At 69.5% G+C, this 57,671-nt stretch carries 50 protein-coding genes (2 of these 50 running past the window's edge); 24 read left to right on the top strand and 26 right to left on the bottom strand.

From position 1 onward, the window contains the following. From KUV67_05670 to KUV67_05690, 5 genes are all read right to left on the bottom strand, one after another. Positions 1-488, bottom strand: the start of a protein-coding gene (locus KUV67_05670; GenBank protein ID MBY6204358.1) for an acetylglutamate kinase. The gene continues 850 nt to the left of window position 1, outside the view; the window shows 488 of its 1,338 coding nt (coding positions 1-488); its start codon is at positions 486-488; the stop codon falls past the left edge of the window. Then, positions 485-1,618 (bottom strand): acetylornithine deacetylase, encoded by a 1,134-nt coding sequence (locus KUV67_05675; protein MBY6204359.1) that lies wholly within the window; start codon positions 1,616-1,618, stop codon positions 485-487. The genes KUV67_05670 and KUV67_05675 overlap by 4 nt, the downstream gene beginning before the upstream one ends. After that, on the bottom strand, positions 1,615-2,811 hold the full coding sequence (locus tag KUV67_05680; GenBank protein ID MBY6204360.1) for an argininosuccinate synthase: 1,197 nt from the start codon (positions 2,809-2,811) through the stop codon (positions 1,615-1,617). The genes KUV67_05675 and KUV67_05680 overlap by 4 nt, the downstream gene beginning before the upstream one ends. Before the next feature lie 630 nt (positions 2,812-3,441). Next, positions 3,442-4,440 carry an N-acetylornithine carbamoyltransferase gene (locus KUV67_05685; GenBank protein ID MBY6204361.1) on the bottom strand — a complete coding sequence of 333 codons (999 nt, stop codon included), beginning with the start codon at positions 4,438-4,440 and terminating at the stop codon, positions 3,442-3,444. A 268-nt stretch (positions 4,441-4,708) separates the two neighbouring features. Next, positions 4,709-7,108 (bottom strand): EAL domain-containing protein, encoded by a 2,400-nt coding sequence (locus KUV67_05690; protein MBY6204362.1) that lies wholly within the window; start codon positions 7,106-7,108, stop codon positions 4,709-4,711. Here KUV67_05690 and KUV67_05695 point away from each other — a divergent pair. Together KUV67_05695 and KUV67_05700 are read left to right on the top strand one after the other, a co-directional pair. Further along, a complete protein-coding gene (locus KUV67_05695) occupies positions 7,107-7,553 on the top strand; it encodes a hypothetical protein (GenBank protein ID MBY6204363.1) in 447 nt (148 codons plus the stop codon). The genes KUV67_05690 and KUV67_05695 overlap by 2 nt on opposite strands. A gap of 12 nt (positions 7,554-7,565) precedes the next feature. Beyond that, positions 7,566-8,369 (top strand): TatD family hydrolase, encoded by an 804-nt coding sequence (locus tag KUV67_05700; protein ID MBY6204364.1) that lies wholly within the window; start codon positions 7,566-7,568, stop codon positions 8,367-8,369. 430 nt (positions 8,370-8,799) lie between these two features. On the opposite strand, the gene KUV67_05705 is transcribed toward KUV67_05700, so the two are convergent. From KUV67_05705 to glmU, 4 genes are all read right to left on the bottom strand, one after another. Further along, the gene (locus tag KUV67_05705; GenBank protein MBY6204365.1) at positions 8,800-9,945 is read right to left on the bottom strand and encodes an acyl-CoA desaturase; all 1,146 of its coding nucleotides are present in this window, start codon (positions 9,943-9,945) and stop codon (positions 8,800-8,802) included. A 189-nt stretch (positions 9,946-10,134) separates the two neighbouring features. Next, complete coding sequence (locus KUV67_05710) at positions 10,135-10,518, bottom strand: DUF4870 domain-containing protein (GenBank protein ID MBY6204366.1); 384 nt, start codon at positions 10,516-10,518, stop codon at positions 10,135-10,137. Between the two features lie 78 nt (positions 10,519-10,596). After that, positions 10,597-11,001, bottom strand: coding sequence for a biopolymer transporter ExbD (locus KUV67_05715; protein ID MBY6204367.1), 405 nt, complete (start codon positions 10,999-11,001; stop codon positions 10,597-10,599). Between the two features lie 77 nt (positions 11,002-11,078). After that, positions 11,079-12,464, bottom strand: coding sequence for a bifunctional UDP-N-acetylglucosamine diphosphorylase/glucosamine-1-phosphate N-acetyltransferase GlmU (gene glmU, locus KUV67_05720; GenBank protein ID MBY6204368.1), 1,386 nt, complete (start codon positions 12,462-12,464; stop codon positions 11,079-11,081). 1,364 nt (positions 12,465-13,828) lie between these two features. Between glmU and KUV67_05725 the strand changes: the two genes are divergently transcribed. Then, the gene (locus KUV67_05725) at positions 13,829-14,122 is read left to right on the top strand and encodes a hypothetical protein (GenBank protein ID MBY6204369.1); all 294 of its coding nucleotides are present in this window, start codon (positions 13,829-13,831) and stop codon (positions 14,120-14,122) included. Positions 14,123-14,274: 152 nt separating this feature from the next. Here KUV67_05725 and KUV67_05730 read toward each other — a convergent pair whose 3' ends face one another. The 6 genes from KUV67_05730 to bioB are packed head-to-tail and all read right to left on the bottom strand — an operon-like array spanning position 14,275 to position 19,802. Beyond that, entirely contained in the window at positions 14,275-15,210 is a 936-nt protein-coding gene (locus tag KUV67_05730; GenBank protein MBY6204370.1) for a L,D-transpeptidase family protein, read from the bottom strand. Continuing rightward, the gene (gene bioD, locus KUV67_05735) at positions 15,207-15,866 is read right to left on the bottom strand and encodes a dethiobiotin synthase (protein ID MBY6204371.1); all 660 of its coding nucleotides are present in this window, start codon (positions 15,864-15,866) and stop codon (positions 15,207-15,209) included. The genes KUV67_05730 and bioD overlap by 4 nt, the downstream gene beginning before the upstream one ends. Positions 15,867-15,894: 28 nt before the next feature. After that, positions 15,895-16,845 carry a malonyl-ACP O-methyltransferase BioC gene (gene bioC / locus KUV67_05740; protein MBY6204372.1) on the bottom strand — a complete coding sequence of 317 codons (951 nt, stop codon included), beginning with the start codon at positions 16,843-16,845 and terminating at the stop codon, positions 15,895-15,897. Continuing rightward, positions 16,838-17,587: an alpha/beta fold hydrolase gene (locus KUV67_05745; GenBank protein MBY6204373.1), complete on the bottom strand. Its 750-nt coding sequence runs from the start codon at positions 17,585-17,587 to the stop codon at positions 16,838-16,840. Before KUV67_05745 ends, bioC begins: the two co-directional genes overlap by 8 nt. After that, positions 17,584-18,798 (bottom strand): 8-amino-7-oxononanoate synthase, encoded by a 1,215-nt coding sequence (locus KUV67_05750; protein ID MBY6204374.1) that lies wholly within the window; start codon positions 18,796-18,798, stop codon positions 17,584-17,586. Before KUV67_05750 ends, KUV67_05745 begins: the two co-directional genes overlap by 4 nt. Then, positions 18,798-19,802 (bottom strand): biotin synthase BioB, encoded by a 1,005-nt coding sequence (gene bioB / locus KUV67_05755; protein MBY6204375.1) that lies wholly within the window; start codon positions 19,800-19,802, stop codon positions 18,798-18,800. The genes KUV67_05750 and bioB overlap by 1 nt, the downstream gene beginning before the upstream one ends. Before the next feature lie 72 nt (positions 19,803-19,874). Here bioB and KUV67_05760 point away from each other — a divergent pair, with 72 nt between their 5' ends. Both KUV67_05760 and KUV67_05765 read left to right on the top strand, forming a co-directional pair. Next, positions 19,875-20,621, top strand: a complete 747-nt coding sequence (locus KUV67_05760) for a ComF family protein (protein ID MBY6204376.1) — start codon at positions 19,875-19,877, stop codon at positions 20,619-20,621. Between the two features lie 55 nt (positions 20,622-20,676). Continuing rightward, positions 20,677-21,240: a hydrolase gene (locus KUV67_05765; GenBank protein MBY6204377.1), complete on the top strand. Its 564-nt coding sequence runs from the start codon at positions 20,677-20,679 to the stop codon at positions 21,238-21,240. A 685-nt stretch (positions 21,241-21,925) separates the two neighbouring features. Here the strand turns inward: KUV67_05765 and accC are convergent. The 6 genes from accC to KUV67_05795 all read right to left on the bottom strand — a co-directional run bounded on the left by accC (position 21,926) and on the right by KUV67_05795 (position 28,433). Next, positions 21,926-23,281: an acetyl-CoA carboxylase biotin carboxylase subunit gene (accC, locus tag KUV67_05770; GenBank protein ID MBY6204378.1), complete on the bottom strand. Its 1,356-nt coding sequence runs from the start codon at positions 23,279-23,281 to the stop codon at positions 21,926-21,928. A 1-nt stretch (position 23,282) separates the two neighbouring features. Beyond that, complete coding sequence (gene accB / locus KUV67_05775; protein ID MBY6204379.1) at positions 23,283-23,762, bottom strand: acetyl-CoA carboxylase biotin carboxyl carrier protein; 480 nt, start codon at positions 23,760-23,762, stop codon at positions 23,283-23,285. An 8-nt stretch (positions 23,763-23,770) separates the two neighbouring features. Further along, positions 23,771-24,220, bottom strand: a complete 450-nt coding sequence (gene aroQ, locus KUV67_05780; GenBank protein MBY6204380.1) for a type II 3-dehydroquinate dehydratase — start codon at positions 24,218-24,220, stop codon at positions 23,771-23,773. 939 nt (positions 24,221-25,159) lie between these two features. Beyond that, the gene (locus KUV67_05785; GenBank protein ID MBY6204381.1) at positions 25,160-25,714 is read right to left on the bottom strand and encodes a TlpA family protein disulfide reductase; all 555 of its coding nucleotides are present in this window, start codon (positions 25,712-25,714) and stop codon (positions 25,160-25,162) included. Continuing rightward, entirely contained in the window at positions 25,711-28,098 is a 2,388-nt protein-coding gene (gene dsbD, locus KUV67_05790) for a protein-disulfide reductase DsbD (protein ID MBY6204382.1), read from the bottom strand. The genes KUV67_05785 and dsbD overlap by 4 nt, the downstream gene beginning before the upstream one ends. Next, on the bottom strand, positions 28,095-28,433 hold the full coding sequence (locus KUV67_05795) for a divalent-cation tolerance protein CutA (protein MBY6204383.1): 339 nt from the start codon (positions 28,431-28,433) through the stop codon (positions 28,095-28,097). The genes dsbD and KUV67_05795 overlap by 4 nt, the downstream gene beginning before the upstream one ends. Before the next feature lie 328 nt (positions 28,434-28,761). On the opposite strand from KUV67_05795, the gene groES reads away from it, so the two are divergent. The 7 genes from groES to KUV67_05830 all read left to right on the top strand — a co-directional run bounded on the left by groES (position 28,762) and on the right by KUV67_05830 (position 37,169). After that, the gene (gene groES / locus KUV67_05800; GenBank protein MBY6204384.1) at positions 28,762-29,052 is read left to right on the top strand and encodes a co-chaperone GroES; all 291 of its coding nucleotides are present in this window, start codon (positions 28,762-28,764) and stop codon (positions 29,050-29,052) included. Positions 29,053-29,133: 81 nt separating this feature from the next. Further along, a complete protein-coding gene (gene groL, locus KUV67_05805; protein ID MBY6204385.1) occupies positions 29,134-30,783 on the top strand; it encodes a chaperonin GroEL in 1,650 nt (549 codons plus the stop codon). 421 nt (positions 30,784-31,204) lie between these two features. Continuing rightward, positions 31,205-32,200: an amidoligase family protein gene (locus tag KUV67_05810; GenBank protein ID MBY6204386.1), complete on the top strand. Its 996-nt coding sequence runs from the start codon at positions 31,205-31,207 to the stop codon at positions 32,198-32,200. Next, entirely contained in the window at positions 32,197-32,973 is a 777-nt protein-coding gene (locus KUV67_05815; protein MBY6204387.1) for a gamma-glutamyl-gamma-aminobutyrate hydrolase family protein, read from the top strand. Before KUV67_05810 ends, KUV67_05815 begins: the two co-directional genes overlap by 4 nt. Positions 32,974-32,986: 13 nt before the next feature. Next, entirely contained in the window at positions 32,987-35,602 is a 2,616-nt protein-coding gene (gene glnE / locus KUV67_05820) for a bifunctional [glutamate--ammonia ligase]-adenylyl-L-tyrosine phosphorylase/[glutamate--ammonia-ligase] adenylyltransferase (GenBank protein MBY6204388.1), read from the top strand. A 147-nt stretch (positions 35,603-35,749) separates the two neighbouring features. Then, on the top strand, positions 35,750-35,851 hold the full coding sequence (locus KUV67_05825) for a zinc-finger domain-containing protein (GenBank protein ID MBY6204389.1): 102 nt from the start codon (positions 35,750-35,752) through the stop codon (positions 35,849-35,851). Positions 35,852-35,921: 70 nt separating this feature from the next. Further along, on the top strand, positions 35,922-37,169 hold the full coding sequence (locus KUV67_05830) for an O-antigen ligase family protein (GenBank protein ID MBY6204390.1): 1,248 nt from the start codon (positions 35,922-35,924) through the stop codon (positions 37,167-37,169). Here KUV67_05830 and KUV67_05835 read toward each other — a convergent pair. The 3 genes from KUV67_05835 to KUV67_05845 are packed head-to-tail and all read right to left on the bottom strand — an operon-like array spanning position 37,166 to position 39,742. Next, positions 37,166-38,272: a hypothetical protein gene (locus tag KUV67_05835; protein MBY6204391.1), complete on the bottom strand. Its 1,107-nt coding sequence runs from the start codon at positions 38,270-38,272 to the stop codon at positions 37,166-37,168. The two genes, KUV67_05830 and KUV67_05835, sit on opposite strands and share 4 nt — an antisense overlap. Before the next feature lie 15 nt (positions 38,273-38,287). Further along, complete coding sequence (locus KUV67_05840; GenBank protein ID MBY6204392.1) at positions 38,288-38,851, bottom strand: PH domain-containing protein; 564 nt, start codon at positions 38,849-38,851, stop codon at positions 38,288-38,290. A 33-nt stretch (positions 38,852-38,884) separates the two neighbouring features. Next, on the bottom strand, positions 38,885-39,742 hold the full coding sequence (locus KUV67_05845) for a lysophospholipid acyltransferase family protein (protein MBY6204393.1): 858 nt from the start codon (positions 39,740-39,742) through the stop codon (positions 38,885-38,887). Positions 39,743-39,795: 53 nt separating this feature from the next. Between KUV67_05845 and KUV67_05850 the strand changes: the two genes are divergently transcribed. Further along, positions 39,796-41,076, top strand: coding sequence for a 3-deoxy-D-manno-octulosonic acid transferase (locus tag KUV67_05850; protein MBY6204394.1), 1,281 nt, complete (start codon positions 39,796-39,798; stop codon positions 41,074-41,076). 12 nt (positions 41,077-41,088) lie between these two features. Here the strand turns inward: KUV67_05850 and KUV67_05855 are convergent, their stop codons facing one another. Both KUV67_05855 and KUV67_05860 read right to left on the bottom strand, forming a co-directional pair. Then, positions 41,089-42,441 carry a TolC family outer membrane protein gene (locus tag KUV67_05855; protein ID MBY6204395.1) on the bottom strand — a complete coding sequence of 451 codons (1,353 nt, stop codon included), beginning with the start codon at positions 42,439-42,441 and terminating at the stop codon, positions 41,089-41,091. 71 nt (positions 42,442-42,512) lie between these two features. Continuing rightward, positions 42,513-43,166, bottom strand: a complete 654-nt coding sequence (locus KUV67_05860) for a protein-L-isoaspartate O-methyltransferase (protein ID MBY6204396.1) — start codon at positions 43,164-43,166, stop codon at positions 42,513-42,515. 216 nt (positions 43,167-43,382) lie between these two features. On the opposite strand from KUV67_05860, the gene thiC reads away from it, so the two are divergent. The 11 genes from thiC to KUV67_05915 form a co-directional block, all read left to right on the top strand. Further along, complete coding sequence (gene thiC, locus KUV67_05865; protein ID MBY6204397.1) at positions 43,383-45,260, top strand: phosphomethylpyrimidine synthase ThiC; 1,878 nt, start codon at positions 43,383-43,385, stop codon at positions 45,258-45,260. A gap of 50 nt (positions 45,261-45,310) precedes the next feature. Then, a complete protein-coding gene (locus KUV67_05870) occupies positions 45,311-45,856 on the top strand; it encodes a sigma-70 family RNA polymerase sigma factor (protein ID MBY6204398.1) in 546 nt (181 codons plus the stop codon). Further along, entirely contained in the window at positions 45,843-46,619 is a 777-nt protein-coding gene (locus KUV67_05875) for a DUF3379 domain-containing protein (GenBank protein MBY6204399.1), read from the top strand. Before KUV67_05870 ends, KUV67_05875 begins: the two co-directional genes overlap by 14 nt. Positions 46,620-46,814: 195 nt before the next feature. Beyond that, positions 46,815-48,248 carry an amidohydrolase family protein gene (locus tag KUV67_05880; protein MBY6204400.1) on the top strand — a complete coding sequence of 478 codons (1,434 nt, stop codon included), beginning with the start codon at positions 46,815-46,817 and terminating at the stop codon, positions 48,246-48,248. Between the two features lie 3 nt (positions 48,249-48,251). Then, positions 48,252-48,818 carry an N-acetylmuramoyl-L-alanine amidase gene (locus KUV67_05885; GenBank protein MBY6204401.1) on the top strand — a complete coding sequence of 189 codons (567 nt, stop codon included), beginning with the start codon at positions 48,252-48,254 and terminating at the stop codon, positions 48,816-48,818. A 2-nt stretch (positions 48,819-48,820) separates the two neighbouring features. Next, a complete protein-coding gene (locus tag KUV67_05890) occupies positions 48,821-50,770 on the top strand; it encodes a hydantoinase/oxoprolinase family protein (protein MBY6204402.1) in 1,950 nt (649 codons plus the stop codon). Positions 50,771-50,893: 123 nt separating this feature from the next. After that, complete coding sequence (msrB, locus tag KUV67_05895) at positions 50,894-51,391, top strand: peptide-methionine (R)-S-oxide reductase MsrB (protein ID MBY6204403.1); 498 nt, start codon at positions 50,894-50,896, stop codon at positions 51,389-51,391. Continuing rightward, positions 51,381-51,902, top strand: a complete 522-nt coding sequence (gene msrA / locus KUV67_05900; GenBank protein MBY6204404.1) for a peptide-methionine (S)-S-oxide reductase MsrA — start codon at positions 51,381-51,383, stop codon at positions 51,900-51,902. The genes msrB and msrA overlap by 11 nt, the downstream gene beginning before the upstream one ends. A 141-nt stretch (positions 51,903-52,043) precedes the next feature. Next, the gene (locus KUV67_05905) at positions 52,044-57,002 is read left to right on the top strand and encodes a tandem-95 repeat protein (protein ID MBY6204405.1); all 4,959 of its coding nucleotides are present in this window, start codon (positions 52,044-52,046) and stop codon (positions 57,000-57,002) included. 33 nt (positions 57,003-57,035) lie between these two features. Further along, positions 57,036-57,539 carry a tail fiber protein gene (locus KUV67_05910; protein ID MBY6204406.1) on the top strand — a complete coding sequence of 168 codons (504 nt, stop codon included), beginning with the start codon at positions 57,036-57,038 and terminating at the stop codon, positions 57,537-57,539. 12 nt (positions 57,540-57,551) lie between these two features. Then, positions 57,552-57,671, top strand: partial view of a tail fiber protein gene (locus tag KUV67_05915; GenBank protein ID MBY6204407.1) — the 5' portion only. The gene runs 399 nt beyond the window's last position; 120 of the gene's 519 nt are visible here — the first part of the coding sequence; the start codon lies at positions 57,552-57,554; its stop codon lies off the right edge, out of view.

Below are 57,671 nucleotides of genomic sequence, written 5' to 3' on the forward strand. Positions count from 1 at the left end.
ATCGAATCGAGGTCCACCGATTGCACCTGGCCGACCAGGCCGAGCTTCTCGCGATCGGCGAAATCGCATTCGAACACGCCGTGCAGCAGCCCGCGTGCGCGCACGCCATGGCGCTCCAGCGCGTCGACCAGCTTCGCGTTCTCGCGGTAGATCACCGGCCGCGCCACGGCCATGACCTCCTCCGTGGTCACCCGGAGGCCGTCGTGCTTCTGCGATTCGATGCCCGCCTCGGCCAGCGCATCGTCGAGCTGTCGCCCGGCGCCGTGGAGCACGATCGGGTACAGGCCCAGACGATGAAGAAAGGCCAGCGCGGCAACCAGGTCATCGAGCTGATCGGCCAGGATGCCGCCGCCGACCTTGATCACGGCGAACCGCGTCTCGTTGACGCGCGAGAACTGCTCGAGATATTGCCGCGCCTCGCGCGAGGAGCCGAGCTGGCCGAGCAGTTCGACGACGGTGGACCGGACGATAGGATGCGCGTCGCTCATGGGTCGACGCCCTCGGCTGCACCTTCGACCAGCGCCCGGTAGTTCGAATACGCCGCATCGAGCTGGTCCAGTTCGACCCACTCGTCGACGATGTGGGCCTGCTCGATGTGTCCGGGCCCGCAGACGAGCGCGTCGAGTCCGGCCGCGGAGAACAGGGAGGCCTCGGTCCAGAAGTCGACGGACTCGGTGATCGCGAGCCCGTGGCGGTCCGCGAAGGCGCGAGCACCATCGGTGGTCTTCCCCGCGGCGGGCAGCGGCGGCCCGCTGAACGGAATCTGCCACTCTGCGCGTTCCTGTGCCCCCGCAAGGCCCGCGACCTCGTCGAACAGCGCCTCGTTGTCGCCGCCCGGTGCGAGCCGGGCGGACCAGTGCAGGTCGCAGCGGTCGGCGATCACGTTGCTCTTGATGCCGCCGGACACGGTGCCGATGTTGAAGCAGGTCGGGCGGCCCGCGTCGGCTTCCGCGCGGCAGCGGGCGAGCGCGGAGGCCATCCAGCGGCCGGCCGCGTGGACCGCCGAGTCCTCCAGCGCGCGAAACTCGGACGAGTGTCCGGCAACGCCGCTGAATCGACCCTTCACCGACAGGTAACCGCGATGGGCCAGCACGGCCCGGTTGCCGGTCGGCTCGCAGACCACGGCGGTCGCATAGCCCTCTGCTCCGCCTGCTCCGATGAAGTTCTTGACGCAGCAACCGCCCGCCCCTTCTTCGTCAGAGGTGAACAGCAGGGCCATCGGCGCTTCGGTCGTCCGGGCGACCCGGAGCAGCGCCGCGGCAGCGCCCTTGATGTCGCAGCTCCCACGGCCCCAGGCCCGGCCGTCCCGGACCGTGAGCTCGAGCGGAGGCACCGACCAGCCTTCGCCGACCGGCACCGTGTCGAGGTGGCAGTTGAACAGCACCCGCGGCTCGCCGCGGCGCGCGTGCAGGCTGACGTGACCGTCGCCGTGATCCACGGTCTCGACCTCGAACCCGTCCGGCAGCGCGTCACGAACGTGCGCGTACATCGGCGAATCCGCCGTGATCGCGCGCGGCGGGTTCTGGCTGTCGTCGGCGATCAACACCGCCAGATGGCCGAGGATCGCTTCGAGATCGCTGCGGTTGCCGATACCGCTACTCCCGTACCCCACCGTCATTTCGACCGGACCTTGGCCGCCAGCGTCGAGGACTGCCCGACCAGCTTGACGAAGCCCTCGGCCTCCTCCGGTGTCCAGCTCGCCGACTGCGCATAGACCGCATCCGGATCGGCCAGCGTGTAGGGCGAATCGACCGCCACCGCCAGCAGGCTGCCGCCTTCAGTGGCCAGCCGGACTTCACCTGTCACGAAGCGATTGGCCGATTCCAGGTAGGCCTCGAGATCGGCCTTGTGCGGCTCGAAGAAGAACCCGGTGTAGACCAGCTCGGCCCAGCGCGCGGCGATCGTGTGTGCGAACTGGTTCTGCAGCTTGGTCTGGACGCTTTCGCTCAGCGCCCTGTGCGCCGCCATCAGCCCATCGATGCCGGGGCACTCGAACACGATCCGGCCCTTCAAGCCGATCGATACATCGCCCGTATAGAGATGACGACCGACGCCCCAGGCGCCGAGTTCGCGGTTCAGGCGCTCCAGCATGACCGGCCCGTCCAGCGTCTCGCCGTTCAGCGTGACGGCGCGGCCGGCGTCGAAGCCCAGCGTCCACTCCTGCTGTCCCTCCGGCCATTCGGCGCGCGGGCGACACCACACCCGCGTGTCGTCGGCCGGCGCCTCGAAGCGATCGATCTCCTGGCCGGAAAGCGTCACGCCCAGCAGGTTCTCGTTGATCGAGTACTTCGAAGACGAGGCAGGCACCTCGACGCCGGCTTCGGCCATGAGCTCGAGTTCATGGGCACGTACGTTCGAGGTTTCCCGCTGCAGCTCTCGGATCGGCGCATGGATGAGGTAGTCGCCGAGGCTGCGCACCGACTGGTCGAAGCGCAGCTGGTCGTTGCCCATGCCGGTGCAGCCGTGGGCGAAACGCTTCGTGCCCAGCCGGTCGGCCAGCTCCAGGCAGCGCTCGACGATTACGTAGCGGTCCGAGCACAGCATCGGATACTGGCCGAGCATCCGTGCCCCGCTCCACAACAGCGGAACCACGAACTGATCCCACAGCGCCGGTCCCGCGTCGAGCTCGTGGTGCTCGGCCGCGCCCAGCGATCGCGCACGATCGGCAATCCATCGCCTGTGCTCGGCAGACACGCCGCCGGTATCGACGAAGGCCGTGTGAACCTCGTAGCCCTGGTTCTTCAGCGCCAGCACGCAGTAGCTGGTGTCGAGGCCGCCGGAGAAGGCGAGGATGATCGATTGCTTGTTCATATATTTAGGATTCCGGGTCGTTGCAATGTTCTTGCCTTTCGATGGTTCAATCCGTTGAAATTCGTTTCGCCGCTGGCTGCGCCAGCTGATGCGAGTCCCTTTTGTCGCAGCAAAAGGAACCAAAAATGCTCGTGCCGGGAACGCGCCCGCTACGCGGGTTCCCTCGATTCTCGATCCGCGCGGGGGATTCCGAACTCGCTGCAGTCGCTGCGCTCCTTTCGCTCAGACATGCGGAATCCCTCCTTCCGCGCGGCCCTGCGAGTCTCGGCGCGTTCCAGGCAGAAGTGACCCAGCGCTGTTTCTTCCGCCATCGCCCCCAGCCCGCGATCCGGGACGATGGGAGGAAGCAAGCCGTCGAATCCGGCGCGGGTCGGCTCTTGACGTTTCCCGCCGTCAGCGCCGCCGAGAAGCGCAAGGGCGAGCGGAGAGAGGCCAAAAGGTGTCTGAGCGTAGCGAGTTCTTTTGGCCCCGCTCGCACCGAGCATCGCAGGGAACCCGCGCAGCGGGCGGCGATGTTCGCGCAGCGGTTTTGGGTACTTTTGACGCCACAAAAGTACCTCGCCATCAGCCTGCGAAGCAGGCGGGCGAAACACCATTGAGCTGAAGCCACCGCTAATGCAATGAGCCACATCAACCTCCCATCAACTTCAGCATCAACGCCTTCTGCACATGCAGCCGGTTCTCGGCCTCGTCGATGGCCACGCAGTAATCGGCATCCATCACCCCATCGGTGGCCTTGACGTTGCGGCGCAGCGGCAGGCAATGGCTGAAGCGGGCGTTGGCGGTCTTCGCCATCTTGGCCTCGTCGACGATGAAGTGCCTGTACTTCGCGTTCAGCGCCGACTGCTCGTCCGGCCGTCCGTAGAGCGGCAGGCAGCCCCAGCTCTTCGCATAGACGAAGTCCGCGCCGGTGTAGGCGTCGTCGATGTCGGTGGTCACGCGAAAGGCTCCGCCCGATGCGGCGGACTGCGCCTCGGCCGCGTCCATGTAGCGCGGATCGAGGCGGTAGGCGTCTTCGGGAATCAGCAGCGTGACATCCATGCCGAACTTGGTCGCGATCAGCAGGGCGGAATTCGCCACCGCCGTATTCAGGGGCCGCGGATGGTAGGTCCAGGTCAGCACGAACTTCTTTCCATCCGGTTCGTCGAGGTGATCCTGCACCGCTCGCATCAAGGCCAGCTCCTGGCACGGGTGGACGATCGTTTCCATGTTGATGACCGGTACCGTTGCGTGCGCGGCGAGCGCGCGGATCACCCGGTCCTCGCGGTCCACCGACCAGTCGCGGAACTGCGGGAAGGCGCGAATGGCGAGCGCATCGCAATAGCGCGACAGCACGCCGGCGACTTCCGCGATGTGCTCCTCGGCCGCCCCGTCCATGACCACACCGGGTTCGAATTCGATGCCCCAGGCCCCCTTGCCCGGTTCGAGGACGACCGCGTGCGCGCCGAGCTGGTAGGCGCCGATCTCGAAGGACGAACGGGTCCGCAGCGAGGGGTTGAGGAACAGCAACGCGATCGTCCTGCCGGCCAGGTCGCCTCGAACCGGCTGCCGGCGGATCTCGTCGGCCACGTCGATCAACGACTGCAGCTCTTCGCGTGAGTGGTCTTCGGTGGTCAGGAATTGCTTCATCGGCACTCTCGTTCGGGCAAAAAAAAACCCAGCCGGTGGGGGCTGGGTTCGGAAACGATTCTTGGTTCGAACGCGGGTCAGGCGTCAGGTTTCCGTCCAGCCAGGGTGCACGCAGCGGCGACGTCGCGACGATTCGCGGCGCAGCGTCTGCGGGGCTCGGGTGCGGGAGGAACGGTTCATGCCTGCAGGGTGCCACAAGCCGACGATGCAGACAAGCGGTTCGAGCGCTCGTTTCGGTGGTGCTCCGTGCGAAGCGATTCGCACTTCGTCACTGCACGGCAATCGCTGTCCGCTCTGCCCACGGGCGGTGGCCGGCCAGGATCTCGCGGATGGCATCCGGGCCGGAGGCTTCGAGAAACAGGTAGCCCTGGCCGAGCGGACAGCCGTAACTCCGCAGCGCTTCGAGTTGGGCCGGATGCTCGATGCCCTCTGCCACGGTGTCCAGGCGCAATGCGCTCGACAGGTTGCAGATGGTCCGGGTGATCGCCTGGTCATCGCGGTCGATCTCCAGGTCCCGAACGAATCCCTGGTCGATCTTGATCGTCGAAACCGGGAAGTTCTTGATGTAGGCCATGGACGAATAGCCGACCCCGAAATCGTCGACGACCAGCTTGAGACCGATCTCGTCGAGCTGATCGAGCACCGCGCGGTTTCGCGCCAGGTTCTCGATCAGCACGTCCTCGGTAATCTCGAGATGGACCTGGTCCGGCCGCAGGCCGGCCCGCTCGAGCATGTCCTGGAGCTCCGGCACGAACCGGGGTTCGCGGAATTGCGCACCGGAAATGTTGACGGCCAGCCATGGTCCGTGGCCGAACTCGCGGCACCAGCCGGCCAGGTCCTGGAAGGCCTGCCGAACCGCGAGCTGGCTGAGTCGGTGGACCAGGCCGGTTTCTTCCGCGACGCGGATGAAGTCACGCGGCGGGATGACCAGGCCGTCGGGCTGGGACCAGCGAAGCAGGGCTTCCACACCCCGCATCTGCAGGCTGCGCAGATCGACGATCGGCTGGTAGACGACCTGGAACTGGCCGGAGTCGATCGCGCTGCGGATATCCCGGCTCATGACCAGGCGCTGCTGCACGGCCCGGAACATCTCCGGGGTGAACTGGGCCACCTGGTTCCGACCGAGATGCTTGGCGCGGAACAACGCGGCGTCGGCGTTCTGCACCAGCTCCGACGGCGACTGCCGACCGTCGTAGAGCGCGAAGCCGATGCTCGCGGTGACGAACAGCTGGTGCTCGTCGAGCTGGAAGGCGTCGTTGAGGCAGCCGAGCAGGCCCTCGGCCAGGCGGCGGACGCCGCCGCCGGTGGCCCGCTCGGCGACGATCAGGAATTCGTCTCCACCGAGGCGACCGAGCCGGTCCGCCGGGTCCAGCGCGTCCCCGATCCGGCCCGGAAGCTGGCGCAGCAGCTCGTCGCCGAGGTGATGCCCCAGCGTCTCGTTGATGTCCTTGAACCGGTCCAGATCGAGATACAGCACGGCCAGTGCGCGGCCGGGCGTGAACCGCTGCAGCGCCTGGGAAAGCGATTCCAGCATGCCCTGCCGATTGGGCAGGCCGGTCAGCGAATCATGGGTCAGCAGGAACTCGAGCTCCTGCTCGGCCAGCTCGCGATCGTGGATCTCGTCGTTCAGCGTCCGGTTGGCCTGCTCCAGGCCCTGCGCCTGGCGCGCGGCGGCCATCGCCAGCAGCGCGGCGACCGAGACCAGCACGGCCAGCAACGAGCCGAGTCCGAGCACGGCCTGCGGCAGACCGGTGGCCAGCGCATCGCGCGTAGCGCGGCGCAGGGCGATGTCGAACTCGAAGGTGCTCTGGCCGTCGTCGAGCTGCACCGCGAGACTGCGCACGAAGGATCGCGATCGATCGACATCGCGGGCGCCCGGCGGAACCACGAACCGGGTGCCGGCGAAGCGGCCCTCGAGAACGACGTCGTCGAGGTAGTAGGCATCGAGAGCGGCCGCGACGGCCTCCGGCACCACCAGCACCGACGCGAGCCAGCGGACCGAGTCGTTCGCACCGCCGGCGCGGGACTCGATCGGCGTCATGAACAGCAGACCGGCCTGGCCGGTGCCGACCAGCAGCGGCTCGAGCACCATCGTTCCGGTTCCCGAGTCGGCCGCGGCCAGCCGTCGGCGAGCGCCGGTACCCACCGGCAGAGGCTGGCCTTCCTCCAGGCGCGCTGCCGTCCGACTCGCCAGCCAGCGAACTCGCAGATCGGCGTCGACCACCGCCAGCAGGTAGTAGTAGGGAAAATCGGCCATCAGCCGTTGCGCATCGGCGATCCAGGCCGCTCGATCGGGGGCGCTGCGCTGCGACAACCGGAGCGCCATGCGCTCGAGAATGGCGGACTGCTCGGCTGCGGCTCGTTCGAGGTCGGCCTCGACCTGCGCGACGATCGCGTCGAGGTGCCGATCCAGTGCGCGGGTCTCGGCCCGTTCCAGGGTGGCGTGGAGGCCGGCGGTCAGACCCAGCAGGACGACCAGCAGGAGCACCGCGATGGACCAGGAGAACCAGTTCGCGGCAGACCAGAATCCGGTGTGCGGCCGGGGCGCCATCGCTGCTAGCGCGCCGCGCGGGTGGTCGGGATGTGGGTCGGGGACATGGGCCGGCGGGTACGGAAAGACCGGAGTATAGCCGACCGCTGCCGGCCGGCCCCGGTACACTCGCGGCATGAAGGACTGGTTCGGCAATCGCCCGGCTGCACTGCTGATCGGGCTGGTGCTCGGGGTCGCGCTGCAGGAGACCCTGCGCACCGCAATCGATGCGTTCGTGCTGCTCGGCCAGCTCGGCCCGCGGCTGGTCGCGGGCCCGGAACGGATCGGCCCGACCGTGCTGCTGATCCTGATGCTCACGGCATTGCTCGGCGGCGCCGTTGCCGGACTGGTGACCGCACTCCTGTCCGGCGGACGGCGCACGGCAATCGCGGCGGGCGTGCTGCTTGCCGTACCGGCAGTGGCGCTGGCCGCGATCGCGCTCGAAGGCAGTGCACTGGCCGCCCTGCATGCCGTGCCGCCGGTCTGCGGAAGTGCGCTGGGCGCCCGACTCGCGCTGGGCGAGGAGGGCTGGGCGACGGCGACGCGAGCCCGACGCCGCGCGCGGCCGACCCGCAGCGAGTAGACTCCTGCGCCCATGGACTGGATCGACATCGGCCTGAATCTGGGCCACGAGAGCTTCCACGACGATTGGCCCGCGGTGCTCGACGCGGCGCACGCGGCCGGCGTCGTCCAGATGGTGCTGACCGGCGCTTCGGTGGCCGGCAGCGACCGAGCGCTGGCACTGGCCAGGGAACGGCCGCATGCGCTTTTTGCCACGGCCGGCGTACACCCCCACCTGGCCTCCGACCTGGACGATGAAGCCGTTCGTCACCTGGCCGCTCTGCATTGCGAGGACGCGGTCGTCGCGGTCGGCGAATGCGGACTGGACTATTTTCGCGACTTTTCACCACGCGACGACCAACGCGTCGCGTTCGAGCGCCAGCTGGAACTCGCCGTCGCCTGCGGCAAGCCCGCCTTCCTCCACCAGCGCGACGCCCATGACGACTTCGTTTCGCTACTGCGCGACTATCGGCACCGGATCGGACCGGTGGTCGTGCACTGCTTCACCGACTCCCGCCGCGCGCTCTTCGACTACCTCGATCTCGACTGCCACATCGGCATCACCGGCTGGGTGTGCGACGAACGAAGGGGGCTCGCGTTGAAGGAACTGGTGCCGGAGATTCCGGATGACCGGCTGATGCTGGAAACCGACGCGCCCTACCTGAAGCCGCGCAACCTCCGACCGAAGCAGCGTACGCACCGGAACGAACCGCAATGGCTGCCGTGGATCGGCGGTGCGGTCGCGGCCCTGCGCGGCGTATCGCCGGAGCGTCTGGCCGAGCAGACCACGGCGAACGCGCGGGCGTTCTTCGGCCTGCCGAAGCCCGGTTCGACCTAGCGGGGCATACCGCTAACCGGGATCGACCGAAGAGAAGAAAATCGAAATCATGACCAGACCGCAGATGAACGCGGATTCACGCAGATTGAAGTCAAGAATCGACGATTCTGCGTCCGCGGTCTTGCCGCTTCGGGTTTCCTCGTTCCTGACCCTGCAGAACGCGAACCCGGCATCCGATGGCCGGACACTGTCCGCTGCTCGTAGACGAAGCCTGCGAACTCGCCTCAGGCGCCTTTGAGCGTGGCAAAGAAGAGTTGCTGCGCGAACGACCTCGAGCAATCGAGCTGGTCCGTACCGGAAGAATGGCTCGATAGCGATCTCGACAAAGGCCCTCTCGACCGACGCAGCGACGCTGTGCCCCGCCGGCAGGGATGCTCTTCATCTGCGTTCATCCGCGTTCATCTGCAATATGAAGGCGCGGTCGAACCGGTCAGGCCGTCTGCGGGCCCAGGCTGCGCGCGAGTGCACGCAGGCGCTTCTGCTGCATCTTCAGGCGATATTCGAGCTCGCGCACGCGGGTGTGCAGCTCCGTCCGCTGCCAGCGATCCTTGATCGCATCCGCACCGGCCTCGACGCGGCGCATCTGCACCGCCTGCCACTGGCCGATGGTGTCCTTGAACTGACCGAACTCCTGCTCGAAGCGTTCGCGCCAGGTCGCCGGCGCGTCGCCTTCGAGACGGCGCTGCAGGCGTTGGAACTGCAGCATCAACCGGGCACGGCGGATCCGGAAGGTCGGCGTACGCTTGCGGTCGTAGACCAGCCCGCACCAGGCCAGGACGTTGATCAGCCACTTGGACGGATCGTACTGCCACCAGCGGATGCCGTTGCGGTAGTCGGCCTGGAACGCGTGGTGGTAGTTGTGGTACCCCTCGCCCCAGGTCAGCAAGGCGATCATGCCGTTGTCGACCGCGGTGTTCTCCTCGCTGTACGGACGTCGACCCCAGGTGTGGGCCAGCGAGTTGATGAAGAAGGTGAAGTGGTGGCTGGCGACCAGGCGCAGCACGCCGGCCAGCAGGAACATGCCGATCCAGTCGCCGGTCATCCAGCCCAGCGCCAGCGGAATGCCGAGATTGGACACCCAGACCAGGGCCCAGTAGTACCGGTGCTGCCACATCACGATCGGATCGCGCTCCAGGTCGCGGACCTGACTGAAATCGACTTCGCTGGTCGGCCAGTTGCGCAGCATCCAGCCGATATGGGCATGCCAGAAGCCGGTCCTGATCGAGTGTGGATCGCGCTCGACGTCGTCGACGTGGCGATGATGGATGCGGTGGCGCGCGGCCCATACGTAGATGCTGTTCTGCAGCGCCATGCCGCCGAAAATCGCGAACGCGAGCCGGACCGGCCAGGCGGCCTTGAAGGTCCGGTGCGACCACATCCGGTGATAGCCGGTGGTGATGCTCATGCCGCCGAGCGCCAGCAGCACCGTCGCCGCGATCCACGCGGCGGGCGAGTACCCCTGGGTGATCCCCCACCAGGGGACGATCGTGATTGCGGCGAGATTGGTCAGCCCGAAGAACACCGCGCTGGACTTGACGAACGGCGGTTTGCTCGGGCGGGCTTGGGTCGAATGCATACGAATTTCCTGCGCTGTGACCGGCGCGGTTCGCGCGGGTCCGGGGGCGGAGTGCCACGCGTGGGCGACTCTGCGTTATTGGGAGCCGGACTCGCGGCCCGGCGAATCAGGTCGGGAAGGACGAGGCGCCCTTCCCGAACGGCGCCCTGCCATGAACGCATGGTTCATTGGCGCGATGGCTGGTCCGGCCTACTTTCCGAAGAACTGGATCGACAGCGGGTAGGGCCAGACCTGTCCGTCGTTGGCCTTGATCGCTCCGATGATCGGGAAGATCAGGCAGAGCAGCCCCAGCGCCCACATCAGGAACACCCCGATGACGACGATGAACAGGATGAAACAGACCACGAAGTAGATCAAGGCGCTGATCAGCCAGTTGAGTACCACGTGCCAATGCGGCTCGAGACCCGGCAGCTCGTCCTTCTTCAGGATGTAGATCACGACCGGCACGATCAGCCCGCCGAGCGGGATGATCAGCCCGGCCAGCAGCGACAGGTGCAGCAGCGTCGACCACAGCTTGAGCTCCTTGGGGTCACCGCCGGCAGGTGTCGGTTCGGTGGATTCGATTTCGGTCATGGCTCCCTCCTCGTCTGACTCGGCAATTCGCGAAATGGCGGGTCGGAGTCGGTCCGACGACCGGCCCGAAGCGCGCCGCTACCTGGTGGTCGCGACGCTGATGTTGGTGATGCCCACGACGTTGGCTGCATCGAGCACCAGGACCAGCGAATTGGTGTCCGCGTCCGGGTGCGACGCGACGATCAGCGGTGCTTTCGGCTTCGACGCGCGCTCGCGCTCGAGGTTGGCGCGCACCGCGCGGTCGTCGACGGCGCGATCGTTGATCGTGATCTGGCTGAGCTGGTCGATCCGGACCACGATCTGGCCGGTGTCTTCCTGCTGCGGCGGCGGGTTCTCGGCCTGCTGCGGGCGGGAAATGTCCAGGCCCTGCTCACGGACGAAGGACGTGGTGACGATGAAGAAGATCAGCATGATGAACACGATGTCGAGCATCGGCGTGATGTTGATCTCGGCTTCGTCCTCGGGGCGTTGGCGTCTACGCATTCGGATCGCTCTCGATTCTGGTTTGGGGCTGCAAGCTGCTCAGAATACCGCAGGCCTCGGACCGCTTCCAGTCATCGTCAGGATTTTCTGGTCGGCCGCTTCCAGCCGGGCAGGCTCTTCTGGCGCGCGCGGGCCACGGTCAGGGCGTCGGCCGGCGCGTTGCCGGAGATCGTGCTGCCGGCCCCGATCGTGGCCCGGTCGCCGATCGTCACCGGCGCGACCAGCGCGCTGTTGGAGCCGACGAAGGCGTCCGAGCCGATCACAGTCCGGTGCTTGTTCACCCCGTCGTAGTTGCAGGTGATGGTGCCGGCGCCGAGGTTGGCGCCGGCGCCGACCTCCGCGTCGCCGACATAGCTGAGGTGGCTGGCCTTGGCGCCCTCGGCCAGGACCGCGTTCTTGGTCTCGACGAAATTGCCGATCTTCACGCCGGCGGCCAGCACCGTGCCCGGGCGCAGCCGGGCGAACGGCCCGATCCGGCAGGCCCCGGTCGTCTCGGCACCGTCGAGCACACTGTAGGCCTCGACCCGGGTCCCTGCGGCCAATCGGCAGTCACGCAGTACGCAGCCCGGGCCGATCTCGACCCCGTCGCCGAGCACGACGGTTCCCTCGAGCACCGCGCCGACGTCGATGACCACGTCGCGGCCGGCTTCGACGCGCCCGCGCAGCTGGACCTGGTCCGGCACCGGCAGGGAAACGCCGGCGTCCAGCAGCGCGCGGCGCCGGCGAGCCTGAAGTGCAGCCTCCAGCGCCGCCAGCTGGACGCGGTCGTTGGCGCCAAGGGCTTCGCGGGACTCGCCGCAGGAGGCGGTGGCGACGGCCGCGCCGTCCGCGACCGCCAGGCCGACCACGTCGGTCAGGTAATACTCGCGCTGCGCATTGTCGTTCCCGATCCGGCCCAGCCAGTCCGCCAGGCACTCCGCGTCGGCCAGCATCACGCCCGAGTTCACCTCGCCGATCTGCCGCTCGCGGGCGCTGGCGTCGCGCTCCTCGCGGATGCCGACGGGCCGGCCGGCGTCGTCGCGCAGGATCCGGCCGTAGCCGGTCGGATCGCCCGGTTCGAAGGTGAGCAGCGCGAGCGGCGCGTCGATGCCGACGAGACGCTCGAGGCTCTCGGTCCGGATCAACGGCATGTCCCCCGGCAGCACGAGCACGCGGGCGCCGGCCGGGATCGAGGGGAGGGCCTGCTGGACCGCGTGGCCGGTGCCCAGGCGCTCGGCCTGCTCGACCCAGCGCACCGGTGGCCGGCGCGCCTCGAACGCGTCGCGCACCCGGTCGGCCCCGGCACCGATCACCACATGAACGGCGGCCGGGCCGAGTGGCGCCAGTGCGTCGAGGACGTGAGCGAGCATCGGCTGGCCGCCCAGCGGCTGCAGCACCTTCGGCCGATCGGACCGCATCCGGCGACCTTCGCCGGCGGCGAGGACGATCACGTGCAGGTCGGGACGGGATGGATCGGGCGGCATGGGGATTCTCCGTCGGCGCGGCTCGAGGGCACAGGATAGCGGCTCGTGGCGCCGGGGTCGCGGCGGCGACCGTCCGCCGGGCAGCATTCCGCGCCATTCGCGCCCTGCCGTGGGGCGGCTTCCGGACGCATGTCGGCCGGCCGTGATCTCGGAGCTGGTGCCCGCCGAGGCGGTCGCGGTCCGATTTCGCCCGACAGCCGAAGCCGGCGTGGCGAATCGACTGTGGAGTTGTTCTTCGGTTTTTACGGAATAGAGCGAACCAACCCCGAAAGGCATTTCGCCCCGCGCTTCGCGCTTGCGGGCGACCTTCTTTTGACAGGCGCGACAAAAGAAGGCAAAAGCGCTCTTAATGAACGGGTCGTATCGAGGGGCGAGTTTCTTTGGAACCGCCGTGGCGACGATACTCGCTGGGCGGCCTCGGGAGAGGAGAGGCCGTTGGTCGCAACCTCGGGGATGACCCAAGGTGCACGCGGAACGGGCCCCGCTTCGGCCCGGCAGCGACCTCGAGGGCAGTGCCCACCGAGGCTGTCGGGCTCCGACCCTCCCTGCGGTAGCCGAAGCCTGGCGCTCGACAAGCTTCTCGTGTCTCAGCGCGGTAAGCGATTTTCTGCGCCGCGCCCTTGCCTGACGGGCAAACCCGGTTCCTTCGCACCGCTTGTGGAAGCGCTTTTGGGTACTTTTGAGGCGACTGTCAAAAGTACCTCGCCAGAAAGCGGGCGGAGCCCGTGTGGCGAAACGCCTTTGGGGTTGTTCTTCGGTTTTTCATGAAAACGAGAACCAACCTCAGAGGCATTTCGCGCCGAAGGACGAAACTCCTCTCGAACGTATCCGCATCTGCACGACAGGACACACGACCGCGACCCTGCGCCGCCGCAGATGGGCAGAAAAAGCGAAAGGAGGATAAAGAGAGGCCCCGGGAGAGGGAGAAACCCGGGGCCTCGGAGTTGGATCCGGTTTGGGGACGATACCGAATCCAGGGTGGACCCGCTCAGGGAGGGAAGCAGGTCCGCGCCTAGCGCTAGGCGTTCGTTATGACCCGATTCGGAAACCGGAGTTCCCGCACCGGATCGAAAATTGTTTCCCGCCGATCGCCGCCTTGGGCGAGCAGGACGAGCCGCCGTCACCACCGATATGGAGACGGCCCGGGGAGGTTCAAGGGCACCGGAGCCGGGCCACGAAGCGGCAAGACCCGCACGCGGCCACGCTTGTATGGCTTCGATACATCCGTCATTATATCAGCACCGGGCGCGAACGGACGCTGCCGGGCGGTGTGTATGTGCATCATTGCCCCCAGGTCCGCACCGACCGGCCCCAGTCTGGATTCGACTGGAATTCGATCTCATTACAGTCTCAGGAGTACGCCCATGACCCGTTCCCCCCGCACTGTGGCCGCCAAGGCCCTGATCGGTGGTTTCGCACTGGCGCTGGCCGCCGGTTGCGCCTCGACCCAGCAGCTCAACGAAGTCCGCGCCGAAGCCGAAGAAGCCAAGCGCATGGCCGCAGAAGCCACGGCCCGGCTGGAAGCCGCGCAGAGCTCGATCCAGCAGGCGCTGGAGGCCGCGCGCGCCGCCCAGGCTGCCGCAGACGCCTCGCAGAACTGCTGCACCGACCTGGAGCGCAAGCTGGACCGCGCGCTCGAGGACATGCAGAACAAGTAAGCGCTCCGCGCCTGCAATCGTTCGACCGCTGCGCCGGGCCCCGCCCGGCGCAGTCGTTTCCGCCCTGTCCCCAGCAGGCGACACGCCGTTCCTTCCCTGTCGATTTCGCCCGGCAGATTTCGTCCGGCACGTCCGGGCGCCCCGATCGGCGATCAGTCCACGGCCGAACCGATCCGCACGGGCACTCCGTCGGCGTCGGCGTAGGCGGACCGGACGACATTCCAGTCCACCCGGGTTCCGGACCGCTGCGCGGCATCGACGCGCGCCTGCACCTCCGACCACTCCGGCAGCGGCGGCTCACCGTCTTCGACCGGGTCGACCTCGAGGTACAGGGCATCGCCCTTCCAGCCCACGCGCACCGGCTGACGCACGATCCGCACCGGCGTACCGACCGGCACCTGACGGATCAGCGACGCGATGCTCTCCGGGAACAGGCGGATGCACCCCTGACTTACGCGCAGACCGACGCCGTCGGGACGGTGCGTGCCATGGATCAGCAGCCCCTCGCCGGCCAGCTTCAGGGCGTGCCGCCCCAGCGGGTTCTCCGGTCCGGCCGGCACCATGGCGCCGAGCTCGCGGCCGGTCGACGCGTAGTAGGCGCGGACCTCGTCGGTCGGGTACCAGGCCGGATCGTCGAGACGCGCGGTAACTTCGGTCTCGACCAGCGGCGTGGCGCGCTCGGACAGGCCGACGCCGACCGGGTGCGTATCGACCACGGGGCCGTCCCAGTCGGGCCAGTCGTCGGTGAAGAAGTACAGGCGACGCTCCGAGAGGTTGACGACGATGCCTTCGCGAGGCCCGTCGGGCAGCACGTGGAGCTGCGGGATGCGCAGGCGCAGGCCCGCCATCGGCAGCCACGGGTCGACGTCCGGATTGGCGGCTCGGATCTCGTTGTGGCCGATGTTGTGCATCCGGGCCAGGTCCAGCGGGCGCTGCTCGCCGCGGGTCCGGTCCACGATGAGTTCTCCGATCACGTCGTCCCCCGGCGTCAGCGGCCAGACCACCGCACTCGTCGGGCTCGACGCCATCAGCACGAGCGCCGCAAGGCCGAGTGCCCGGGCCCCGGTCCGCGACTGCCCGGCCCTCACGCGGCCTCCGACAGGTCGAGTTGCGCCTCGAAGCGGGGTGCCGCGCCGTGCGCGATGCGGCCGAGCAGCGGGCAGCCGAGCCGCTGGGCGAGGGCGTCCAGGTTCGCCTGCTGGGCGACCATGTCCGGGTCGACGTGGTTCGCGATCCATCCGACAGGCTCGAACCCGTCGGCGCGAATCGCCCTGGCGGTCAGCAAGGCGTGGTTCAGGCAGCCCAGGCGCAGACCCACCACCAGCACAACGCCAGCATCGAGAGCCTTAGGCAGCGCCGCGAGGTCGCAATCCGGGCCCAGCGGCACCTGCCATCCACCGACGCCCTCGACCAGCCGGACGTCTGCGTCGATCTTCAGTATTTCGCGGGCGATCGATGCATGATCGATGCAGATGCCCGCCTGTTCGGCGGCGATGTGCGGCGCGATCGGCGGCGCCAGGGCCACGGGATTGACCGTTTCGTACGGCAGTTTCACGCTCGCCGCCTCGATCAATCGCTCGGCGTCGTCGTTGCGCAGGCCGGCGTCGGTCACCCGGCAGCCCGACGCGATCGGCTTGAAACAGGCCACCCGGCGGCCGAGCGCGACCAGCGCCCGGGCCAGCGCCGCGGTGGCGACCGTCTTGCCGCAGCCGGTATCGGTGCCGGTCAGGAACAGCGTGGTCATCGATTGCACTCCGAGCGAAAGGGTGGACTCAGTCGGACGACCGGCGGCGACGGCCGATCGAGGTCAACGGGACGGACGCCTCCTCGCCGTGGATCGAGCGGATCGGCGCACCCGGCTCCGGCGCCCAGGCGGAAGCATAGACCACCTCCCAGGTGGCCGGGTACAGGCCGTCGTCACGGCGATGGGATTCGTAGGCGGCGAGCATCGCCCTGAGCCGCGACGGGGGCGTCAGACCGGCGGACGCGGCCGGCCGACTCCCCGGACCATCGACGTCGGGGACCCTCCGCGATACATGGCTGGCGCCGATCGAGCGCAGCTCGTCGAGGAGATCGCGCGGCGAGCGATAGGTCGTGGTCAGCCAGTCGGTGTCGAGCACGGGCTCCATGAAGCCTGACCGGACCAAGGCGTCGCCGACCGTCTGCACGTCGGTGAAGCGATGGACGTGCTCGCCCTCGTCGACCCGGGCCCAGGCCTCGCGCAACTCGGCGAGCGTGTCGGGGCCGAAGGTGGAGATCAGCAGCAAGCCGCCGGGACGGAGCACGCGGCGCAGGCCGTTGAGCACGGCCGGCAGGTCGTCGCACCACTGCAGCATCAGGTTCGAGTACAGCAGATCGACGCTGGCATCGGCGAGCGGCAGGGCATGCGCATCCCCCGCGACCCGGGCGAAGCGGCGACCGCGCCAGCCCGCCTCGCGGCGCGCCCGGTGCAGCATCGGCAGGGCAAGATCCATGGCCACCACGTCCGCATCGCCGAACCGGTCGGCCAGCACGCGCGCCTGGCGTCCCGGCCCGGCGCCGAGGTCCAGCACCGTATTCGGCTGGAAGCGCAATCCGTCGAGCCGTTCGATCAGGCGGTCGGCCACCTCCGCCTGCAACCGCGCACGTTCGGCGTAGACGTCCGCCGCGCGGCCGAAGCGCTGCCGGATCCGGGCCCGGTCGTAGCGGGGAAGGCCCGCGCCTTGTTCGCGTCGGTCAACCATCGATGATCCATCCTCGCACGGCTGCGGCAACGGCCTCCGGGTCGGTCAGGAACGGCGCGTGCGCGGCGCCGGGGATACGGACCAGGTCGCTGTCGCGAACAAGCTCGGCGACCGCTTCCAGCGCTGCCCAGGGCACCAGCCGGTCGCGCCGTCCACCGAGCAATCGAACCGGAACGGCCAGCTGTCGCAGCTGCCCGGTCAGGTCGGTCCCGGCGAGGTGATTCAGGCCGGCCAGCAGCGCCTGTCGGGACGGATAGCCGTGTTCGAAGGCGCGCTCCCGCAGGCGCTTCAGATCGCTTCGCGCGTTCGCCGCGCCGTGCATCTCCAGGGCGAGGAAGCGCTGGACCACGGTTTCGGGATCGCCGGCCAGTTCCACCGCCATCGCCTGGAGCATCGCCGGTTCCACGGCATGCGGCCAGTGCGGCCGCCGGATCAACGACGGCGTCGCGGCGATCAGCACCAGGCCGGTGAAGCGCTCGGGTTCGCGGAGCGCGGCCTGCATCGCGACCAGGCCGCCCAGGGACCAGCCCAGCACCCAGCTGCCGCTCGGCAGATCGTCGAACACGGCATCGAGCAAGGCATCGGGGTCGTCCGGCCAGGCCAGGTCGCGGCGGACGCCGTGGCCCGGCAGGTCCAAGCGCCGCCAGTCGGCGTCCGGCCAGGCCGCGACCAGGTCGTCGAACAGGCCGCCATGCATCGCCCAGCCGTGGACCAGGCCGATCGTCGGCGTCGGGTCGCTCATCGGGAGCCGTCCGGGGTCGCGGTCGTCGTCGCCGTCGCGACCGGCTCGACGCGGGACGACGCCTGCGGCAGGGCCTCGGCCAGCGCGGCGACCAGGCCGTCGATGGCGGTGTTCTCGTGGGCGGAGCTGAGCGTGATCCGCAGCCGGGCCCGGCCCTCGGGGACCGTCGGCGGACGGATCGCCCGGACCAGGAACCCTCGTGCGGCGAGCGCGTCGGCGGCGCGGACAGCGCTGCGGTCGTCGCCGAGCAGCACCGGCTGGATCGGCGTGGTCGATGGCCCGAGCGGCACGCCGGCTCGTTCGCAGCCGGCGCGGAAGCGTTCGACGGCTTCGCGCAAACGCGTCCGCCGCCAGGACTCCTGCTGCAAGCGGGTCAGCGCACGATCGGTCGCATCGACCAGCAGCGGCGACGGTGCGGTGGAGTAGATGATCGCGCGGGCACCATTGACCAGTTCGTCGATCAGCGCCCGCTCGCCGAGGATGGCCGCGCCCTGGGTACCCAGCGCCTTGCCGAAGGTGATCACCAGCGCATCGGCCCGGACACCGGAATCGGCAACCGCGCCCCGACCGCCGGGGCCGAGCACGCCGAAGCCGTGTGCATCATCGATCCAGAGACCCAGCCCTGAGCGGTCGGCCAGCGCGGCCAGCGCCGACAGCGGCGCAACGTCGCCGTCCATCGAGAACACCGCATCGCTGGCCAGCCAGCGCGTTCGCGCGTCCAGCCGTCGTTGTGCGTCGTCGCCATCGGCGTGCGCATAGCGCCGGATTCGAGCCCCGGCCAGTCGCGCCCCGTCATTCAGTGACGCGTGGTTGAGCCGGTCGGCGAGCACCGCGTCGCCGCGGCCGAGAAGCGCCTGCCCGAGCGCGAGGTTGGCCTGGTAGCCGCTGGGCACCAGCACGGCCGCTTCCGCGCCGACAAACTCGGCCAGCCGGGCGGCCAGGCGGAGATGGCCCGGGCCGTAGCCGCTGACCAGCGGCGATGCGGCCGACCCGGTCGGCGAACCACCATCCACATCGGGTCCCGGACCGCCGGGCGCTCGCTCCCGGGCCAAGCCCAGGTAATCGTTGCTGCAGAAATCGATCAGCTCGACGTCGCCGTGCCGCACCCGGCAACCACCGATCGGCTCGAAGGCCTGGACGACGCGCCGGCGTCCGGCGGCTTCGCGCTCGGTACGCCGGGCGGCCAGCGTCGCGTCCAGCCGTCCGCGCATCAGGACCCGGCGGGCGGGCGCGTGCCGGCCGCGCGGATTCCCAGGCGATCGAACAGCGCCCGGTCCGCTTCGACGTCGGGGTTGCCGGTAGTCAGCAACTTGTCGCCGTAAAAGATCGAGTTCGCGCCGGCCAGGAAACACAGGGCCTGCATCTCGTCGGACATCGCCTCGCGGCCGGCCGACAGGCGCACGCGCGCTTCGGGCATCAGCAGTCTCGCCACGGCGATCGTGCGCACGAACTCGAGCGGATCGATCGGCTCGGCGTCCTCTAGCGGGGTGCCCGGAACCCGTACCAGCTGGTTGATCGGCACCGACTGCGGGTGATCCGGCAGATTCGCCAGCTGGGCCAGCAGGCCGACCCGGTCGTCGCGCGACTCGCCCATGCCGACAATCCCGCCGCAGCACACCTTCATGCCGCTGGCCCGGACGTTTTCCAGCGTATCGAGCCGATCCTGGTAGCTGCGTGTGGTGATGATGTCCTCGTAATACTCCGGCGAGGTATCGAGGTTGTGGTTGTAGTAGTCCAGGCCAGCGTCGCGCAGGCGCTCGGCCTGCTCGGCAGTCAGCATGCCGAGCGTCAGACAGGTCTCCAGCCCCTCCTCGCGCACCGCCTCGATCAGTTCGATCACGCGATCGACCTGGCGGTCCTTCGGCCGGCGCCACGCCGCGCCCATGCAGAACCGCTCCGAGCCGGCTTCGCGCGCCTTGCGAGCCGCCTCACGCACGACCTCGACCGGCAGCAGCTCCTCGTCGTCCAGCCCGGTGTTCCAGCGCACCGACTGCGGGCAATACTTGCAGTCCTCCGGACAACGCCCGGTCTTGATCGAAAGCAGCGTGGAGACCTGCACCTCGTTGGGGTCGAAATGCCGGCGATGGGTCTGCTGGGCGCGGAAGATCAATTCGGCGAAGGGCAGGTCGAAGAGCGCGCGGACCTCGTCGAGCGTCCAGTCGTGACGCGGCGGGGGCGCAGCGCCCGATTCTCGAGACGGAGCAGCGGAGGACATGGCAGGATGGGGACGATGGGCAGTGGGGTATTGTCGAAACAGCGGCGGCGGTCTGTCAACCTGAAACGACCCGTGCAGGTTGACGAGGGCCGGCGCGCGGCACCAGCGATCCGCCGGGGCCGCGACGCGGTCCGGGCGCTGCTCGACACGGTCTGGCCGCCGCGCTGCGTCCTGTGCGGCGATCTCGGGCAGCCGGACAACCTGTGCCCGGGCTGCCGCGCCGAGCTGCCGAGGGTCGAGCACGGTTGTCGACGCTGCGCCAATCCCCTGCCGCGCGACGTCCTCCGCTGCGGCAGCTGCTCGGGGTCCGAGCCGGCCTTCGATGCCACCGTTGCCGCCCTCCACTACCAGGCGCCGGTCGACCGCCTGGTGCAGCGGTTCAAGTTCCGCCGCGACCTCGCCGCCGGCCTGGCACTTGCCGGCACGCTCGCCGATACCGTGGCCGACAGGCTTTCGAGCGACGGCACCCGACCGCAGCTCGTGGTTCCCGTGCCCCTGCACTGGCGCCGCCAGACCCGCCGCGGTTTCAACCAGGCCGAACTGCTGGCCCGCGATGCCATGCACCGGATCGCGGGTCCGCCGGTCCACGAGCTCCTGACCCGGGTGCGATCGACGGCCACCCAGTCGGCGCTGCGCTCCGGCCGGCGGCGCGCCAACGTCCGCGCCGCGTTCCGGTGCCGCCGGCTGCCGCCCGGCCTGGCCCATGTCGCCCTGGTCGACGACGTGATGACTACCGGCGCCACGTTGAACGAGTGCGCACGGACGCTGAAACGCGCCGGCGTTGCACGGGTCGATGCCTGGGTCGTGACTCGGGCCTGAACGGCCGACGGGTGCATTGGTAAGCTGGCGGGAGTCTTCTCCGATGGAGCGATCGATGTCCGCGCCCCCCGCACTCCGCCACCTCGACCCGGATCGCAGCCAGCTGGTCGTCGTCGACGTCCAGGGCCGGCTGGCCAGGCTGATGCACGAGTCCGAGGCGATGATCCGCGCCCAGTCCATCCTGGTCCGGTCCTGCCGCCTGCTCGATGTTCCCGTGACCTGGGCCGAGCAGCTACCGGACAAGCTCGGCGCCACCGTCGACGAGCTCCAGGATCCGCTGGCCGGCCTCGAACCCTGCGCCAAGTCCAGCTTCGGCTGCCTCGGCGACGAGGCCCTCAGGCAGCGCATCCTCGATTCGAACCGCGAACAGGTCCTGCTGTGCGGCATCGAGACCCACGTCTGCGTCTGGCAGACCGCCGCTGCGCTGCTTCGCGAAGGCCGCGAAGTCCACGTCATCGCCGACGCGGTGTCGTCGCGCTCGGCGGACAACAAGGCCACGGGCCTGCTGCGCCTCCGCGACGCGGGGGCGGTGATCAGCAACGTGGAGATGGCGCTGTTCGAGCTGATGCGCGACGCGACGCACCCGCGGTTCCGGGAGGTCACGAAGTTGTTGAAGTAGTTGGTTTCTTGTTTCGGCCGACGGATCGGGCCGCGTTCCTTCCCGTTCGGCAGCCGAGGCCTGTTGCTCGCCGGCGAGTCGGCGCAGCCCGCGTTGCCGAGCGTTTTGGAACTCCGGTTCAAGCAACAACCAACCCCGAGAACCATTTCGCCCCGCGCTGCGCGCTTGCGGGCAACCTTCTTTTGTCAGGCGCGACAAAAGAAGGCAAAAGCGCTCTCGAAAAACGGGTCGTATCGAGGGGCGAGTTCCTTTGGTACCGCCGTGGCGGCGATACTCGCTGGTCGGCCTCCGGAGAGGAGACGCTGTTGGTCGCAACCTCGCGGATGACCCAAGGTGGACGCGGAGCGGGCCCCGCTTCGGCCCGGCAGCGACCTCGAGGGCAGTGACCACCGAGGCTGTCGGGCTCCGACCCTCCGTCCGGTAGCCGAAGTCTGGCGCTCGACAGCTTCTCGTGTCTCAGCGCGGTAAGCGATTTTCTGCGCCGCAGCGCGGCCTGACGGGCAACCCCGCTCTATTCGCACCGGGGTAGAAAGCGCTTTGGGGTACTTTTGAGGCGACTGTCAAAAGCACCTCGCCAGAAAGCGGGCGGAGCTCGCGTGGCGAAACTGCCTTTGAAGCATGACCGAAGCGCGGCGGGCCAGTCGCCCGCCGTCACGGCTAATGGCCGGAATCCGGAACGCAGGACTCAACCGGATTCCCGGCTGAGCAGCTTTTCCAGGTAGTGGATGTTGGTCCCGCCCTTCCGGAAGCCCGGGTCCTCGAGGAGCTTCAGGTGCAGCGGGATGTTGGTCTTGACGCCGGTCAGCACGGCTTCGTTGAGGGCGACACGCATCCGCGCCATGGCGTCGTCGCGGGTTTCGCCGTGGCAGATCAGCTTGCCGATCATCGAGTCGTAGTTCGGCGGCACGGCGTAGCCGTCGTAGATGTGCGAGTCGACGCGTACGCCGGGTCCACCCGGGGCATGGAACGCATCGATCATGCCCGGCTGCGGCAGGAACTTGACCGGGTCTTCGGCATTGATCCGGCACTCGACGGCGTGGCCGGTGAACACGATGTCGTCCTGGGTGAACGGTAGCGGCTCGCCCGCGGCGACCAGGATCTGGGCACGGATCAGGTCGATGCCGGTGATCATCTCGGTGACCGGGTGCTCGACCTGGATCCGGGTATTCATCTCGATGAAGTAGAACTCGCCGTCCTCGAACAGGAACTCGAAGGTGCCCGCTCCGCGATAGCCGATGCGCTTGCAGGCCTCGGTGCAGATGGCGCCGATCTTCTCGCGCTGCTCGGCCGAGATGCCCGGCGCCGGCGCTTCCTCGATGACCTTCTGGTGCCGGCGCTGCATCGAGCAGTCGCGCTCGCCGAGGTGTACCGCGTTGCCGTGGGTATCCGACAGCACCTGCACTTCGACGTGACGCGGATTCTGCAGGTACTTCTCCATGTACACGGTGTCGTCGCCGAAACCGGACTTCGCTTCCTGGCGGGTCAGCTGGATCGATTTGATCAGGTCAAAGGGGTTGTGGACCACGCGCATGCCGCGTCCGCCGCCCCCTGCCGCCGCCTTGATCAGCACCGGATAGCCGATCTGTTCGGCCAGCTGCCGGGTCCGGCGATCGTCGTCGTCGAGCGGACCGTTCGACCCGGGAACGCAGGGCACGCCGGCCTTCTGCATGGCCTCGATCGCCGAGACCTTGTCGCCCATCAGGCGAATCGTCTCGGCCCGTGGGCCAATGAAGGTGAAGCCGGACTCCTCGATGCGCTCGGCGAAATCGGCGTTCTCGGCCAGGAATCCGTAGCCGGGATGAACCGCCTCGGCGTCGGTGACTTCCATCGCGGCGATGATCGCCGGCACGTTGAGGTAGCTTTCCGAGGCCGGCGCCGGACCGATGCAGACCGATTCGTCGGCCATGCCGACGTGTTTCAGGTTGCGATCAACGGTCGAATGCACGGCCACGGTGCGAATGCCCATGGCCTGGCAGGCGCGCAGGATGCGCAGCGCGATTTCGCCGCGGTTGGCGATCAGGATCTTCTTGAACGCAGCCATGTCAGGGACGGATCACGAACAGTGGCTGATCGAATTCCACCGGCTGGCCCGATTCGACCAGGATCGCAACCACGGTGCCGGAAACCTCGGCCTCGATCTGGTTGAACATCTTCATCGCCTCGACCAGGCACAGCGTGTCGCCCTTGCTGACCTTCGACCCCTCCTTGACGAACGGATCCGAGTCGGGATTCGGCGAATCGTAGAAGGTGCCGACCATCGGCGAGCGCACCAGCTCGCCATCGGGCACTCCGTCCTCGTCGCCGCCGTCGGACTCGGCAGGCGCGGGTGCGGGCGCCGGCGCTCCGGCGGTCGGCGGGCCGGCGAGCATCGGCATCGGCATCGCGAACTGCGGGGGTGCGGCGGGGCTGCCGGCGCCGGGGCGGCTGAGCCGAACCGACTCCTCACCTTCGTGGATCTCGATTTCCGCGAGATTCGATTCCTCGAGCAACTCGATCAGTTTCTTGATCTTTCTCAGGTCCATCGTCTTGTCTACTCCGAAGCAGCGGCTTTGAGGTGCTCGATCAAGCCCTCCAGCCCATAGTTATAGGAATGCGCTCCGAATCCGGACACCCGAGCCAGCGCGAGATCGGCCAGCAGCGACTCGTGGCGAAACGGCTCGCGCGCCTCGGGCACCGACAGGTGCACCTCGACGAACGGCCGGCCGCAGGCGGCCAGTGCGTCGCGCAAGGCCACCGAGGTATGCGTGAACGCGGCCGGATTGATCACGATGCCGTCGGTCCCGTCGTCCATCGCGGCCTGCACCCGCTCGACCAACTCGTGCTCGGCGTTGGACTGCACGCACTCGATCGTACAACCCGCCTTGCGAGCGATCCGCCCCAGGGCCTCGTCGATCTCGGCCAGGGTGGTGCGACCGTAAACCTCGGGCTCCCGGCGGCCGAGCAGGTTCAGGTTCGGACCGTGCAGGATCAGGATGCGCATGGGCGACCGGCGTTCCGGAATTCGGCAGGTCGGCAAGTTTGCCGCATCGAGCCGCGAATTGCCAGACCGAACGGAAGGCGATGATCGGCGCAGATTCGCCGAGATTTGGCGAGGATGCAGGCCCGTTGCCCTCAGCTGGAGAATGGCTGCGGAGCGGCACCCGCTCCGGTCGGGCGCCGGCCCTGTAATGGGTTTCCTGGCCGACGGATCGGGCTTCTCTCACCCATCCGGATACCGAAGCCTCGCACTCGTCGGCGGGCGGACGGAGCGTGCGGTGCGAGAGATTCTTAGTTTCTGGATCAAGAAGCCATCAACCCAAAACTGCATTTCGCCCCGCGCTGCGCGCTTGCGGGCGACCTTCTTTTGTCAGGCGCGACAAAAGAAGGCAAAAGCGCTCTCTAAAGGCGGGTCGTATCGAGGGGCGAGTTTCCCGGGAAACGCCGTGGCGACAATAATCGGTGATCGGCATCGGGAAAGGAGAAGCTGTTGGTCGCAACCACCGGGATTACCCGCGGTTGATGTGGAGCGGCCTCCGCTTCGGCCCAGCAGCGACCTCGGAGGCAGTGCCCACCGAGGCTGCCGGGCTCCGACCCTCCGTCCGGTAGCCGAAACCTGGCGCTCGACAGCTTCTCGTGTCTCAGCGCGGTAAGCGATTTTTTGCGCCACGCCCTCGCCTGACGGGCAACCCCGGGCTCTTCGCACCGGGGTAGAAAGCGCTTTTGGGTACTTTTGAGGCGACTGTCAAAAGTACCTCGCCAGAAAGCGGGCGAAGCCCGCGTGGCGAAACGCTTTTCGTAGTTGTTGTTCGGGTTTCGCCTGGAAACGGAAACCAACCCCGAAAGGCATTTCGCCCCGCGCTGCGCGCTTGCAGGCGAAGTCCGAGTGTCGAGACACCTTCGACATCAACCACCACGAGGGCCCGTCCGTTGCCGGGCCGGCTCACTCGATCAGCGGCAGGACCTCGTCCTCCAGGTGGTGGCGTTCGACTTCCCCCAGGTGCTGCCACGCGATCGTCCCGTCGGCCGCGACCAGCACCGTGTACGGCAGCAGCCCCTGCGCGTTGCCATAGCGCCGCTGCGTGTCCATGACCTCGACGGCCCCGGCGGCGCCGACCAGGATCGGATAGTCGACCCCCAACCTGTCGACGAAGCTGCCGACCGCGGCCGGATCATCGATCGCGATCCCGACCACCGAAAGGCGCTCGGACTGCTCGGCCGCGAAGGCATCGAGCAGCGGCATCTCGCGGATGCAGGGCGCACACCAGGTTGCCCAGAAATTGACCAGCAGCGGCCGCCCGTCGAAGTCGGCCGCTTCGACCGCCGAGCCGTCCAGCGCGGCGTGCCGGAAATCGGGGCGGGGGTCGCCGACGGCAGCCGCGTCGTCCGCGCCGCCCGGGTTCGGTGCCGGCGGCTGGCCTCGCGTCAACCACGCCAGGCCGATGCCGAGCGCAAGGCCCAGCAACGCGATCGCCAGCACCTTCAGGGCACGAATCATCGGGCGACGGCTGCGCGAACGTTTGCCAGGTGGTCGCGGAAGGGTCCGGGGGCCATGAAGCCGAACATCCGGAACGCCTCGAGCTCCCGGCCGTCGGCGAAGAACAGGTAGGCCGGCGGGCCGATGAGGCCGAACTCGGCGAGCACCTCGCGGTGGGCATCGTTGAAGTCCGTCAGGTCGATCTTCAGCAGGTCGAACTCGCCGAGCGCCGAGGCCACGGCCGGGTCGGGAAAGGTGCGGCGCTCCATCCGCTTGCAGTCCACGCACCAGTCGGCATAGAAGTCGAGGAACACGGGGCGTGTCGAGGCCTGCAGTGCGCGCTCCAGTCCGGCCAGGTCGTCCACTTCGACGAACTCGACGGCCCGGGTCGCCGGTGCGGATGCGGCGCGCGACGCGAACGGCTCCAGCGGCCGGGTCCAGTCGCGTCCGCCGGCCGCGGCGCCGATCAACTGCATCGCACCGAACAGCACCAGGATCAGGCCCAGTCCCTGCCACAGCCGCGGCCAGCCGGCCAGGCCGGGCTCGGTGCGGTTGAAGGCGCCGAGATAGACCCCCGAGACCAGCGCCAGCGCACCCCACATCAGCATGATCACGCCGCCCGGAAGCACCCGCTCGAGCATCCAGATGGCCAGCGCGAGCAGGCCGACGCCGAATGCCGCCTTGACCGCCGTCATCCAGACCCCGGCCCGCGGCAGCAGCTTGCCGGCCGAGGTTCCCCAGATCACCAGGGGCACGCCCATGCCCAGCGCCATCGCGAACAGTGCGCCTCCGCCGAGCACTGCGTCGCCGGTCTGGCCGATGTAGATCAACGCGCCCATCAGCGCCGGGGCCACGCAGGGCCCGACGACCAGCGCCGACAGCCCGCCCATGATCGCCGCGCCCCACAGGGTGCCGCCCTCGGCGCGATTGGACAGGGCGTTCAGACGGGTCTGCCAGGACGACGGCAGCTGCAGCTCGTAGAAGCCGAACATCGCCAGCGAAAGGAGCACGAACAGCAGCGCGAAGGCCACCAGCACGGCCGGATGCTGGAACAGCGCCTGCAGGTTCTCTCCGAGCACCGCGGCGATCACCCCGAACGCGGTGTAGACGACCGCCATGGCCAGCACGTAGACCAGCGACAGCCGGAACGCGCGCGCCGTGGTCATGCGCTCCGCGTCGCCGGCGATGAGGCCGGACAGGATCGGCACCATCGGGAACACGCACGGCGTGAAGGCCAGCAGGATGCCGGCAATGAAGAACAGCAACAGCGCCAGCACGGGCCGCTCGGCCAGGGCACCGGCCAGGCGACTCTGTTCGCTGGCGTTCGGCGCGGAGGAGGTGGACCGGAAACGTTCGGCCCCGGAAGCGCCCCCCTCCCGGCCCGCGGCGTCGGTCGTCGCGATGGCCTCGACGGGCCCGGACCCACGAGCCGGCCGCGCCGGGGCCGCCGGCACGTCGACGACGAGCGTGCGCGCCATCGGCGGGTAGCAGATGCCGTCGGTCTGGCAGCCCTGGAAGCGCACCTCCAGCGGAAGGTCCATCGCGGGCCCCGGGGGCCTGGACAGGCCGACCGGGATCTCCACTTCGCCGTAGTAGACGAAGGTGTCGCCGAAGTACTCGTCGGTGATCGCGACGGCATCGGGAAACTCGGGTGCGGCGAGCATCACCCCGGGCGCGCCGGGATCGAACTCGATCGTGTCGCGATAGAGGTAGTAGTCCGGGTGGGTGGTGAACCGGGCCAGCAGGCGGTCGGGCCCGAGGGCGATCGTCTCGACGCGGAATGCCTGTTCCGGAAGCAGCGGATCGCTGCGGCCGGTCAGCTGCTCACCGGCGCTGCTGAAATCGCTGAGCAGGGTGTCCAGCCCGGAACCGTTCGGCCCGAGCGGTTCCGGCGGAATCGTTGCCGGCCCGCTGGGGGACACATCCGCCGGTGCCGATTCGGCCGCCGGCAGGTCGACGGTGATCATCTGGCGGTGCGGCGGGTAGCACACGCCGAGGTCGGCGCAGCCCTGGAACTTCACCGACAGCTCCACCGGTCCCGATGTCGGCCGGGCGACCAGCGGAACCTCGATCGCAGCGCGTTCGCGGTAGATCTCCACCTCGCCGAAGAACTCGTCCTCGTAGCGTCGGCCCGCGTCGATCGCGAGCTCGCCCACCGTCACGGCCTCGCTGGCGCCCTCGACGCCGAACGCGTGGCGATACATGTAATAGCCGTCGGCGATCGTCCAGCGCAGCTCTACCGTGGACGCATCGAGCGCCTCGGCCTCGAGCGAGAACGCCTGCTCGACCGGCAGCAGGTCGGCCGGGTCGATCTGGGCGACGGCCGGGGCGGCGGCGAGGAGCAGCCCGGCCCACCCGGCGCGCATCTTCGATCCCGAGCTCAGGAATCGTCGCCACATGATCATGCCTCGCTCCCGTCCAGCCAGCGCCGGACCCACGCGGCGTAGTCGTCGGACGCATCGACGACCGGCACCGCCAGAACCTCCGGGACGTCGTAGGGATGCAGTTCGGCGAGTGCGGCCTTCAGGGCGGGGAGCGCGGCTCGGGTGGTCTTCAGGGTCAAGGGAATCTCCTCGTCGTGCTGGATGGCGCCGCCCCACGGATAGGTCGAGCCCACGGCGGCGCCCACGGTGACGCAGGCGGCCAGGCGGCGGTCGACCAGGGCCTCGGACAGCGTCCGGGCCTGGCCGACATCGGCGCAGGTGGTATGGACCAGCAACAGGTCGTCGGGTTCGCTCATTTCGTCGGTCCGGGGCGGTAGGGCTTCAGCAGACCCGCGCAGGGCGCGATTCCTTGCGCATTCTATCCGTTCGCCGGCCACGCCCCGTGGGTCGAGGTCGCAGGCGGTTTTTCCTGCCCGGGCCTTGAAATGCCGCCACGAGGGCTCCATTTGCCGGGACAAGCCGGACGTGAAGTGCACCACGTGGCGATCGACGACGGAATTTCACCCTCGCCCGGTCGCGCCGCGCCTCACGGTTCGAACGAAACCGGACGGTACGTGACGGCTACGTACCGGACTTTTTTCGACTGTCCATTCAATCCTGAAGAGTGTGAAGGGAGAACAACCCATGAATCTGCGTCCCCTGCATGATCGCGTGATCGTCAAGCGTGTCGAGGAAGAACGAACCACCGCCGGTGGCATCGTGATTCCGGACAGTGCAACCGAAAAGCCCATCAAGGGCGAGGTGCTGGCGGTCGGCAACGGCAAGATCCTCGAAGACGGCAGCAAGCGCGAGCTCGACATCAAGGTCGGCGACAAGGTGCTGTTCGGCAAGTACTCCGGCACCGAAGTCAAGGTCGAAGGCGAGGAACTTCTGGTGATGCGCGAAGACGACGTCATGGCGGTCATCGAAGGCTGATTGCCGCGACCGTTGTCGCGTACGACCCGCAACCGCATTCCGTAGCGAAAACGAATTCAAACTGCTCGAGGAAGAATACTCATGAGTGCCAAAGAAGTCCGTTTCTCCGAGGACGCCCGTACCAAGATGCTCAAGGGCGTCGACACCCTGGCGCGTGCCGTCAGCGTGACCCTCGGCCCCAAGGGCCGCAACGTCGTGCTCGAAAAGAGCTTCGGCGCCCCCACCGTGACCAAGGACGGCGTGTCCGTGGCCAAGGAAATCGAACTGGAGAACAAGTTCGAGAACATGGGTGCGCAGATGGTCAAGGAAGTCGCGTCCCAGACCTCCGATACTGCCGGTGACGGCACCACGACCGCTACCGTGCTGGCCGCCGCCATGCTACGCGAAGGCATGAAGGCGGTCACCGCCGGCATGAACCCGATGGACCTGAAGCGCGGCCTGGACAAGGCCGTCCGCGCCGCCGTCGAAGAGCTGAAGAAGCTGTCGATTCCGTGCACCGACGACAAGTCGATCGCCCAGGTCGGCACGATCTCGGCCAACTCCGACGAAGAGATCGGCAAGATCATCGCCGAGGCGATGAGCAAGGTCGGCAAGGAAGGCGTCATCACGGTCGAGGAAGGCCAGTCGCTGGATAACGAGCTGGACGTCGTCGAAGGCATGCAGTTCGACCGTGGCTACCTGTCGCCGTACTTCGTGACCGACCAGCAGACGATGCAGGTCGAGCTCGAGAACCCGTACATCCTGCTGCACGACAAGAAGATCTCCAACGTGCGCGATCTGCTGCCGGTGCTGGAATCGGTGGCCAAGCAGAGCCGCAGCCTGGTGATCGTGTCCGAGGACATCGAAGGCGAAGCGCTGGCCACCCTGGTGGTCAACAACCTGCGCGGCATCGTCAAGGTCGCGGCCGTCAAGGCACCGGGCTTCGGCGACCGCCGCAAGGCGATGCTCGAAGACATGGCCATCCTGACCGGCGGCCAGGTCATCTCCGAGGAAGTCGGCCTGAGCCTGGAGAAGGCAACCGTCGACCAGCTGGGCTCGGCCAAGAAGGTCCAGATCACCAAGGAGAACACCACGATCATCGACGGCGCCGGCGATGCGGCGGCGATCGAGAGCCGGGTCGGGCAGATCCGCGCCCAGATCGAGGACGCAAGCTCCGACTACGACCGCGAGAAGCTGCAGGAACGCGTGGCCAAGCTGGCCGGCGGTGTGGCCGTGATCAAGGTGGGTGCCGCCACCGAAGTCGAGATGAAGGAAAAGAAGGCCCGCGTCGAAGATGCGCTGCACGCCACCCGTGCTGCCGTCGAGGAAGGCGTGGTCCCGGGCGGCGGTACCGCGCTGATCCGCGCGCTGAGCGCGATCGGCGGCCTGAAGGGCGACAACGAGGAGCAGAACCTCGGCATCAAGATCGCCCTGCGTGCGATGGAAGAACCGCTGCGCAAGATCGTGTCGAACGCTGGCGGCGAACCCGCCGTGGTGCTCGGCAAGGTCCGCGACGGCTCCGGCAACTTCGGCTTCAATGCAGCCACCGGCGAGTTCGTCGACATGATCGAGTCCGGCATCCTGGACCCGACCAAGGTCACCCGCTCCGCGCTGCAGAACGCCGCGTCCGTGGCCGGCCTGATGATCACCACCGAGTGCATGATCGCCGAACTGCCGAAGGACGACGATGCCGGCGGCGGCGGTGACATGGGTGGTATGGGTGGTATGGGCGGAATGGGCGGCATGATGTAAGTGCCCGCGACCGCATCTTCCGCTCCAGGGCGACACTTCGCGCCCGTTCGCGATGCTCATGTACACGATTCGTACACTGCGCTCGCTCACCGGCGCTCATCGCCGCCCTGAAACGGAATCTGCTAGTCGTTCCGGCTCATTGCCAGAAAGACCAGAAACCCCGGCCACTGTGCCGGGGTTTCTGTTTGCGCGGCCAGATCTTCCGGCCCGGCCTCGGCGCTTTGCTTCGGCTCGCGATGCTCATGTACAGATGCGTACATTCCGCTTGGTCGCTCGAGGCTCATCGCCGACCCGAACCTCGATCCGCTAGCCGCTTGCCGTAAACAACCGCGCAAGCCTCGAGAAGCCCCGGCCGGTCGATGGCACGCGTTCGTCCAGGCTCCACTCGTGCCGTTTACACTGGGCGAAAGGAGGTGATGGAGTGATCGAATTCCGACCGTTGCCCTGGCTCGAAACGGCGGAGGGAACGCCGCGTCGGGTCGGGGTCGAACTGGAGATGGCCGGCGTCGATGCCGAGACCATCGCACGCGCCGTGACCGACGAGGTCGGCGGCCGCTTCGATGCCGACAGCGCGTTTTCCGGTCACGTCGTGGATTCCGAGCTCGGCGAGTTCCGCGTCGAGCTCGACGCGGAAATCCTCACCTCCCGCCGCTACCTCGATTCGCTCCAGCAGATCGGCATCGACCTCGGCGGCGGGGCGGTCCGCGACAACGTCGAATCGCTCCTGTCGCGCTTGACCGGCCTGGTCGTTCCCCATGAACTGGTCTGCCCGCCGGTGCCGCTGGACGCGCTGCCGCGGATCGACGCGATCCGACACCGCCTCAACGAGGCCGGCGCCCGGGGCACGGAGGCGTCCGCCCTTTATGCCTTCGGCCTGCAGTTCAACATCGAGATCCACGACGACGGCGTGCCCGCACTGCTGTCGATCCTGCGTGCCTTCCTGCTCCGGGTCGATGCGATCATCGAAAAGGAAGACATCGATTTCTCGCGCAAGCTGACCCCGTACGTGCACTCGTTTCCGGAGGATTTCGTCGCCCACCTGCTCGACCCCGACTACGCGCCGACGCGAGAGGGACTGATCGACGACTACCTGCGCTTCTCGCCGACCCGGAACCGGCCCCTGGACGCGCTGCCGCTGTTCGCCTGGCTGGATGCGGACCGGGTCGCCGCCGCGCCGGTCGAGCATGCGCTGATCAAGGCGCGGCCGGCCTGGCACTACCGGCTGCCGAATTGCCGCATCGATGACCCCGACTGGACGCTCGCCCAGCCCTGGTCGGAATGGGTGGAGGTCGAGTGCCTGGCGGCCCAACCGCGCGAGCTGGTCCGGACCGCGCGTCGGCGCCTGGCGTCTTCGAGCGCCTTGAAGCGGTGGTGGGCCGGCGCCTGGCGGGCACTGACGTCTCGCGGCGGCTCGTGAGTCGCCCGGTGATCGGCGTCACCGGCCCCGATCGCGGCGGCCTGGCGGCCTGGTGGTTCTCCGCCCTGGGCGTGCGCCTGGCCGGGGGCCGCCCGCTGCGCATCCGGCCCCGTCGACCGCATCCGATCGACGCGGTCGACGGACTGATCATCGGCGGCGGGGCCGACGTCAGCCCCGACCTCTACGGCCAGCAACGGCGGCTGCCGGTCGGCGAACTGGCCGACCGGGGCGCATCCGGCTGGCGACGGGCACTGGGCTACGTGCTCTTTCCCCTGCTCTGGCTCGTCCGCCGCGTGCTCAGCAAGAAACACGGCGGCCTGGACGCCGACCGCGATGCGCTGGAGACCGGCCTGATCCGCCAGGCGCTGGCGACCGGCCGGCCGATGCTCGGAATCTGTCGCGGGATGCAATTGATCAACGTGACCTGCGGCGGCTCCTTGCACCAGTCCCTGACCGGCTTCTACGACGAGGTCGCCCAGATCCGCTCGGTGCTGCCGCGCAAGAAGGTCCGCATCGCGCCGGGCAGCCGACTCGCGGCGATCCTCGGCTGCACCCGTTGTCGAGTCAATTCGCTGCATTCCCAGGCCATCGACCGCCTGGCCGACGGACTGTCCGCGGTCGCGCGCGAATCCAACGGCGTGATGCAGGCCTGGGAGCATACGGGCGAACCGCTGCGGCTCGGCGTTCAGTGGCACCCCGAGTACCTGCCGCAGCGTGCCGAGCAACGGGCGTTGTTCCAGGCCCTGGTCGACGCCGCCGGGAATCGTCCGTGAGCGGTGCCGGACGATGAGCGACCAGCGGCGATCGGACGCACCTGCCCTCGACGTGGAGGCGTTCGTCCACGCTTCGGCCTACGCGTCCGAAGCACTGCGGCGCTGGTCGCTGAACCCCGATTGGCTCGACGGCGACCAGCCGGCCGACGATCCCGAGCTGCCGCTGGACGCTCGACTGCGCCGCAAGCGTCAGCTCGAGAGCCTGCGCATCCTCTGGGGAGAGCTGCGGGGGCGGCACGACGTCGAGCGCACCGGGTCGCTGCTGTCCGCGCTGGCGCGTGACTGCCTCGGCGGGGCGCTGGACGCCGCGCTGGCCCGCGTTGGCGATCTCCATGGCCAGCTGCCGGGCGGCCCGCGATTGGCCGTGCTGGCGTTGGGCAAGCTCGGCGGCGACGAGCTGAACTTCAACTCGGATCTCGACCTGGTGTTCGCCCACGGCGCGGACGGTGAAAGCGACGGCCGTCGGAGGCTGCCGGCGCGGGAGTATCTTGCCCGCGTCGCCCGCGAGCTGTCCACGCTGATGGAGCAGGTCACCGCCGACGGACGCGCCTGGGTGATCGATACCCGACTCCGTCCCTACGGTCAGTCGGGTGCGTTGGTGCTGTCGGTCGATGCGATGGAGCAGTATTTCGTCAGCGAAGGTCGCGCATGGGAACGCTACGCATGGCTCAAGGCGGGCCTGGCGGCCGGCGACACCGCGGTCGGCCGGCAGCTGATCGATCGGCTCGGTCCGTTCGTCTTCCGCCGCTACCTCGACTACGGGCTGTTCGACAGCCTGCGCGACCTGCACCTGGAAATCGACCGCAAGAGCCGGCGCGAGGACCTGGCCGACGACGTCAAGCGCGGCCCCGGCGGCATTCGCGAGCTCGAGTTCCTGATCCAGAGCCTGCAGCTTCTGCGCGGCGGACGCGAACCCTCGCTGCGCACTCCGGGGTTCCTGCCCGCACTGCGGGCGGCACGCGACCTGCGCCTGCTGGACCCGGACGAAGCCGATTCGCTCGGCGACTGCTACCGTTTCCTGCGCGCACTGGAGAATCGCCTGCAGGCCGTGACCGGCCGACAGACCCATGAGCTTCCCGAACGCCCGGAGGCGCGCACCGCACTGGCCACGCTGATGGGTGCCGAGGGCTGGCCGGCGCTGGTCGAGCGACTGGACGCGGTGCGCCGGATCGTTCGAACGTCGTTCCAGGCGCGCTTCGAGCGACCCGAGCCGGCAGCGCCCGGCGCAAGCACGGGTCGTGGACGGGGCTCGTCCGAGGCCGGGTCGTCGTCGGCACCGACGATGCCGTGGCCGCCGGGAGACGACCTCGAGCAGCGCCTGGCCAGCCTGGGGTTCGCGGTACCGGACGTCGCGGCCGCCGCCCTCTCCCGCCTGGCGCGCAGGCTGGAACGACGCCCCCTTTCGGCCGAAGCGCGCCGTCGCCTCGATCGCCTGATGCCGCGGTTGCTGGAGAAGACGCTCGAGCCGGAGGATCCCGACACCGGCTTCGAGGACCTGCTGGAGCTGGTCGAAACGATCGCCCGGCGCTCGGCCTACCTGTCCCTGCTGCACGAACGGCCGCGAACGCTGGAGCGGACCGTGCGCGTGTTCCGGCTTTCCGGGCGGGTCGCGCACTGGGTGATCGGCGCGCCGCAACTGCTCGACGACCTGCTCGACCCGATCAACGGCTTCGACCTGCCCGAGGCGCCGAAGGTGCTGCCGGACGACCCGGAGAGCACGCTGGACGCGCTCGCGCGCTACCGCCAGGCCGGCTTCGTCCGGACCGCGCTCGGTCAGCTCGACGATGCACTGGACCGCAGAACGGCGCGGCAACAGCTGACCCGACTGGCCGAATCGGTGCTCGACGCGGTGGCCCGCCTGACCCTGGCCGAGCCGGACCGTGTCGCGATGATCGGTTACGGAAACCTCGGCGCCGGCGAGTTGCACTACAGCTCCGATCTCGACCTGGTCTTCCTGCACCCCGCCGGCGATCCTCCCCTGCGCGGCATCCAACGCCTGATCAACGCGCTCCAGCTTCCCCTGCCCGGGGGAAAGCTCTACCCGGTCGACACCCGCCTGCGCCCGAACGGCAATGCCGGCCTCCTGGTCACGGCGATGGACCGCTTCGAGGCCTACCAGTCGGACCAGGCCTGGACCTGGGAACACCAGGCGCTGATCCGGGCGCGCGCGGTCCGCGGTCCCGACGACCTGGTCGATCGCTTCGATCGACTCCGTCGGGACGTGCTGTGCCGGCCGCGCGATCACGATCGGACGCGCGACGAGATCGTCCGGATGCGCCGGCGCCAGATGGCTCAGCGAACCGAAACGCCGGTCAAGCGCGTACTCGGCCACGTCCAGTTCATCGCCGAGTACGGCATCCTGACCCGCGCCGCGGACGAACCCGGCCTGATCGATGCGCGCGAGACCGGCGAGCAGCTCCGCGCGCTCGGCGAGACCGGCTGGCTGGACGGCGAGCGCATCGCGCAGTTGCGCGACCTCCATGCCGAGGCCTGCGTGCTGCGCGACCGCAGCTTTCTCCGCCGGGGCGTAGCGACGGCGACCGCCGATGATCTCGTCGAAGCGGCCGAGCGTGCGTGGGATGCCGTGTTCGGGCAGACCGTCCGCGGTCCGGGCGGCGCGGTACACTAGCGGATCAGACTTCGACCCGATGGATCTGCCGTGAACTCGCCTGCCCCCGACGCCGACGCCGAGAACCGCACGAAGCGCCCGGCCAACGCCGAATCCACCTACGTCGTGTCCCGCGACGACCTGCCCCTGAGTTGCCCGACGCCGGACATGGTGCTCTGGAACTCGCACCCGCGGGTGTACCTCCCGATCGAGAAGACCGGACAGGCCAAGTGCCCCTACTGCGGTGCCGAGTTCAAGCTCGAGGACTGACGGCTCCGCTCCGCCGCTGAGTTCGCGGGCGCTGCGCCCGGTTGCAGCGGACAGTCTGCTCGGCCGGGCCGTGGCGGCCCTGGTCGCGATCGGACTGGGGTTCGGCCTGGTCGTTCCAAAGGTCGCAGGGGCGGCCTTCCTGCTGCTGGCCGCCATCGCGATCGTCTGGCTGGAACCCGCGGTGGTCCGGCGCCGCGCCGAGCCGGTGCTGGTCCCCGGCGACGGCCCGCTGGTCCTTGCCGTGATCGGGTTCGTCTCCCTGTGGCTCGCGGCCTGGGCCCTGCACGGGCTCGGTCCGATCGGCACCGACGACGTCGGTCGCACGCTGCGCCTGCTGCTGATCGTCCCGCTCTACCTGTTCCTGCGCCGGGTCGACGGCCTCGATCGTCCGCTCTGGTGGGGCCTCGCGCTCGGCGCGCTGGTCGCCGGTGTGTTCGCGATCGGTACGACCCTGGACGGTCAGGCCGGCCCGTGGCAGTCGAGGGTCGGCGGCGCGACCAATCCGATCTATTTCGGCGGCGTTTCCCTGGCGTTCGCGCTGGCCCTCCTGCCGCGCGTGGCCAGCGCATCGATCCCGCCCGCCGAGCGCACGATCGCCGCGCTGGCCCTCCTGCTGGGAATGCTGGCCGCCGCGTTGTCCGGCTCGCGCGGCGCCTGGCTGGCCCTGCCCCCGCTGCTGCTGGTCTATGCCTTCACGCTGGCCGGCGGGCAACGTCCGATCCGGCGCTTCGGCTGGCCGATCGCCGTCGCTGCGCTGACCCTGGTCCTCGCGCTGATCCCCGGCGTACCGCTGGGCGACCGGGTCGCCGAGGCGATCGCAGGCCTCGACCGGCCCGCCGGTGCCGAGCTGGACCCCTGGAACACGCTGGCGGTCCGCAGTGAACTGTGGCGGGTCGCGTTCGATTCGATCGCCGCGCACCCCTTCCTCGGCGGCGGTCCGGGAGCCTTCCGCCAGGCCCTGGAGGCGGCCGCAGCCGGAGGCGGCCTGCACCCCCAGCTGCTCCGCTACGAACATCCGCACAGCCAGTACCTGTCGGCGCTGACCATCAACGGGCCGCTCGGCCTTCTTGCGCTGCTCGCCCTGTTCGGCGTGCCGCTTGCGCTGGCCGCACGCGCGCTCGCCGATCCCGCCCGCGAGGTGAGGCACCTGGCCTGGGCCGCGGTCGCCATGGTGACCGTTCTCGCGGTGGTCGCGCTGGGCGAGTCGATCTTCCAGCGCAACGCCGGCATCGTCTGGTTCGGCTTGCTGGTCGCGCTGGGCCTGGCCCGTGTGCGATCCACCGAGCGCCTGGCTGCAGCGCCGATCCGGGCGGACTAGCCGTCCAGCAGGCCCAGCATCCGGTCCGCGACCCGGCCGGTGTCATTGACCACACCGAGCCTTCGGACTGCTTCGACCAGGCCCGCCCGCGCCTCCGGATCGCGATGCAGCGCGATCGCTGCGTCGGCCAGCACGGCGGAATCCAGCGCCGCCGGCCGGACCGCACCGGACGCGGCCAGGCGCGCGAGACGGGCCGGCTGATCGTGGCCGCCGGTCGCGGTCATCACGCAGGGCCGGGCGGCGAGCAGCACCTGGTTGCTGAGCATGTTGCCGGCGCCGGCCACGATCAGGCTCGCCTCGGCCAGCCGGGCGCCGAGCGTTTCGGTCGGTAGCGAGCGAACCACCCGCACACCTGCCGGCCCGTCATCGGTCTCCCCTTCCGAATCACCATCCGAATCGGACGCTGCCTCGCCTTCGTACTGGGGGCCAAGGATCACCAACGCTGGTGCGCCGGTCGCCCGGTGGAAGGCGCGCGCGGCGTCGAGAAACAGCTCGGGCACGGGCCGGCCGTCGCTCACCTGGCCGCCGCCGCCGGACACGAACACCGCGGCCTGCCGTGGCTCGCCGTTTCCATGGCCCCGGTCGGCCCGATTCGAACCCGATGCGGTCGGCGCGATCGCGCTCGTTGTCAGGATCGCGGGCCCGCCGAACAGTCGGAGCATCCCGCGCTCGATACGCCCGGGCGGCGCGGCGCCGCGGCCGGGGCCGACCAGGACGTGCAGGTCGATCCAGCGCATCCGGCGGGGCGAGAATCCGCGCCGCCGCCGACTCGTCCGGTTCGATACCCAGACCACCCGCCCGCCGCCGCGCCGGACCCGGCGCAGGTGGTCGGTGCGGCCGCTGCCGTCGAAGATCGCTAGCGCCGGTCTGAGCCTGTCGAGGTGCGCGGCCACGGCGGCCGCGGCCCGGGCGGGCGTGGCCTCGAGCGCGTGCACCGTCCAGCAGGAATCGGGGGCGAGTCCGGCCCGCGGATCGAGCAGGACATGAACGTCGAGGTCCGGCTGCCGGGCATGCATGGCTCGGGCCAGGTTGAGGCAGCGGAAGGCCTCGCCGGACCCGCGCGGTCCGCTGGCCGGCACGAACACGACGCGCGGAGACCCCACGACCGAGTCGCCCGCTCAGCCGTCGTCGCGTTCCGCGAGGCGGCGATCGATACGACGTTCGATCCGCTGGACCGCGTCGCGGATTTCGGCCAGCAACTCGACCGTCGGGTCCTCGCCGTCGACCGCCGGGGAGGACGACGCCTCGGGGCGATCGGTGACCTTGTCACGCTGGTCCAGCGCATCGTCGCGGAACCCGTCCGTGTCCTCGATGCCGATCAGCCGAACGAGCGCCATTCCGCCGCTGGATTGTCCGGCCGTTTCCACCTGCAGGCCCTTGACCCCCATTCTCCGCATGATCGGGCCCTGGACCAGCGCCAGGTCCGTGACCTTTTCCAGCGGGATGCTCTTCTCCTGCCGGATCAGGACGCCGCGACTGACCTGCAGTTCACGGCTGGTCAGCACCACCTCCAGCGTGGCGTAGAAGCGGCGGTAGTACCACCAGGCGAAGGGCAGCGCGAAGGGCAGCAGCAGGATGCCGAAGACCGTGGCGAACATGGTCAGCGTGAAAGTGATCAGCGAATAGCGGACCGCCTGAGGCGAGATTTCGGCGGTGCGGAGGATACGAGGCTGCTGGCGCATGGGCGATACCGGCGATGGACAAGGACCGGAAGTCTAGCGCGGGTAGCGCGGCGGCGCGCCGACCGGTGCCGTCTTGAAGCGGCGATGGACCCACCAGTACTGCGCCGGCGCGGTTCTTGTATATCGCTCGAGAAACGCGTTGTATCGCTCCAGCATCCGTTCGGGCCGGTCCGCGTCCTCGGTCCACGCCGCCTCGAGGTGGACCCTGACCCGGCCGTTGTCCGGGGACTTGATCACCGCCATCGGAACGACCCGCGCCCGGCCCATCCGGGCGAGGTCGGGCAAGCCCTTCAGCGTCGCCGTCGGCACGCCGAAGAACGGCGCGAAGCGGGAGCGCTCGGGCCCGAAGTCCTGGTCGGGCGCGTACCAGAGCACGCCGCCGTCTCGCAGGTGGCGGACCATGCCGCGCAGGTCGTCGCGCGCCAGCATCGGTCCGGCATAACGCCCCCGGCCCTGGTTCTGGAACGTGTTCAGGCGGGCATTGCGCAGGGGCCGATAGACGCCGCCGACCGGGACCCGCTCGGCGACCAGGCGACCGCCGAGTTCGAGGCTGGTGAAGTGCCCGGTCAGCAGCAGTACGCCGCCTTCGTTGCGGGCGGCATGCAGGTGCTCGATGCCGACGATCTCCCCGGCCGCGTCGTCCAGCGGGGCGTGCCGGGTCCAGCAGACCGCGATCTCGGCCGCGGTTTCGGCCAGCTGGCGGAAGTGCTCGCGAGCAACCGCTTCGCGCCAGTCGGTCGATCGGTCGGGGAAGCACAGCTCGAGGTTGCGCCGCACGATCGCCGCCCGGCGGCGCATCAGGAGGCGCATCGGACTCTGCAGCCAGCGCGTGCTGCGGCGGGCCTCGGGCAGCGACCTGCGACCGACCCGGCGCGCCAGCCACAGGGCCATGCGCGTAGCCAGGTCGCCGGGGCTGGGATATGCTGCGCGGGATGTCATCCTGGATGCGAGTGTATCGCGCGCTGACGGCCACGCTCGCGCCGCTGGCCCGTCGCCGGCTGGCCCGCCAGGGCCGCGCGCTGGACGCCGTCGCCGGCCGCGAAGCCGAGCGCCGTGGCGAGGTTCCCGAGGCCGGTGGCGAACTGTGGCTTCACTGTGCATCGGTCGGCGAACTCAACGCGGCGCAACCGCTGATCGAGCGCCTGCTCGACCGCGCCGGCCGGCCGCTGCTGGTCTCGACCCTGACGCCGACCGCCGCCGCGCTGGCCGCCGATCGCTACCGGGACCACGACCGCGTCCGCTCCGTGCTGGCGCCGCTGGATCGGCCCGCCGACGTCCGCCGCTGGCTGGACCGCACGCGGCCCGAGCGGTTGGTGCTGATCGAGACCGAACTCTGGCCCGAACTGTTGGCGGGCTGCATCCGGCGCGCACTCCCGTTCGCGATCGCGAACGCGCGCATCTCCGATCGCGCCATGGGCCGCTACCGGCGGCTGCGCGGCCTGTTCGCGCCCCTGCTCGCCGCCTGCGGACCGATCGCCTGCCAGGCACCGGCCGACGCGCAGCGCTTCGAACAGCTCGGCGCGCCCGCCGGCCGGATCGTCGTGACCGGCAACATCAAGTTCGATCCGGCAGCCCCGGCCGATCTCCCCGCCGACCTCGAACGACCGCTGGACGCGTTGGCGATGCGACCGACCTGGCTGGCCGGCAGCACCCATGCCGGCGAAGAGGCCCTGGTGGTCGAGGCGCATCGGCGGGTGCTCGAGCGCCATCGGGACGCGCTGCTGCTGCTCGTCCCGCGTCATCCGGAGCGCGCGAACGAGGCTCGAGCCGTCGCCGAGCGGGCCGGGCTCACCGTTACCGGGTTCGACCGCCCGTCGACCGGCGGCCAGGTGCTCCTGGTCGACCGCCTGGGCGTGCTGGCCGGCCTGTACGGAGTCTCCTCGGTGAATTTCGTCGGCGGCAGCCTGGTCGAGGGCATCGGCGGTCACAACCTGATCGAAGCGGCGCGCGGCGGCCGGCCGGTGCTGACCGGGCCGCACACCGCCGACCAGGCCGAGGCGGCGAACGGCCTCGAGGGCGCCGGTGGCCTGGTTCGTGTGCAGGGGGCTGCGGACCTGGCCGCGACGATCATCGAGCTTTTCGACGACCCGGACCGGCGCGCAGGGATCGCGCATCGGGCCGAGACCTTCCTGGCCACGCAGCGCGGCGCGCTGGACCGGACCGTGGCGGTCCTGGAGCGCTGGTTGGGCGGCGCCGGAGCGCGGCCGGAATCGAGCCTGAACTAGGCGGGTCGGGACTCAGCCCGGACCGGTGCCGGCCAGCAGGCGGTTGGCCGCCTCGAGGTCCTCCGGGGCCAGCACGCCGGCGGCGCGTTTCAGCGCCAGCGAATCGACGATGAACTGGTGACGGGCCTGCGAATAGTCGCGCTGGGCCTGGAAGAAGCGCTGTTCGGCGAGCAGCACGTCGACGATCGTCCGGGTGCCGACATCGAAGCCCGCGTTGGTGGCCTCCAGCGCGCTGTCGGCCGAAATCAGCGCCTGCTCCAGCGCTTCGACCTGGCGGATGCCGGCGATCACCGCACGGTAGGCGTTCTCGGTCTGGCGAACCGCGGCGCGCTGGGCCGAATCGAGCTCGAAGCTCGCTGCCTGGCGCAGCACGCGGGTCTGCCGGGTCTGCGACTGCACCGCGAAACCGGAAAAGATCGGCACGGTCAGCTCGAGGCCGACCTGCCAGGTGTCGTTCTGGAACTCCACCGTGGCGACCTCGTTCTGGAAATCATCGCGCAGCACGAATTCGTTGTTGACGCTGCGGTTGTACGAACCGACCAGGTCCAGCGACGGCAGATGGCCGGCGCGTGCGATCCGCAGGTCGGCATCGACCACGTCGACGGCCCGGCGGGCGGCCTCCAGCTCGGGCCGGTTGGCCAGCGCCTGCTCGACCCACGCCGATGCTGCCGACGGCTGCGGCGGCTCCAGCGGCAGCTCGTCGGCCAGCGGCCGGAACGAGTCGAACATCGTGCCGGTCAGTTCGCGCAGGAGCTCGCGGGCGTTTTCCAGGCTGTTCTCGGCGACGATCACGCGAGCGCGCGCCGCGTCCCAGGCGGCCCGCGCCTCGAGAAAGTCCGTGACGGCCGACAGGCCGACTTCGAAGCGCTGTTCGGCCTGCTCGAACTGGCGCTGCAGGGCCTTCTCCTCGGCCTGGGCGAAACGCAGGGCATCGATCGCCGTGAGCATGTCGAAGTAGCGCTCGGCCACCCGCAGCAGGAAATCCTGCCAGGCGATGTCGAACTCGGCGTCGGCCTGGGCGATGTCGGCGCGAGCCCGGGTGAGCCGGCCGTAATTGGCATCGTCATAGATGCTCTGGCGCAGGCTGAGCCGGTAGTTTTCCGAGTCGATGTCGTTCTCGCGAAGATCCGTGCCGTCCAGCGTGGGCTGGGCGTTACCGATATCGCGCGATGCGGTGGCCGAGAGCTGCGGCAAAAGGTTCGAGCGCGCGATCGCCTCCTGGTAGGTCGAAGCCTCGAGGCGACGCTCGGCGGCCTGGATCTGCGGGTCGTTGGTCGACGCCAGTTCATAGACGCCGAGCAGGTCGACGGCCACGGCCGGAGCGGTCAGCGCCAGGGCCGCGGCCCCGATCAGGTATCTGTACATTGCAGTTCTCGCCATTGCATCGTTCGTTGAAAGGTAGCCGCGCGCGGTGAAGGCCGCACCCGGTGCACGCCTCAGAACTCGAAGCGCGGCGCGTCCTCGCTGCCGATCAGGCGCGGCAGGTCGGTGTCGAACAGGCTCTCCTCGGACAAGCGGCCGGATCCGGTCCGGGTCAGCAGCAGCGCTTCCATCGCCGGCGAGCGACCGCGGACAATGAACAATCGCCCGCCCGGCTTCAGCCACTCGGCGAAGCGACCGGGTACGGCAGGAACCGAGGCGGTGACCACCACCGCGTCGAAGGACTCCGGATCGAACCCGGTCTCCATCGCGTCCGCGTGACGGACCTCGACGCCGTCGATGCCGACGGTCGCCAGCGACTTCTGCGCCTGCTCGGCCAACGCCTCGACGATCTCCAGGCTGGTGACCTGCGCGCCCAGGGCGGCCAGACAGGCGGCCAGAAAGCCGGAGCCGGTACCGACTTCCAGCACCCGCTCGCCGCCGTCCAGCGCCAGGGACTGCAGGCAGCGGCCCTGCTCGATCGGCTTCATCATCACCTGGTCGTGACCCAGCGGGATCCGCAGGTCGGAAAACGCCAGCTTGCGGTGACGCGCCGGCGCGAAGTCCTCGCGCGGCACGCTGCGCATCACGTCGAGGACGCGGGAATCGAGCACGTCCCAGGTCCGGACCTGCTGTTCGATCATGTTCGATCGGGCCTGTTCGAAATTCACTACGGTTCTCCTGGTTCGACGCGCGGGTCGAGCGAACGAAACGGCGCGCGCCGGGGATTCGACGGTTCGGCGCGTATTGTACCGGCCGCAGGCGCCGGAGAGCCCGTGCTGAACGTCACGCGCGGCCCGTCGGCCGGCCGACGCGCCCGGAGCCGTGCCCGGCGGGGTAGTATCCCGAGCTGGTTCCCATCGCCGGGCCCCGGTCCGACCCACGCCATGTCCTCCACCTCGTCCGAAGTCGCCCGCCGCCTCGATGCCGAACTGCTCCGCCTGCCGCCCGGCTCCCGCCTGGTCCAGGTACCGGGCAGCCGGCCCGACCTGAAGGTCTGGATGCGCGAGATCCGCCAGCACGACACGCCGGCCACCTTCGGCGCGCAGCCGAACCCGCCGCTCTATGTCTACGAGACGGCGGCCCCGTTCATGCGCGAGGACGATGCGCCCGATCCGGCTCGCGGTCTCGACCCGGTGCGCGCCGCCTGGATCGACGAGCGCGACGACACCGAGCCGCTGGCCGACCTGTCCTCGTCCTATTCCCGCCAGCGCCGCGAGCAGGCCGACCCCACCGATCGTTTTCCCGGCGAACGCTCGCCGCGCAAGGCGAAGGCCGGGCGCTGCGTGACCCAGCTGCACTACGCCCGCAAGGGCATCGTCACCCCGGAGATGGAATACGTCGCGATCCGCGAGAACGCCCGGATCGACGAGATGCGCGAGGCCTGGGAGGCCGCCGGCCTGCTGCGGCGCCACCCCGGACAGCCGATGGGCGCCGAGCTGCCCGAGGTGATGACGCCGGAGTTCGTCCGCGACGAGATCGCGGCCGGCCGGGCGATCCTGCCGGCCAACATCAACCACCCCGAGGCCGAGCCGATGGCGATCGGCCGTAACTTCCGGGTCAAGGTCAATGCGAACATCGGCAATTCCGCGGTCCGGTCGTCGATCACCGACGAGGTCGAGAAGCTGGTCTGGTCCCTGCGCTTCGGCGCCGACACGGTCATGGACCTGTCGACCGGCAAGGACATCCACGAGACCCGCGAATGGATCGTTCGCAACTCGCCGGTGCCGATCGGCACGGTGCCCATCTACCAGGCGCTGGAAAAGGTCGGCGGGGTGCCGGAGGAACTCACCTGGGAGCTGTTCCGCGACACGCTGCTCGAACAGGCCGAGCAGGGCGTGGACTACTTCACGATCCATGCCGGCGTCCGCCTGGCGCACGTGCCGCTGACCGCGGGACGGGTCACCGGCATCGTCTCCCGGGGCGGCTCGATCATGGCCAAGTGGTGCCTGGCCCACCACCGGGAGTCGTTCCTCTACGAACGCTTCGACGAGATCTGCGAGATCATGGCCGCCTACGACGTGTCCTTCTCGCTCGGCGACGGCCTGCGCCCCGGCTCCGTGGCCGACGCGAACGACGCGGCCCAGTTCGCCGAACTCGAGACCCTGGGCGAGCTGACGAAGAAGGCCTGGAAGCACGACTGCCAGGTGATGATCGAAGGCCCCGGTCACGTTCCGATGCAGCTCATCCGCGAGAACATGGACAAGGAGCTGGCCGACTGTCACGAAGCGCCCTTCTACACGCTCGGGCCGCTGGTCACCGACATCGCACCGGGTTACGACCACATCACCTCGGGCATCGGCGCGGCCCAGATCGGCTGGTACGGCACGGCGATGCTGTGCTACGTCACGCCGAAGGAGCACCTCGGCCTGCCCGACAAGCACGATGTGCGCGAGGGACTGGTCACCTACCGGATCGCGGCGCATGCCGCCGACCTGGCCAAGGGGCATCCGGCCGCCCAGGTCCGCGACAACGCACTGTCGAAGGCGCGCTTCGAGTTCCGCTGGGACGACCAGTTCAACCTCGGCCTCGATCCGGCCCGCGCTCGCGAGTACCACGATCAGACCCTGCCCAAGGATGCGCACAAGGTCGCCCATTTCTGCTCCATGTGCGGGCCGAAGTTCTGTTCGATGAAGATCACCCAGGACGTCCGCGACTACGCGGCGGAACACGGCCTGGGAACCGAGCAGGCGCTGGACGCCGGGCTGGAGGAGAAGGCCGAGGAGTTCCGCCGCACCGGCGGCGAGGTCTACCGGCGCCAGTAGGCGGTCGACCCAGCGAAGATGCCCGAAAGAAAACCCGCGACGTGCCGGTCATGAATCACCAGGAGCGCAACGAGCGATTCGACGCGATCGTGCAGCGCTACGGCGACGACCTGTACCGCTTCGCCGTGTGGCTGTGTCGCGACCCGGCGTTGGCCGCCGACCTGGTCCAGGAGACCTACCTCCGGGCCTGGAAGGCGTTGCACAAGCTGCAGGACCGCGAAGCGGCAAAGAGCTGGCTGATCACGATCCTCCGCCGCGAGTTCGCGCGCACCTTCGAGCGCAAGGTGCCGCCGATCGACGACATCGACGACCAGGTCGTCGCCGAACCGAACGAGGACGGCCCGGACGATCGCACGGAGCGCGACCGGATGCGCGAGGCGATCGCAAGGCTCGACGCGATGTACCGGGAGCCGCTGCTGCTCCAGGTGGTGCTCGGGCTCTCGATCGCCGAGATCGCCGGTGAGCTCGAACTGACCGAGAGTGCGGTGATGACCCGGGTATTCCGGGCTCGCGAGCAGCTCAAGACACGACTGTCGTCGCCGGACGCGGCGAACGACCGACGACCGGATTCCGGGGGAATGAATGAACGTCGATGAACTCCGACGCCAGCTGATGACCGACCCGCAGCGTCACCGCGACGAGGCCGAGACCGCGCGCGAGACGGGCGGTGATGCCGGACGCGTGGCGGCAGAATCGGAGGCGTTCGAGCGGCTGCTCGATGAGGCGCTGAACGTAGCGCCGCCCGAAGACCTGGAGACCCGCCTGCGCCAGACCGCCTTCCGCGCCGGTCGAAGTCGCGACGGCCGTAGCGGCCGCCGGTCGGTCAGCGGACCGGCGCGCTGGCTGGCGCTGGCCGCAACCGTCACGCTGGCGGTCGCGATCACCGTGTTCACGCTGCGCGAGACGCCGACCGACGGCGGCTCGCAGCTGACAGCCCCGGAACTCGGCGCATTCATCGCGCGCCATTGGGACTACGACGGAACCGAGGTCCTGGCCGCCGCGCTGACCGACCCCACCGATGCCAGCCGGGTCCAGGCGCTGCTCGACGGCTTCGGCGTCCGGCTCGAGCCGGAACTGCTGGCCGACGTGCGCCTGAGCAAGATCTGTCCGACGCCCGACGGCGCCGGCGCTCACCTGATCCTGGCCACGGGCGACGGGCCGCTGACGCTCTACTACATGCCGCAGACACGGGTCCCGGGCTCCGGCGAGCGCTATCCGCTGGCCGACGGGATGCAGGCCTGGGTCTTCAACGTCGAGCGAGGCAGCATCGCCCTGGTCGGCGAGGACGATCGCGACCTGCCCCTGCTCGGCCGGAGGATCTCCGACCGCCTGGTGTTTCCTGAAGAGCGCCGCCTCTGACCCGATCCGTCGACGGGACCGGGGCAGCGCCCGGACCGCGCCCCGGCTCGCTGAACGATCCCGAATCTCCGGAACCCGCCTCGAACCCCATTCGTGGCTGCTAGCATGATCTCGAATCAGGCCTGCTTCACGATCCGCGGTTGTCCGAGCGCCGCTGCTGCCTGACTACCGAGCATCGATTCCGGAGCTGCTGCCATGCGAACCCATCCGATCGCCCCGTCCCTGCTGTCGATCCTGTGGACGTGCCTGCTCCCTCTCCTGTGCGCGGCGCCGACCGACGCTCTCGCCGAGGATGGGGTGCTGATCCGCGACGTCCGGATCGTGGACCCCGATGCCGCGACGGTCTCCGAGCCGCGCGACGTGGCGATTCTCGGCGGCTGGATCGTCGACGTCGAAGCCTTCGACGGCATGGCCGCGGACGCCTACCGAACCGTCGATGCAGGAGGTCGCTGGCTGATCCCGGGGCTGGCCGAAATGCACGCCCACGTGCCGCCGGTCACCCCGCCCGATTCCGGCTCGACCATCGACCCGACCGCCGCCCGGCATCGCGTGGACGACGTGCTCGCGCTGTTTCTCGCCCACGGCGTGACCACGATCCGCGGGATGCTCGGCGAGCCCGGCCACCTGGTGCTGCGCAGGCAACTGGCCGACGGCAGCCGCTTCGGACCGCGCCTGATCACCTCGGGACCTTCGCTGAACGGCACATCGGCACCGACTGCCGACGCCGCCCGGCGTCTGGTGCGACGCCAGGCCGAGGCCGGCTACGACCTGCTGAAGCTGCACCCCGGCCTGCTGCCGGACACGTTCGCCGCCCTGACCGCGGCGGCCGACGGGCTGGACATTCCCTTCGCGGGCCACGTGTCGGGCGCCGTCGGACTGGATCGCGCGCTGGCCGCGCGACAATGGACCATCGACCACCTCGACGGCTATGCCCAGGCCCTGGTCCCCGAAGACCACCGGGCCCGCCGGACCGAGCCCGGGTTCTTCGGCATGGCGCTGGCCGATGCGCTGGACCCCGGGCGGATTCCCGAACTCGCCCGGGCCACGCGTTCCGCCGGCACCTGGAACGTGCCGACCCAGACCCTGATCGAGAACATCGCCGTCGGCGACCCGGACGCGCTCGTCGCGCGGCCCGCGATGCGCTACGCGCCCGCTGCCACCATCGACCAGTGGCGGCGCCAGGTCGCCCAGCTGCGCGAGCCCTTCGGCAAGGACCAGCTGCAGCGCTTCGTCGAGGTCCGGCGGTCGCTGATCCTCGGCCTCCACGAGGCCGGTGCGGGCCTGTTGCTCGGCGCCGACGCGCCGCAGATCTTCAACGTTCCCGGGGATGCCGCACACCACGAGCTGGAACTGCTGGTCGCCGCCGGGCTGACGCCGGCGGAGGCCCTGGCTACCGGCACCACTGCCCCGGCCCGCTTTCTCGACGAAGCCGCGGGCGGGTGCATCGCGCCGGGCTGCGTCGCCGACCTGGTCCTGCTCGACGGCGATCCCCTGGCCGATATCGGCAACGTCCGCCGAATCCGCGCGGTGGTCCGGGCCGGCCGCTGGCTCGACCGCAACGACCTCGACCGGCGCCTCGCGGCAATCGCGCGTCGCGCCCGCCCCGATGCGCCGACGGCGCCGGATTGACTGATGGCAGCGGACATCCGTACCGACCTGCTGCCCTACGCCGAACGCCTCGATCGCCGCGACCCGGCGAGCATCCGGCGGATCGTGATCCACGCCACCGAACTGCCGGACCTGGCCACGGCCCGGACCTATGGGGAGCGCATCCACCACGAACGTTCGCGCACGGGCAACAGCGGGCACTTCTACGTCGACCGCGACGGTCGCATCGAGCGCTGGGTGCCGATCGACCGTATCGCCCACCACGTGCGCGGCCACAACGCCGACAGCATCGGCATCGAGCTGGTCAACAGGGGCCGCTACCCGGACTGGTTCGACAGCCGCAGCCAGGACTGGACCGAGCCCTATCCGGACGCGCAGATCGATGCCCTGGTCGCACTGGTCCGCGCACTCGAACGGCAGCTGCCCGCGCTCGAGGAACTCGCCGGTCACGACCAACTCGATCTCGACCGGGTCGAGGCCAGCGACGATCCGCGGAGAACGGTCCGGCGAAAGACCGACCCCGGCCCGGCGTTTCCCTGGGACCGTCTGACCGACGAGACCGGGCTGCCGCGGTTGTCGACCGAGCGATGACGATGAAGAACGCAGAACCCGTACGGGTCGGTGTCGACACCGGCGGCACGTTCACCGACTTCGTCGCGCTCATCGCCGGACGGCTGACGACCGCCAAGGTGCTGTCCACGCCGGACGACCCGGCGCGCGCCATCCTCGAAGGCCTGGAACGGCTGGGGATCGCGCCCGAGCAGGCCGACCTGGTCCACGGCACCACCGTCGGCACCAATGCCGTGCTCGAGGACCGCGGCGCACCGGCCGCGTTCGTGACCTCCACGGGCTTCGCCGACCTGCTGACGCTCGGGCGCCAGAACCGCGACGCGCTGTATGCCCTCGAACAGCCCCCGGTGGACCCGCCGGTGCCGCCCGAGCGCTGCTTCGAGATCGCCGCCCGGACCGCGGCGGACGGCCGGAACCTCGCCACGCCAAGCGACCGGGACCTGGCTGACCTGGCGCACGCGATCGAGGCCAGCGGCGCGGAGGCCGTCGCCGTCTGCCTGCTGTTTTCCTGGCTCGAGCCGACGCTCGAGCAGCGCATCGCCGACGCCCTGCCCGAGCGTATCCCCGTGTCGTGCTCGCACCGGGTGCTGCCCGAGATCCGCGAGTACGAACGCGGCATCGCGACCTGGCTGAACGCCTCGATCGCCCCCCGCCTGGCCGGCTATCTCGGCCGCCTGGCCGATGCGCTGGACGGCGGCCGCCTGGCCGTCATGCAGTCCAGCGGGCTGACGATCTCGGCCGACCAGGCCGCCGAGCGCGCGGTCCACCTGCTTCTGTCCGGTCCTGCCGGTGGCCTGGCCGCCGCAGCGCACGTCGGCCGCCAGCTCGACGAATCGAGGCTGCTGACCTTCGACATGGGCGGAACCTCGACCGACGTGGCGCTGCTCGAGGGCCGGCCCAGGTTGACCGCCGAGGGTCGAATCGGTCGCTATCCGGTCGCCGTGCCGATGGTCGACATGCACACGATCGGCGCGGGCGGCGGCTCGATCGCGCGCATCGACGCCGGCGGCCTGATCCAGGTCGGTCCCCGCTCGGCCGGCGCGGACCCGGGGCCGGCCTGCTACGGCCGCGGGGGCACCGAGGCCACGGTGACCGATGCCAACCTGCTGCTCGGCCGGATCCCGGCCGCCGTGAAGCTCGGCGGCCGGCACGCGCTGGACGTCGATGCGGCCCGCGCCGCCATGCAGCGCCTGGCCGAGAACGCCGGACTGGACGTGGACGCCGCCGCGGCCGGGGTGATTCGCATCGCCAACGAACACATGAGCCGCGCGCTGCGCGTGATGTCGGCCGAGCGCGGGCTCGATCCCGGCCGCTGCCGCCTGGCCTGCTTCGGCGGCGCCGGCGGACTGCACGTCTGCGAGCTGGCCGAGAGTCTCGGCATGCGCCGTGCCGTGGTCCCGGCGAGATCCGGGGTGCTGTCGGCCCTGGGCATGCTGGTCGCCGAACCCGGCCGCCAGATCACCGCCAGCGTGCTGACGGCCGCCGAAGGGCTGGATGCCGACCGGGCCGACGAGGTCTTCGCGCCGCTGGAGGCCCGCGCACGCGAGGAGCTGATCGCGGAAGGCACCGCCGCGGACCGGATCGAGTTCCGGCGCCGTGCAGCGTGCCGCTACTCTGGCCAGAGCGCGTCCCTGGAGCTCGACATCGCGCCGCCCGACGCGCTGGCCGAGCGCTTCCATGCGGCGCACGAGGCCGCCTTCGGCCATCGCCTCGACCTGCCGGTGGAATGGGTCACGGCCCGGCTCGACGCCCGCGGACCTGCCCGCCTCGACCGCGTGCCGCCGCCGGACGACGTGGTCGAGGTGCCCGCCGACGCCGGCGACGTGCCCCTGTTCGCCCGTGGCGACGTCCCCGAGTCCGGCCTCGCGGGCCCGGCCATCGTCCTCGACGCCGATGCCACCACCTGGGTCGCCGAGGGCTGGACCGCTCGCCGGTCGTCCGACGGCCACCTGCTGCTCGATCGAGCCGGGTAGGCCATCCCGCCACGCCCCTGCGCAAGATTCTCACGCGTTTCGCGGTCTACTCCGAGCACGGAATGGAACCCATCGCGCGACCGGACGAGCGCTCCGGTTGCTGCTTCAGAACGGATGCACCCGATGACCGACGACCGAACGACCCGCGACGGACCCTCCCGAACGCGCGACTACCGCAGGACGCCCGAAGCCGTCGAGGCGCTGACCGACGAGCAGTACCGTGTGACCCAGGAGAACGGTACCGAGTACCCGGGCACCGGCGAGTACCTGGACAACGACGAGCCCGGCATCTACGTCGACATCGTCTCCGGTGAACCCCTGTTCGCCTCCTCGGCCAAGTTCGATGCGGGCTGCGGCTGGCCGAGCTTCTCCAAGCCCATCGAACCGGCCAACGTCAACGAGCTGCGCGATGCGAGTCACGGCATGATCCGCACGGAAGTCCGCAGCGCCCACGGCGACAGCCATCTCGGCCACGTCTTTCCCGACGGCCCCCAGGACCGGGGCGGACTTCGCTACTGCATCAATTCGGCTTCGCTGCGCTTCGTTCACCGCGACGACATGGAAGCCGAGGGCTACGGCGAGTACATCGACCAGGTGGAGGAGCGGCGAGATGGCGACTGAAAGCAAGACGGAACGCGCCGTGCTTGCCGGCGGCTGCTTCTGGGGCATGCAGGACCTCATCCGCCGGCTGCCCGGCATCCTCGAGACGCGCGTCGGCTACACGGGCGGCGACGTGCCGAACGCGACCTACCGGAACCACGGCACCCACGCCGAAGGCATCGAGATCCGCTTCGATCCCGAACGGATCTCGTACCGGCGGATCCTCGAATACTTCTTCCAGATCCACGACCCGACCACGCCGAACCGCCAGGGCAACGACCGGGGCCCGTCCTACCGCTCGGCGATCTACTACGTCGACGAGCGGCAGCGGGAGGTCGCGCTCGACACGATCGCCGACGTCGAGGCCTCGGGCCTCTGGCCGGGCAAGGTAGTGACCGAGGTCGAACCGGTCGGTGCGTTCTGGGAGGCCGAACCGGAACATCAGGATTATCTGCTGCGCTATCCGAACGGCTACACCTGCCATTTTCCACGTCCCGAATGGGTCCTGCCGCGCCGGACGGCGGGCGCCTGACCTTCGGCGGGCGCGAAATCCCGCTCAAAATCCCACAAAAATGTGATGGAAAACACGCTTTCGGCGTGACATACTCCCAGGTCTTCTGTGGGGGCGCAGTTGCCGGATCGGCCCCCACGCCGGCTACGGAGGGAGTTCCGGATGCGTGATTCGACCCTGGCACGTGGTGCCTTCGCCGCCCTGACCGTGGCGTTCGTCGCGGGACTCGCGTTGTTCTCCGCCCCGCTGGCCGCGCAGGCCCCGGACCCGGTCTACGACGTACTCGTCGACCTCGACCGGAACGCATCCACCGGCTGCAGCGCGACCTACACCGGCTCCGCGCCCGAACCGGGCTTCGAGCGCCGGCTCCGCGCCACGCTGGATGTCGATACGCAGACCATTGTTTCGGTGGACCTGCAGAGCTGCGACGGTGTCGCCTTCCAGACCGTGATGGCCCTGGGCGGCGCCTACCCGGCCGGCCTGAACGTCGGCGTCGGCGGAACCGACGTCATCGAACTGGCGGTTACTCGCGACGCGCTCGGCGCCGGCAGCCAGGCGCTGATCCGCCTCGCTTTCGCCGCCGACAACTTCACCGGCTCCGACCTCCTGACCACGATCGACGGGTCCGGGGCCGGACCGGGCATCTTCCTCGGCCTGCCCATTTCGGTCCCGACGCTGTCGATCCTGGGCCTGCTCGTGCTCGCCGTGCTCGTCACGGCCATCGCCTGGCGCGCGCACCGTCGTGCGGGCCAGCTCGGCGCGGTCGGTCTGGTCCTGCTGGTGGCCACGGTGGCCTGGGCCATGAACTTTTCCGCCGACGGCGATGTTTCCGACTGGGCAGGTCGCACGCCTTCGGCGTCGGACCCTGCCGGCGACGCCACCGACGGTTCGGCCGTGATCGACCTGCGCGAGGCCTTTGCCGCCTTCGAGGACGGCGGCCTGTTCTTCCGCATCGACGTGACCGATATCGAGAACCAGCCGCCGGTGGTCGTCGACGACGCCTACGCCACGGACGAAGACACGCCGCTGAGCGTGGCCGCGCCCGGCGTGCTGGCCAACGACAGCGACCCCGACGGCGACCCGATCACGGCGGTGCTGCAGACCGGGCCGGGCAACGCCCAGGCGTTCACGCTCAACGCCGACGGCAGCTTCGACTACACGCCGGCCGCCGACTTCAACGGCAGCGACAGCTTCACCTACGTCGCCAACGACGGCCAGGCCGATTCCTCGGTCGCCACGGTGGCGATCACGGTCAACGCGGTCAACGATCCGCCGGTGGCGCAGGACGACAGCGCGACCACGCTCGAGGACAATCCGGTGCCGGTCGATGTGCTGGCCAATGACAGCGACATCGACGGCAGCCTCGACCCCGCCAGCGTCGCGATCACAACGCCGCCGGCCAACGGGGGAACGACCGTCGACCCCGGCACCGGGGTGGTCACCTACACCAAGACCGGCGACTTCAACGGCACGGATTCCTTTGTCTACGAAGTCTGCGACGACGGCACGCCGCTGCCGGCCGAATGCGCGAGCGCAACGGTCACGATCGACGTCCAGGCGGTCAACGATGCGCCCAGCTTCACGCCCGGGCCGGACCCGACCGTGCTCGAGGACGCGGGCGCGCAGACGGTTGCCGCGTGGGCGACCGCGATCAGCGCCGGTCCGCCCGACGAGGCGGGCCAGGTGCTCACCTTCAACGTCACCGGCAACGACAACCCGGGCCTGTTCAGCGCCGGTCCGGCGATCGACGCCGGCAGCGGCGACCTGACCTTCACGCCGGCCGCCGACGCCAACGGCAGCGCGACGATCACGATCACGCTGTCCGATGACGGCGGCACCGCAAATGGCGGCGTCGACACCTCGCCGCCGGCGATCTTCACGATCACCGTCGACCCGGTCAACGATGCGCCGACCTTCACCCCGGGCGGCGACGTCAGCGTGCTCGAGGACAGCGGCGCGTACAGCCAGCCCTGGGCCAGCGCCATCTCGCCCGGTCCGGCCGACGAATCCGGCCAGGTCGTCAGCTTCCCGATCACCGGAAACACGGATCCGGCCCTTTTCGCCGCCGGCCCCTCGATCGCGGCCGACGGTACGCTGAGCTTCACGCCGGCCGCCGACGCCAACGGCAGCGCAACGATCACCGTCGTCGCGATGGACGACGGCGGCACCGCGAACGGCGGGGTCGACACTTCGGCGCCGGCCAGCTTCGTGATCGACCTCACCGCCGTCAACGACGCCCCGAGCTTCACCGCCGGCCCCGACGTGTCCAGCGACGAGGACGCCGGGCCCCAGACCGATGCGGGCTGGGCGACCGCGATCGACCCGGGCGCGCCGGACGAGGGCGGCCAGGTGCTGACCTTCAACGTGGTCGGAAACGACAATCCGACGCTGTTCGCCGCCGGCCCCTCGATCGACCCGGGGAGCGGCGACCTGACCTACACGGCCGCCCCGAACGCCAACGGCGTCGCCAACATCACGATCACCCTGTCCGACGACGGCGGCACCGCCAACGGCGGCGTCGATACCTCGCCGCCGGCGACGTTCTCGATCACGGTCAATCCGATCAACGATCCGCCGACCGTGACCGCTCCCGGGCCCTTCGACGTGCTCGGCAACGTCCGGATCCAGGTCACCGACGGCGCCGACGACCTGCTGGCCAACGCCAGCGACGCGGCCGATGGGCCGGGAGCCCTGCCGCTGTTCATCGGCGGCACCGTGCCGGCCACCACGGTCCAGGGCGGCGACCTGTCGATCAACACCGCCGACGGCACGTTCAGCTACAACCCGCCGGCCGGGTTCACGGGTGCCGACAGCTTCGACTACCAGGTCTGCGACAACGGTACGCCGGGCAGCGCCTGCAGCGCCGCCGTGACCGTCGATCTCACGGTGACCGACCGGATCTGGTTCGTCGATCCGGCCGCGCCCGCCGGCGGCGACGGCCGGCTGGCCACGCCGTTCAACGACATCGACCTGCTCGACGCCGTCAACGACGGGGTCGGGACCAACCCCGGCCCCGGCGATGCACTGTTCGTCGATTCCGGCGCTCAGACCGGCAGCCTGACGCTCCTGGCCGGCCAGCGCCTGTTCGGCGCCGCGGCGAGCGCGCCCCTGGCCACCATGGCCGGCGTCACCGTGCCGCCCTACAGCGATCCCCTGCCGGCCTCGCCGGCCGCCGCGCCGGAACTCGCGAACCCGGGCGGAACCGTGCTGACGCTGGGCAGCGACAACCTGCTCCGCGGCGTACACATCGGCGACAGCATCACCGACATCGTCGGCAACGGATTCGGCACCCTGACCGTGTCGGAAACGCAGCTGCTTGGCACCGGCACCGCGCTCGACCTGAACAACGGCACCGTGATCGACGGCGCGGGCAGCGGCGGCTTCACCACCGTGACATCGACCTCCGCATCGACCAACCTGCGGCTGTTCGCGATCGACGGTAGCCCGACGCTGGGCACCGGGTCGCTGGGCGGCGCCACCGGCTCGGCCGTGATCATCGACGGCGGCACGGCGACCCTGAGCTACGCCGGCTCCATCACCGCAACGACCGGGATCGCTCCAGCGGTCTCGATCCGCAACCGGGCGGGCGGCAGCGTCGAGCTCTCGGGCTCGATCACGTCGACCACCGGCGGCATCGAGCTGGATTCGAACGGCCCATCGAGCGTGACGCTTTCGGGAACGCTGGACATCGATACCAGCGCAACGCCGGGCATCGCCGGCCTGGTCGCGACCAACGGCGGCACGCTGAACGTGACCGGCCCCGGCAACCGGATCAGCACCGCCGGCGCCCGCGCGATCGACGTGGCCAACGTGACCCTCGGTGCCGCGGGCGCGAGCTTCGAGAGCGTCTCGGCCAGCGGCGGCGATCACGGCATCCGGCTGCTCGGCACCGGCGCCGGCGCGTTCAGCATCAACGGCGCCGGCGGCGCGTGCACCCTGGGCACCGCGGTCTGCTCCGGCGGGCGCATTGAAAACACCACCAGCCACGGTCTGCTGCTGCAGAACGCGGCCAACGTCACGCTGCGCAACCTCCGGGTCGATGCGACCGGCGACGCCAACGACGAGAACGGCATCGAGATCGTCGACCCGTCCGGCACCTGGCTCATCGACAGCAGCGCGATCAGCGACGCGGCCGACGACGCGATCGAACTCGGCTTCACCGGCGCCGGCACCCTGGCCTCGCTGACCGTGACCAACAGCGAACTGGACGGCATCGGCGACTTCCCGGGGGGCGTCTACGCGATGGGCGCGGGCAACGGCTTCGCCGGCGCGGCGCTCGACCTGGACATCGCCAACGGCGGCACGCTCGGCACCCTGACGCTGAACGGCCTGACCCTCACCGACTTCGACGGCCGCGGCATCAGCATCGATGTCGGCACGAGCGCGACCTCGGGCACGCTCTCCGGCGGCTCGGTCGACAACATCAGCATGAACGGCATCGGCACGCTGGGCTTCGTGTTCAACGGCGACGGCACCGGCGTCGGCGTGCTCGACTTCGCCGACTCGTCGATCGCCAACGTCGACAATTCGTCGGCGCTGGTGTCCCAGTCCAACGGCAACGCGTCGATCACGCTGGGCGCCGCGCGCACCACGGCCTCGGTGGTCAACGAGAGCTTCTTCGGCGTCAGCTGCAAGCGGCTGGTCAACGACGGCAACGTGGTTGCCGACACGCCCCAGCTCTCGGTCACGCTCGACAGCCACGGCTGCACCGACGGCGGCGACGCCGAGCCGCTGTTCGCCACCGGGCGCGGCAGTCAGGGCCGCTTCGACCTGCAGAGCACGAACAACACGCTGCTGGCCGCGCCGGGCACCTTCATCCACGGCTCCTACATCCAGGCCGGCAACGGCACGGCGGGCGAAGCCGACACGGTCTGCCTGGACAAGAGCGGCAACGACAGCGACGGCGCCGACGGCGAGCCGGGGATCCGGCTGGTGCAGTTCGGTGGAACCACCTACCATCTCGAGGGCTTCGCCGGCACCGGCACCAGTGCCGTGTCCGTGGAGTCGTTCATCGATACGCAGAACCCGCTGTCCACCCCGGGCTCGGACGTCGACGACTTCACCGGCGTGGTGAATTTCAGCACGCCGGCGGCACCCTGCAACACGCCCGCGGTGCCCTGAGGCACCCGGCCCATCGACGAGGAGTACGAAACCATGTCCGAACCGTTTCTAGCCGAAGTCCGCATGGTGGGGTTCAATTTCGCTCCCCGCGGCTGGGCGTTCTGCGACGGCCAGATCCTGCCGATCAACCAGAACCAGAGCCTCTACTCGCTGCTGGGCACGACCTACGGCGGCGACGGCCGGACCAGCTTCGCGCTGCCCGACCTCCGAGGCCGAACGCCCCTGCACGTCGGCAACGGCCACACGCTGGGCCAGCGCAGCGGCGAGGAAACCCACACGCTGACGGCGAACGAGATGCCCCAGCACAGCCATTCGTTGCAGGGCTCCAACGACGCCGCATCCGCACCCGTACCGCAGGACAACCTGGCCGGTGCCGCAACGCTGGAGACCTACGGCGACGTGGGAACGGCACCGGTGGCGATGAATGCCGGCACCGTTGCCAATGCAGGCGGCAGCCAGGCTCACGAGAACATGCAGCCCTGGCTCGCGGTGCGCTTCTGCATCGCGCTGCAGGGGCTGTTCCCCTCGCGCAACTGACGGAGACCGACCATGTCCGAACCCTTTGTCGGAGAAATCCGCATGTTCGCCGGAACCTTCGCGCCGCGCGGCTGGGCCTTCTGCGACGGCCAGCTGCTCGCCGTGTCGCAGAACGACGCGCTGTTCTCGCTG

The sequence above is a fragment of the Halomonas denitrificans genome (genome assembly GCA_019800895.1).
Taxonomy (GTDB): Bacteria; Pseudomonadota; Gammaproteobacteria; order Xanthomonadales; family Wenzhouxiangellaceae.

Bases quoted from the DNA above. Each gene is read 5' to 3' on its own strand.
- KUV67_05910 (MBY6204406.1), top strand. From the start codon at position 57,036: ATGTCCGAACCGTTTCTAGCCGAAGTCCGCATGGTGGGGTTCAATTTC.
- KUV67_05745 (MBY6204373.1), bottom strand. From the start codon at position 17,587: ATGAGCGACCCGACGCCGACGATCGGCCTGGTCCACGGCTGGGCGATG.
- KUV67_05695 (MBY6204363.1), top strand. From the start codon at position 7,107: ATGAAGGACTGGTTCGGCAATCGCCCGGCTGCACTGCTGATCGGGCTG.
- groL (MBY6204385.1), top strand. From the start codon at position 29,134: ATGAGTGCCAAAGAAGTCCGTTTCTCCGAGGACGCCCGTACCAAGATG.
- thiC (MBY6204397.1), top strand. From the start codon at position 43,383: ATGTCCTCCACCTCGTCCGAAGTCGCCCGCCGCCTCGATGCCGAACTG.
- bioB (MBY6204375.1), bottom strand. From the start codon at position 19,802: ATGTCCTCCGCTGCTCCGTCTCGAGAATCGGGCGCTGCGCCCCCGCCG.
- KUV67_05825 (MBY6204389.1), top strand. From the start codon at position 35,750: ATGGTGCTCTGGAACTCGCACCCGCGGGTGTACCTCCCGATCGAGAAG.
- KUV67_05785 (MBY6204381.1), bottom strand. From the start codon at position 25,714: ATGATTCGTGCCCTGAAGGTGCTGGCGATCGCGTTGCTGGGCCTTGCG.
- accB (MBY6204379.1), bottom strand. From the start codon at position 23,762: ATGGACCTGAGAAAGATCAAGAAACTGATCGAGTTGCTCGAGGAATCG.
- KUV67_05725 (MBY6204369.1), top strand. From the start codon at position 13,829: ATGACCCGTTCCCCCCGCACTGTGGCCGCCAAGGCCCTGATCGGTGGT.
- KUV67_05890 (MBY6204402.1), top strand. From the start codon at position 48,821: ATGAAGAACGCAGAACCCGTACGGGTCGGTGTCGACACCGGCGGCACG.
- KUV67_05685 (MBY6204361.1), bottom strand. From the start codon at position 4,440: ATGAAGCAATTCCTGACCACCGAAGACCACTCACGCGAAGAGCTGCAG.
- KUV67_05855 (MBY6204395.1), bottom strand. From the start codon at position 42,441: ATGTACAGATACCTGATCGGGGCCGCGGCCCTGGCGCTGACCGCTCCG.
- KUV67_05905 (MBY6204405.1), top strand. From the start codon at position 52,044: ATGCGTGATTCGACCCTGGCACGTGGTGCCTTCGCCGCCCTGACCGTG.
- KUV67_05700 (MBY6204364.1), top strand. From the start codon at position 7,566: ATGGACTGGATCGACATCGGCCTGAATCTGGGCCACGAGAGCTTCCAC.
- KUV67_05680 (MBY6204360.1), bottom strand. From the start codon at position 2,811: ATGAACAAGCAATCGATCATCCTCGCCTTCTCCGGCGGCCTCGACACC.
- bioC (MBY6204372.1), bottom strand. From the start codon at position 16,845: ATGGTTGACCGACGCGAACAAGGCGCGGGCCTTCCCCGCTACGACCGG.
- KUV67_05840 (MBY6204392.1), bottom strand. From the start codon at position 38,851: ATGCGCCAGCAGCCTCGTATCCTCCGCACCGCCGAAATCTCGCCTCAG.
- KUV67_05795 (MBY6204383.1), bottom strand. From the start codon at position 28,433: ATGAGCGAACCCGACGACCTGTTGCTGGTCCATACCACCTGCGCCGAT.
- KUV67_05690 (MBY6204362.1), bottom strand. From the start codon at position 7,108: ATGCCGCGAGTGTACCGGGGCCGGCCGGCAGCGGTCGGCTATACTCCG.
- KUV67_05885 (MBY6204401.1), top strand. From the start codon at position 48,252: ATGGCAGCGGACATCCGTACCGACCTGCTGCCCTACGCCGAACGCCTC.
- dsbD (MBY6204382.1), bottom strand. From the start codon at position 28,098: ATGATCATGTGGCGACGATTCCTGAGCTCGGGATCGAAGATGCGCGCC.
- KUV67_05870 (MBY6204398.1), top strand. From the start codon at position 45,311: ATGAATCACCAGGAGCGCAACGAGCGATTCGACGCGATCGTGCAGCGC.
- KUV67_05880 (MBY6204400.1), top strand. From the start codon at position 46,815: ATGCGAACCCATCCGATCGCCCCGTCCCTGCTGTCGATCCTGTGGACG.
- KUV67_05715 (MBY6204367.1), bottom strand. From the start codon at position 11,001: ATGCGTAGACGCCAACGCCCCGAGGACGAAGCCGAGATCAACATCACG.
- KUV67_05750 (MBY6204374.1), bottom strand. From the start codon at position 18,798: ATGCGCGGACGGCTGGACGCGACGCTGGCCGCCCGGCGTACCGAGCGC.
- KUV67_05765 (MBY6204377.1), top strand. From the start codon at position 20,677: ATGTCCGCGCCCCCCGCACTCCGCCACCTCGACCCGGATCGCAGCCAG.
- glmU (MBY6204368.1), bottom strand. From the start codon at position 12,464: ATGCCGCCCGATCCATCCCGTCCCGACCTGCACGTGATCGTCCTCGCC.
- msrA (MBY6204404.1), top strand. From the start codon at position 51,381: ATGGCGACTGAAAGCAAGACGGAACGCGCCGTGCTTGCCGGCGGCTGC.
- KUV67_05675 (MBY6204359.1), bottom strand. From the start codon at position 1,618: ATGACGGTGGGGTACGGGAGTAGCGGTATCGGCAACCGCAGCGATCTC.
- groES (MBY6204384.1), top strand. From the start codon at position 28,762: ATGAATCTGCGTCCCCTGCATGATCGCGTGATCGTCAAGCGTGTCGAG.
- aroQ (MBY6204380.1), bottom strand. From the start codon at position 24,220: ATGCGCATCCTGATCCTGCACGGTCCGAACCTGAACCTGCTCGGCCGC.
- KUV67_05710 (MBY6204366.1), bottom strand. From the start codon at position 10,518: ATGACCGAAATCGAATCCACCGAACCGACACCTGCCGGCGGTGACCCC.
- bioD (MBY6204371.1), bottom strand. From the start codon at position 15,866: ATGACCACGCTGTTCCTGACCGGCACCGATACCGGCTGCGGCAAGACG.
- KUV67_05850 (MBY6204394.1), top strand. From the start codon at position 39,796: ATGCGAGTGTATCGCGCGCTGACGGCCACGCTCGCGCCGCTGGCCCGT.
- glnE (MBY6204388.1), top strand. From the start codon at position 32,987: ATGAGCGACCAGCGGCGATCGGACGCACCTGCCCTCGACGTGGAGGCG.
- KUV67_05875 (MBY6204399.1), top strand. From the start codon at position 45,843: ATGAACGTCGATGAACTCCGACGCCAGCTGATGACCGACCCGCAGCGT.
- msrB (MBY6204403.1), top strand. From the start codon at position 50,894: ATGACCGACGACCGAACGACCCGCGACGGACCCTCCCGAACGCGCGAC.
- accC (MBY6204378.1), bottom strand. From the start codon at position 23,281: ATGGCTGCGTTCAAGAAGATCCTGATCGCCAACCGCGGCGAAATCGCG.
- KUV67_05845 (MBY6204393.1), bottom strand. From the start codon at position 39,742: ATGGCCCTGTGGCTGGCGCGCCGGGTCGGTCGCAGGTCGCTGCCCGAG.
- KUV67_05705 (MBY6204365.1), bottom strand. From the start codon at position 9,945: ATGCATTCGACCCAAGCCCGCCCGAGCAAACCGCCGTTCGTCAAGTCC.